The sequence below is a fragment of the Pseudomonas sp. GW821-FHT09D08 genome, from assembly GCF_059416305.1.
This window is the reverse complement of record NZ_JBWKOX010000022.1, coordinates 56,113-112,022: the sequence shown is the minus strand read 5'-3', so window position 1 is coordinate 112,022 and position 55,910 is coordinate 56,113. Positions and strand designations below refer to the sequence as shown.

Here is a 55,910-nt window from a genome sequence, read left to right as displayed (position 1 = left end):
AACGCCACACACTGCCGCAGAGCCGATCAGTTTCGAGCATCAAGGTATAGCGCTGGAAGGCTGGATCAGCGGCCTGCATCGCCGCAGTGATGGCGGATTGCTGAGTGTCACCACCATCCCCAATAGCATCGGCTCGATCAAAACACGCAAATGGCATCGCCTGATTCGTCCTTGGGTCAATCATGTGGTGGCCTGCGCCTGCGGCCTGTCGTTGAGCACGGGGTTGGTGGCCAGCGACGATACGTTGCTACTGGCCCCGCTGGATAAGCCCATCGCCCGGGAAATCCTCGGCAACCTGCTGTTGGCCTGGCACAGCGGCATGAGAGAGCCGCTGCCGGTAGCCGTCAAGACCGCCTTCGCCTGGCTCAGCCAGACCGATCCGGTCAAAGCCCACGCCGCCGCGAGCAAAGCCTATGAAGGTGACGGCCTGACCACCGACGGCGAGCGTCGCGAAACCCCGGCGCTCACCCGACAGTTCCCCGATTACGCCGCCCTGGTCGCCAGCGAAGAGTTCGAAGGCTGGTGCGAAACCTTGTATCGACCGCTCATCAACGCCCCATGGCGATCACTCACAGGCGAGGAGGCCGGCCCATGAGCAGCAAACCCTTGGCCCTGGCCTTCCCGTTGAATGGCAGCCAGCTGATTGAAGCCAGCGCCGGTACCGGCAAAACCTTCACCATCTCCGCCTTGTACCTGCGTCTGGTCCTTGGCCACGGTGACGGTGAGTCCGGTTTTGGCCGTGAACTGCTGCCGCCGCAAATCCTCGTGGTGACCTTTACCGACGCCGCCACCAAAGAGCTGCGCGAACGCATCCGCATGCGTTTGGCCGAAGCTGCACGTTTCTTCCGCGAGGAAATTGAACAGCCCGACGCGCTGATCGCCGACCTGCGTGCGCAATACCTCCCCGAGCAATGGCCCGCCTGCGCCAACCGCCTGGACATCGCCGCCCAGTGGATGGATGAAGCGGCGGTTTCCACGATTCACAGTTGGTGCCAGCGGATGCTGCGCGAACACGCGTTCGACAGCGGCAGCCTGTTCACCCAGACCCTGGAAACCGACCACAGTGACCTGCTTGGCGAAGTGCTGCGCGATTATTGGCGACTGTTCTGCTACCCGATGCACGACGACGCGCTCAACTGGGTACGCAGCAACTGGGGCGGCCCGGCCGCGTTGATGCCACGGGTACGCGCACTGTTCGGCAGCGAACGGCCGACGGATGAAACCCGTGAACCCGCCGAGTTGATCAACGCTTGCCTGCAAGAACGCCGTGAAGCGTTGATAAACATCAAGGCACCCTGGCAACAATGGGCCGCCGAGTTGCGCGAAATCTGCCTGCACGCCGTAGCCGCCAAAGCCGTCGACGGCCGCAAGATGCAAGCGCGTTACTTCGAGCCCTGGTTCGAAAAGATCAGCGCCTGGGCCGCTGACGAAACCCTCGAGCAACTGGACATCGGCACCGGCTTCACCCGCCTCACCCCCGACGGCATGGCCGAAGCCTGGAAGGGCGACCCGCCGCAACACCCCGGCATCGACGCCATGGCCGGCCTTAAAGTCGCCCTCGACGCGCTGCCAACCCCTGACGCCGCCGTGTTGCAACACGCTGCCGGTTGGGTGGGCAAGCGCTTCGAAGAGGAAAAGCGCCGGCGTGCCGAAATGGGCTTCGACGACATGCTGATCCGCCTCAACGCCGCCCTGCAGGCCGATGGCGGCGAGCGCCTGGCCAGTGTGATCCGCGAGCAGTTCCCGGTGGCCCTGATCGACGAGTTCCAGGACACCGACCCGGTGCAATACAGCATCTTCGACAGCATTTACCGCATCGAAGAGAACCACCTCGACAGCGGCCTGTTCCTGATTGGCGACCCCAAGCAAGCCATCTACGCCTTCCGCGGCGCCGATATCTACACCTACCTGCGCGCGCGCAAATCCACGCTCGGCCGTCATCACACCCTGGGCACCAACTTCCGTTCCAGCCATGCGATGGTCGAGGCGGTGAACCACGTGTTCCTGCGGGCGGAAACCGGCCGCGGCGCGTTCCTGTTCCGGGAGCCGAACGGCGACAACCCGGTGCCGTTCCACCCGGTGTTGTCCCAAGGCCGCAAGGAAAAACTGCAGGTCGACGGCCAAACGTTGCCGGCGCTGAACCTGTGGCACCTGCCCACCGACCAGCCGGTTTCCAACGCGGTGTACCGCCAACAACTGGCCGGCGCCTGCGCCACCCGGATTGTCGAATTGCTCAACGGCGGCCAGCAAGGCACGGCCGGTTTCCTGCAACCGGATGACAGTTTCAAAGGTGTACTGCCGTCGGACATCGCCATCCTCGTGCGCGACGGCAAGGAAGCCCAGGCCGTGCGCGTCGAGTTGGCCGCCCGTGGCGTGCGCAGCGTCTACCTGTCCGACAAGGACTCCGTCTTCGCCGCCCAGGAAGCCCACGACCTGCTCGCCTGGCTCAAGGCCTGCGCCGAGCCGGACGTCGAGCGGCCGCTGCGGGCGGCCCTGGCTTGCGTCACCTTGAACCTGTCACTGCCGGAACTGGAGCGTCTGAACCAGGACGAACTGGCGTGGGAAAGCCGCGTGATGCAGTTCCGAGGCTACCGCACGATCTGGCGCACCCAAGGCGTGTTGCCGATGCTGCGTCGCCTGCTGCACGACTTCAAACTGCCGCAAACCCTGATCGCCCGCAGCGACGGCGAACGTGTGCTGACCAACCTGTTGCACCTCAGCGAGTTGTTGCAGCAAGCCGCGTCGGAACTGGACGGCGAACAGGCGTTGATCCGCCACCTGGCCGAACACCTGGCGTTGTCCGGCCAGGCCGGCGAAGAGCAAATCCTGCGCCTGGAAAGTGACGAGCAACTGGTCAAGGTGGTGACCATTCACAAATCCAAGGGTCTGGAGTACGACCTGGTCTTCCTGCCTTTCATCTGCTCGGCCAAGCCGGTCGACGGCAGTCGCCTGCCGCTGCATTACCACGATGAACACGGCAAATCCCACGTCAGCCTGCGCCCGACCGCCGAGTTGATCGCCCAGGCCGACGATGAGCGCCTGGCCGAAGACCTGCGTTTGTTCTACGTAGCCCTGACCCGCGCCAAACATGCCTGCTGGCTCGGCGTTGCCGACCTCAAGCGTGGCAACAGCAGCAGCTCGGTACTGCACCTGTCGGCGCTGGGTTACCTGCTCGGCGCCGGTGCGTCGTTGAGTGAATCCGCCGGCCTCGCGCGTTGGCTGTTGGATCTGCAGGACGGCTGCCCGACCATCCACTACGCCCCAGTGCCCGACGCCCAGGACATCCTGTTCCACCCGCCGCGCAACACTGCCCACTTGCTCGCGCCCTTGTTACCTAAGCGCAAGGCCGCCGAGAACTGGTGGATCGCGTCCTACAGTGCCTTGCGCATTGGCGACAGCATGAGCGTCGCCCACCTCGAAGCGCCCGAAAGCCCACAGGCGCAAAAGCTGTTCGATGACGAACGCCTCGATCCCGACGCACCGCGTGACGTGGCGGCGTCCGGCGCAGACATTCACCGTTTCCCACGCGGTCCGAACCCCGGCACCTTCCTTCACGGCCTGCTGGAGTGGGCCGGGGAAGAAGGCTTCAACGTGACCTCCCAAGCCATCGAACACGCCGTAGGCGCGCGCTGCAATCGCCGCAACTGGGAAGGCTGGATCGTCACCCTCAGCGATTGGCTGGGCCATGTGCTGCACACGCCGCTGCCGGTGGATAACGACCAGGTCGCCCTGAGCAACCTGCAGCACTACCAGATCGAAATGGAGTTCTGGTTCGCCAGCCATAAAGTCGACGTGCTCGCCCTCGACAAGCTGGTGTGCCAGTACACCCACAACGGTGTGTCCCGCGTCGCCGCCGAAGCAGTGCTGCTCAACGGCATGTTCAAGGGTTTTATCGACCTTACCTTCGAACATGACGGCCGCTACTACGTGGCCGACTACAAATCCAACTGGCTCGGTCCTGACGATTCGGCCTACACCCAGGACGCCATGGAACAGTCGATCCTCGAACATCGGTACGACCTGCAATACGTGCTTTACCTGCTCGCCCTGCATCGTCAACTCAAGGCGCGCCTGCCGGACTATGACTACGACCGTCATGTCGGCGGCGCGCTGTACCTGTTTCTGCGCGGCACCCAGGCTGTCAGCCGAGGGGCGTTTTTCACCCGGCCGCCACGGGACCTGATCGAAGGCCTGGACCTGCTGTTCCAGGGCAAGCCCATCCCGCCCAAGGCTGAGCCTGCCTGGGAACAAGGAGTGTTGTTATGAGCCTGTCGCCGTTACCGCTTGAGGCGTTAGCGCCCTTGAGCCGCGCCGCCGACCTGGTGAGCCTGCTGGAGCGTTGGGTTGATCGGGGGTGGCTGCGGGCGTTGGACAAGGCGTTCGTGGGCTTCCTGCACGAGCTTGATCCACACGCGGACCCCTTGGTGCTCCTGGCGGCGGCGCTGACCAGCCATCAACTCGGCCACGGCCATGTGTGCCTGGACCTGTTCGAAACCCTCAACGCGCCGGATTTTGCCCTGTCCCTGCCGCCCGAAGGCGACCTGCAAAGCGGCGCCATGCTGCTGCCGTCGCAATTGCTCGATGGCCTTGATGGCGCCCGCTGGTGCCACGCCCTGGCCGCCAGCCCATTGGTTGCCCTGGCGATGGACGGCAGCGAATCGGCACACAGTCGCCCCTTGGTGCTGTCGGGCAAACGCCTGTACCTGCGCCGCTACTGGACCTACGAGCGACGCATCGACAGCGCCCTGCGCCTGCGTCTCGCCACCCAGGAACGCGTCGCCGCCGATTTGCCCCAGCGCTTGAATGGCTTGTTTGACCAACCGGCGCCCGATGGCGTGATCGACTGGCAGAAACTCGCCTGCGCCCTGGCCACCCGCGGTGCATTCAGCATCGTCACCGGCGGCCCCGGCACCGGCAAGACCACCACCGTGGTGCGCCTGCTCGCGCTGTTGCAGGCGCCGGCCGTAGAGTCCGGCAGCCCGTTGCGCATCCGGCTGGCCGCGCCGACCGGTAAAGCCGCGGCGCGCTTGACCGAATCCATCAGCCAGCAAGTGCTGTCGCTGACAGTGCCGCAAAGCGTGAAGGAAAAGATCCCGACCCAGGTCACCACGGTTCACCGCTTACTGGGCAGTCGCCCGGGCACTCGGCACTTCCGCCATCACCTTGGCAACCCGTTGCCCCTGGATGTGCTGGTGGTGGACGAAGCCTCGATGATCGACCTGGAAATGATGGCTAACCTGCTGGATGCGTTACCGCCCCATGCCCGCCTGGTGCTGCTGGGCGACAAGGACCAACTCGCCTCGGTGGAGGCCGGCGCCGTACTCGGTGATTTGTGCCGCGATGCCGAAGCCGGCTGGTACAGCCCCGACACCCGCCAATGGCTGCAAACCGTTAGCGGCGAAGACCTCAGCGCCAGTGGCCTGCACGAAGACCTCGATGGCAGCCATCCCTTGGCTCAGCAAGTGGTGATGCTGCGCTACTCACGGCGTTTCGGCGAAGGCAGCGGCATCGGCCAACTGGCGCGCTGGGTCAACCAGCAAAACGCCGACGAGGCGCGCAAGCTGCTGGCCGCGCGCAGCCACAGCGACCTGTTCTGCGTCAGCCTCAAAGGTGAGCACGACCACGCCCTGGAGCGCCTGGTGCTGGACGGGCAGGGCGACGGCGCCCAGGGTTATCGCTATTACCTCAACCTGCTGCACAGCGCACGCCCCGCCGTCGACACCCCGCGCGATGACCTCGCCTGGATCCACTGGGCCCAGCAACTGCTGCAAGCCTTCGATGCGTTCCAATTGCTCTGCGCCGTGCGCAAGGGGCCTTGGGGTGTGGAGGGGCTGAACCTGCGCATCACGGCCGCCTTGCGCAAAGTGCGGCTGATCGAGGGGGATGAGCAATGGTACGAAGGCCGTCCGGTGTTGATGACGCGCAACGATTACGGCCTGGGCTTGATGAACGGCGATATCGGCATTGCCCTCAAACTGCCTGAAAGCGACGGCGGCCCCCAGGTGCTGCGGGTGGCTTTCCCACGTAACGATGGCCAGGGTGGCGTGCGCTTTGTCCTGCCCAGCCGTCTCAATGATGTGGAAACCGTGTACGCCATGACCGTGCACAAATCCCAGGGCTCGGAGTTCACCCACACCGCACTGATCCTGCCGGACGCGCTGAACCCGGTGCTCACCAAAGAGTTGATCTACACCGGCATCACCCGCGCCAAGCGCTGGTTCAGCCTGATCGAACCCCGTGGCGGGGTGTTTGAAGAGGCCGTGCGCCGCAAGGTCAAACGCTTGAGTGGGTTAATGCTGGAGTTGGGTCAGGAGTCAGAAATATCTGACGCTGTGCTATCGTTGCGGCATCACCCCGAAAACACCTGAGAGAATCGCTGCATGAACCTGGCCGTCTCGCCCACAGAGCGTAGTTTGAGCTGGAGACGCCTGCTGCTGGTGGCGGTTCTATGCCTGCTGGCACCCCGGGTATTTGCCGAGGCCCCAGGCCCGGCTGATCAGCGCGCCCAGGCGGTCACCCAGGTAGTACTGGGTATCCTCAGCTATGCCCGCTGGCCAGTAGAGCCTGCGCAACTGCGCCTGTGCATCGTCGGCCCGACCCAATACACCGACGACCTGATTAAAGGCACCACCCAGGCTACCGGCCGTCCGGTTGTGGTGCGGCGCCTGCTGGCCGACCATCCCGATATCGTCAATGCCTGCGATGCCGTGTACATCGGCAAACTCAGCAATGACGAACGCAGCCGCCTGTTTGCCTCGTTGATCGGCCACCCGGTGCTCAGCATCAGCGAAGGCGGCGACCAATGCACTGTGGGCAGCCTGTTCTGCCTGCGAGTGGGCGATGAGCAAGTGTCGTTTGAGGTCAATCTCGACTCGGTGGCGCGCAGTGGCGTGCGCATTCATCCCAGCGTGTTGCAACTGTCCCGGCGCCGGGCACCCGCCACATGAAAGCGGCGAACGTACGACCTACCCTGCGTTCCGTCATCGGCCGAGGGCACATGATCCTGGCGCTGGTGGCGGTGACGCTGGCCAGTGTTTCCCTGACCCTGCTCGGCGTGTTGGCGCTGCGGGTCTACGCCGAACACAACCTGCACCTGATCGCCCGGTCCATCAACTACACCGTGGAAGCGGCCGTGGTGTTCAACGACCGCGGCGCGGCCACCGAAGCCCTCAGCCTGATTGCCTCCACCGAAGAAGTCGCCCAGGCTGACGTGTTCGATAGCAGTGGCCGGCTGTTGGCGCACTGGGAACGCCCGGAAACCGGCATGCTCTCCCGGGTTGAACTGGCGCTGGCGCATACGCTGCTCGAACAACCCATCAGCCAACCGATCCTCCACCAGGGGCGCACCATCGGCAGCATTCACCTGACCGGCCACGGCGGTAGCCTGCTGCGCTTCCTGCTCAGCGGCCTGGCGGGGATCCTGATCTGCACCGTCCTCAGTGCCTGGGTCGCGCTGCACCTGGCCCGTCGCTTGTTGACCGGCATCACCGGCCCACTGCAAAGCCTCGCCGCCGTGGCCCACGCCGCCCGCAGCGAGCGGGACTTCGACCGTCGCGTGCCGCCGGCCCGCATCGCCGAACTCGACAGCCTGGGCAGCGACTTCAATGCCCTGCTCGGCGAGATGGAAGCCTGGCAAAACCACCTGCAAAGCGAAAACGAAACCCTCGCCCACAAGGCCAACCACGACAGCCTTACCGGTCTGCCCAACCGCGCGTACTTCGAAGGCCGCCTGATTCGCGCGCTGCGCAGCGCCGCCAAAGCCAAGGAGCAGGTAGCCGTGCTGTACCTCGACAGCGACCGGTTCAAAGAGATCAATGACAGCTTCGGCCATGCCGCCGGTGATGCCGTGCTGGTGGCTGTCGCCGAGCGGGTGCGTGCGCAATTGCGTGAAGATGACCTGGTGGCGCGCCTGGGCGGTGACGAGTTCGCCATCCTGCTGGCGCCGCTGCACAAGGTCGAAGACGCCCAGCGCATCGCCGAAAAAATCATCGCCAGCATGGACATGCCGATTGCCGTGCCCGGCAGCACCCAGGTATTGACCTCCCTCAGTATCGGGATCGCCATCTACCCCGAACATGGCGTCACACCCGGCACCTTGCTCAATGCCGCCGATGCCGCGATGTACCAGGCCAAGCGTTTGTCCTCGGGCGGCCAGCAAACGGCGGAGCCGGAGAGCCCCGTCGTCAACGTTCAACACAGGAGTTGATCCCTTGTTCTCGACCGCGCGTTTTATGTTTATCACCCTGCTGGTGGCTTTGCTCGCCCTGGGCGGCTGCCAGACGGCGCCTCCCAAAGGCCTGACCCCGGCGCAAGTCGCCGTCCTCAAGCAACAGGGCTTCGAGCTTACCGATGACGGCTGGGCGTTCGGCCTGTCCGGCAAAGTGCTGTTTGGCAGTGACGTCGAAACCCTTAACCCACCCAGCACCGACATCGTCCAGCGCATCGGCAAGGCCCTGCTGGGTGTAGGCATCGAGCGCGTACGCGTCGATGGCCACACCGACGGCTCGGGCAAGGAAACCTACAACCAGCAACTGTCCCTGCGCCGCGCGAAAAGCGTGGCCACGGTGCTGCAAGGCGTGGGCATGAAAGAAGAAAACATCCAGCTGCGTGGGCTGGGCAGCAGTAAACCGGTGGCCGCCAACGACACAGCGGCAGGGCGTACCGAGAATCGGCGGGTGTCGATTGTGGTGATCGCGGACTGAGCCGGCAGCCCGATTTCAATCTGAAATCCAATCAAAATGTGGGAGGGGGCTTGCCCCCGATAGCAGTGTGTCAGCCAGTCCATCTGGTTCTGTCACTCCGCTATCGGGGGCAAGCCCCCTCCCACATTTGAACGATGTTCGCTTAACTGCCCGGCGTCATCGCCTGCGTCAAGTCACCCACCACGGCCTTGCCCATCTCTCAGAGACACCGCGCAGCCCAGCCCTTTAATCCGCAAACCGAATCTCCCTTGTCTCCCCCATCAACAACCCCTGGTTCTGCTCCGTCACTTCCCGGATGTAATCCCACAACAAGGTAATCCGCTTCAACTTCCTCAGATCCTCCCGGCAATACATCCAAAACTGGCGAGTGATCGAAATCTGCTCCCCCAGCACCGGCAGCAACCGTGGATCCTGCGCCGCCAGAAAGCACGGCAAGATCGCCATCGACCGCCCTTGCTGCGCCGCCACGTACTGCGCAATCACGCTGGTACTGCGCAGGCTGGCGCTGGCGCCGGGCACGACGTTGGCCAGGTACAGCAGCTCCGAGCTGAAGGCCAGATCATCCACATAGCTGATAAACGGATGCTCGGCCAAATCGGCCGGGCGCTGGATAGGCGGGTGTTGGTCGAGGTATTCCTGGGTCGCGTACAACTGCAGTTTGTAGTCGCACAGTTTGCAGCACACGTAGGGCCCGTGTTCCGGGCGTTCCAGGGCGATGACGATGTCGGCTTCGCGCTTGGAAAGGCTGATGAAGTGGGGCAGGGGCAGGATATCGACCGAGATGGCGGGGTAGGTGTCGACGAAGTGGCTCAACTGCGGGGTGACAAAGAAGCTGCCGAAGCCTTCGGTGCAGCCCATGCGCACATGGCCGGACAGCGCCACGCCGGAGCCGGACACCTGTTCGCAGGCCATGTGCAGGGTGCTTTCGATGGACTCGGCATACCCAAGCAAACGCTGGCCTTCGGGGGTGAGGACGAAGCCGTTGGTCCGGGATTTTTCGAACAGCAGCGTGCCGAGGGACACTTCCAATGAGCTGATGCGCCGCGACACGGTGGTGTAGTCCACCGCCAGGCGCTTGGCAGCGACGCTGGCCTTGCGGGTGCGGGCCACTTCGAGGAAAAACTTCAGGTCATCCCAGTTCAGGGAGCCCAGTGATGTGATGTTTTTTTGCATATTGGACCGGCTTTTATGTGCGTTCTTATTAGAGATTTGCACATCTATACTCCAAAAACAGTCCGAACGCCTCATTCTTCAAGGCGATTCAAGCGCCTTGTCTCTGTATAAATATAAGAGTTGGAGACCACATGAACGCATCCGCCGATATTTCCGTGCAACAGGTCAAGTTGCTCATCAATGGTGAGTGGGTCGAGTCCAGGACCACCCATTGGCAAGACATCGTCAACCCGGCCACCCAGCAAGTGCTGGCCAAAGTCCCGTTCGCCACGGCTGATGAAGTCAATGCCGCCATCGACGCCGCCCATCAAGCCTTCCAGACCTGGAAGCTGACGCCGATCGGCGCGCGCATGCGCATCATGCTCAAGCTGCAAGCCTTGATCCGCGAACACTCCAAGCGCATCGCGGTGGTCCTCAGCGCCGAGCAGGGCAAGACCATTGCCGATGCCGAGGGCGATATTTTCCGTGGCCTGGAAGTGGTGGAGCACGCCTGCTCCATCGGCACCCTGCAAATGGGTGAGTTCGCCGAGAACGTCGCCGGCGGCGTCGATACCTACACCCTGCGCCAACCCATCGGCGTGTGTGCCGGCATTACCCCGTTCAACTTCCCGGCGATGATTCCGCTGTGGATGTTCCCGATGGCCATCGCCTGCGGTAACACCTTCGTTCTCAAACCGTCCGAACAGGACCCACTGTCGACCCTGCTGCTGGTGGAGCTGGCGCTGGAAGCGGGCGTACCGGCGGGTGTGCTCAACGTGGTGCACGGCGGCAAGGACGTGGTGGATGCGCTGTGCACCCATAAAGACATCAAGGCCGTGTCCTTCGTTGGTTCGACTGCCGTCGGCACTCACGTCTACGACCTGGCCGGCAAGCACGGCAAGCGCGTGCAGTCGATGATGGGCGCCAAGAATCACGCCGTGGTGCTGCCGGATGCCAACCGTGAACACACCCTCAATGCCCTGGTCGGTGCCGGTTTCGGCGCGGCGGGCCAGCGTTGCATGGCCACCTCGGTGGTGGTGCTGGTGGGCGCGGCCAAGCAATGGCTGCCGGATCTGAAAGCGTTGGCGCAAAAGCTCAAGGTCAACGCCGGCAGCGAAGCCGGCACGGATGTCGGCCCGGTGATCTCCAAGCGCGCCAAGGCCCGTATCCTGGAGCTGATTGAAAGCGGCGTGAAAGAAGGCGCCAAGCTCGAGCTGGACGGCCGCGACATCAAGGTACCGGGCTTCGAGCACGGCAACTTCGTCGGCCCGACCCTGTTCTCGGGCGTGACCACCGATATGCAGATCTACACCCAGGAAATCTTCGGCCCGGTGCTGGTGGTGCTGGAAGTCGACACCCTCGATCAGGCGATTGCGCTGGTCAACGCCAACCCGTTCGGCAACGGCACCGGCCTGTTCACCCAGAGCGGGGCGGCGGCGCGTAAATTCCAGAGCGAAATCGATGTGGGCCAGGTCGGTATCAACATCCCGATCCCGGTGCCGGTGCCGTTCTTCAGCTTCACCGGTTCCCGTGGCTCCAAGCTCGGTGACCTCGGCCCGTACGGCAAGCAAGTGGTGCAGTTCTACACCCAGACCAAGACCGTCACCAGCCGCTGGTTTGACGACGACACGGTCAACGATGGCGTCAACACCACCATCAACCTGCGCTGATTCGGGAGACGACCATGAAGATTGCATTTATCGGCTTGGGCAACATGGGCGCACCGATGGCCCGCAACCTGATCAAGGCCGGCCATGGGCTGAACCTGTTCGACCTGAACCAGACGGTGCTCAAGGAACTCGCCGAATTGGGCGGCAACATCAGCGACTCGCCGCGTGACGCTGCCCAAGGCGCCGAGCTGGTGATCACCATGCTGCCCGCCGCCGCCCATGTGCGCAGTGTCTGGCTGAATGAAGACGGTGTACTGGCGGGGATCGGCAACGGCGTGCCCGCGGTGGATTGCAGCACCATCGACCCACAGACCGCGCGCGACGTCGCCGCTGCTGCCGCCAAGCAAGGCGTGGTGATGGCCGACGCACCGGTCTCCGGCGGCACCGGCGGGGCGCAGGCCGGGACCCTGACCTTCATGGTCGGCGCCACCCCGGAACTGTTCGCCACCCTGCAACCGGTGCTGGCACAGATGGGCCGTAACATCGTGCACTGCGGCGATGTGGGCACCGGGCAAATCGCCAAGATCTGCAATAACCTGCTGCTCGGCATCAGCATGGTCGGCGTCAGCGAAGCCATGGCCTTGGGCGACGCGCTGGGCATCGACACCCAGGTGCTGGCCGGGATCATCAACAGCTCCACCGGGCGCTGCTGGAGTTCCGACACCTACAACCCATGGCCGGGCGTGATCGAAACCGCGCCGTCGTCCCGTGGCTATACCGGCGGGTTCGGCGCCGATTTGATGCTCAAGGACCTGGGGCTGGCCACCGAAGCGGCGCGCCAGGCCAAGCAACCGGTGATTCTGGGCGCCGTGGCCCAGCAGTTATATCAATCGATGAGTCAGCGCGGCGAAGGGGGCAAGGACTTTTCGGCGATCATCAACAGCTATCGCAAACCCGAATAAACTGACGGTGGCGAGCGGGCTTGTCCCGCTCACCACAAAAAATCAGTTCACTGGAAGAGGCGGCTCAAGCAAACACAAAATACTTACGTACCGTCTCGACCACTTCCCACGTCCCCTTCATCCCTGGCTCCACCACAAAGATATCCCCAGCCCGCAAGTGAATCGGCTCCATCCCCTCAGGCGTGATCACGCAGTAGCCTTCCTGGAAATGGCAGTATTCCCATTTCACGTATTCGACATACCACTTGCCCGGCGTGCAGATCCAGGTGCCCATGATCTTGCTGCCGTCTTCGCTGGTGTAGGCGTTGAGGTTGACGGTGTGCGGGTCGCCTTCGAGCTTTTCCCATTTGCAGGCATCCAGGACCGGCAGGGGATGGGTGTCGCGCAATACGGTGATGGGCTTGGACATGATGACTCCGAGGCAGGGAATGGAAAGATGCACCCTAAGGCCTGGGGCGTTGCGCCAGTGGTCTGAACTCGACATCGGGATGCCCAGAAGCGCAGGTGAACACGATTGTCGGGGCATCGCGAATCAGTGTGGGAGGGGGCTTGCCCCCGATGGCGCCAGGTCAGCCGACACTTTTGAGCGTGAATCCGTCGTTTCCTCGCAGTAAGTGCGAAAGAAGTCACTCGCGGCGCACGAATTCGCAAGAAAATTCACATCTGGCCCTCGTATCATTCACCCCAGTAACCGCCGAGAGCCTTCAAATGACCTCAATAAAAACGTGGTGGGATATCAGCCCGCCCTTGAGCACGGCAACCCCGACCTGGCCGGGCGATACGCCGTTCCAGGAAGAGCGTGTGTGGCAGTTCGGCCCGGAGTGCCCGGTGAATGTCGGGCGCGTCACCTTGTCGCCGCACACCGGCGCCCATGTGGATGCGCCGCTGCATTACAGCGCCGACGGAGCGCCGATTGGCGAGGTGTCGCTGGAGGTGTACATGGGCCCGTGCCGGGTGCTGCATTGCCTGGACAGCGGCGCGCTGGTCCAGCCCCATCAGTTGGACGGGCGTGTGGATAACCTGCCGGAGCGCGTGCTGTTGCGTACTTATCCACAAGCACCGCTGACCGAATGGGATGCGAACTTCACCGCCATCGCCCCGCAGACCATTGAACTGCTGGCCAGCCTGGGTGTGCGCCTGATCGGGATCGACACGCCCTCCCTGGACCCGCAACAGTCCAAGACCATGGATGCCCACAACGCCGTGGCGCGGCATGGCATGGCGATCCTTGAAGGCATCGTGCTCGACGACGTACCGGAGGGCGACTACGAACTGATTGCCCTGCCGCTGCGTTTCGCCAACCTGGACGCCAGCCCGGTCCGAGCCATTCTCCGCCAGCTCAAGGAGCCCACGCGATGAGCCAATGTCCTTTCTCTGCCGACTACCAGCCACCGGAAGAATGGCATAACGCCGAACTGAATTTTTCCGAGTCCATGAGCTACGGCGACTACCTGGACCTGGGCAAAGTGCTCAGTGCCCAGCACCCGCTGTCGCCGGACCATAACGAAATGCTCTTCATCATCCAGCACCAGACCTCCGAGCTGTGGATGAAGCTGATGCTCCATGAACTCAAGGCCGCCCGCGAACACGTGCGCCTGGGCGAGTTGCCGCCGGCGTTCAAGATGCTGGCGCGGGTGTCGCGGATCTTCGATCAACTGGTGCACGCCTGGGCCGTGCTGGCGACCATGACGCCGTCGGAATACAAGGCGATTCGCCCGTTCCTGGGGCAGTCCTCCGGGTTCCAGTCGTTCCAGTACCGCGAGATCGAATTTATCCTCGGCAACAAGAGCCCGGCGCTGTTGCGCCCCCATGCCCATCGGCCTGAGTTGTTGCAGGCGTTGCAGGTGGCGATTGCCACGCCGTCGCTGTATGACGAGGCGATCAACCTGATGGTCAAGGCGGGGCTGGCGATTGACCCCAAGCGTGCCGAGCGCGACCCGACGGCGGCGACAGTGCACGATGAGTCGGTGGAGGCGGCGTGGCGCGAGGTGTATCGCGATCCGAGCCGGTATTGGGACTTGTATCAGTTGGCCGAGAAGTTTATCGACCTGGAAGATTCTTTCCGCCAATGGCGCTTCCGGCATGTGACCACGGTGGAGCGGATTATCGGCTTCCAGCCCGGCACCGGCGGCACCGAGGGCGTGGGTTACCTGCGCAAGATGCTCGATACGGTGCTGTTCCCCGAGCTGTGGCGAGTGCGCTCCACGCTGTAAACGCAATCAAATGTGGGAGGGGGCTTGCCCCCGATGGCGGAGGGTCAGTGGACACATAAGTGACTGACACACTGCTATCGGGGGCAAGCCCCCTCCCACATGGATATTACTGCGCAGCGGCGACCGCTTTCGTCTTGCTCATTCGCAACCGGTAGGCCACATAGATAACCCCCACCCAAACCGGCATCGCATACACCGACTCGCGAATCCCCGGGATCGCCAGCATCACGCTGATGATCATCAGCATGAACGCCAGGCACAGGTAGTTGCTGAACGGGAACCAGAAGGTCTTGAACGACGGCGTTACGCCTTGCTCGCCCATGGCTTTGCGGAACTTGATGTGGGTGATGCTGATCAGCGCCCAGTTGATCATCAGCGAGGCAACCACCAGCGCGAACAGCAGCTCCAGGGCACTTTGCGGCGCCACGTAGTTGACCACCACGCACAGCATCGTCACCAGCGCCGAGATCGCCAGGGCCCGCAGCGGCACGCCTTGCTTGTTGAGTTTCATCAGCGCTTTCGGCGCATCGCCTTGCTCGGCCAGGCCGAACAGCATGCGGCTGTTGCAGTACACGCCGCTGTTGTACACCGACAGCGCCGCGGTCAGCACCACGAAGTTGAGGATGTGGGCGGCGGTGTCGTTGCCGATCAGCGAGAAGATCTGCACAAACGGGCTGCCACTGTAGGCATCGCCCGACGCGCCGAGGGTTTGCAGCAGTTGATCCCATGGGTACAACGACAGCAGCACGGTCAATGCGCCGACGTAGAAAATCAGGATCCGGTACACCACCTGGTTGATCGCCTTGGGGATCACCTTGCGGGGCTCACTGGCCTCGGCCGCGGTGATACCCACCAGCTCCAGGCCGCCGAACGAGAACATGATGAAGGCCATGGACATCAACAGCCCCATGCCGCCATTCGGGAAGAACCCGCCGTGGCTCCACAGGTTGCTGACCGACGCCTGCGGGCCGCCGGTGCCGCTGAACAGCAGGTAGCAGCCGAGCACGATCATGCCGACAATCGCCACCACCTTGATGATCGCAAACCAGAACTCCGCTTCACCGAAGAACTTCACGTTCAGGGTGTTGATCAGGTTCACCGCGACAAAGAACACCAGGGCGCTGACCCAGGTCGGGATCTCCGGCCACCAGAACTGGATGTACTTGCCCACCGCAGTCAGCTCGGCCATGCCCACCAGCACGTAGAGCACCCAGTAGTTCCAGCCGGCCAGGAAGCCCGCGTAACCGCCCCAGTATTTGTGCGCGAAGTGGCTGAACGAGCCGGCCACCGGTTCTTCTACGATCATCTCGCCGAGCTGGCGCATGATCAGGAACGCGATGAAACCGGCGATCGCGTAGCCCAGGATCATCGACGGCCCTGCCGACTTGAGTACCCCGGCCGAACCGAGGAACAGCCCCGTGCCTATCGCCCCGCCCAAGGCGATCAACTGAATATGCCGGTTCTTCAGGCCACGCTTGAGGCCTACCGGGTTAACCATGTCATCCGCCATTAACATTCCCTTCTACTTGTTTTTCTCGGGGTAGAACCCCTCAGAAGTGCTGAGGAGTCAGATATTACTCTGCGTAAACTTTTCGTAATACAGCTGAACGCCATCAAGTGCCTGATCCGCCAGCCATTGTTGGATGGATTCGACCATTGGCGGAGGGCCGCACACGTACATATCCGCCAATCCGTCGCGCAATTCGGCCAGGTCGAAATGCTCGGTGAGGTAGCCGCGCTTGCCGGGCCATTCAGGCGCCGGTGCGCTCAGCACTTCGGTGTAGCGAAAACCGCGGATTGTCGAGGCGTATTGATGGATACGCTGCGCTTCACATAAGTCCTCGGCCCCGCGCACGCCGTAGTACAGGTGCACCGGCTGATCACAGCCCGTGGCGGCCAGTTCATCGAGCATGCCCAGTAACGCCGACAGTCCGGTGCCGCCGGCCACCAGCACCAGCGGTTTGCTGACATGGCGCAGGTAGAACGCACCCAGCGGCGCCTCCATCAGCAACCCATCGCCGACGTGGCAACGTTCCCGCAGGTAATTGCTCATCACCCCATCCGGCAGCAGGCGGATCAGGAATTGCAGCCGGTTGCCCGGCAGGTTGGCGAACGAGTAGGAACGCCAACAGTCGGTGCCGGGCACCGAGATGCGCGCGTATTGGCCCGGCAGGAAATCCAGCTCCGTGTCCAACCGCACCGTCAAGATCGCCGTACTGGCCGACACCTGCTGCACCTCGCTTACCGTGCCACGCACCTGCACCGGCCCCGGCGCATTGCACAGGCTCGAATCGAAGTCGAAGTAGAACGCCGCGTCGGACTTCACCCGGGTCTGGCAACTGAGCATCTTGCGCTGTTGCAGGTCGAGGCTGGACAGGGCTTCCTCGTCCACATAGTCCTGGGTGTAGTCACCCGACTCGCACCGCCCCTGGCAGGTGCCGCACACACCTTCGCGGCAATCCAGGGGGATCTTGATGCCATTGCGCAGCGCCGCATCCAACAGGATTTCATTTGCGCCCACCGGGAAAAACAGGGTCTTGCCGTCGGCAAAACTGAAGGCCACTTTGTGATTCATTCACGGAAACTCCACGCGTGTAGGGCTGGCACATCACCTGTGGCGAGGGAGCAAGCTCCCTCGCCACAAGGTGTGATGTGCTTCAAAGGTGATAGAAATCCAGCACCGAATTGATGGTGTCGTTAAGCAGCAGCGCATGCTTGCGAGTGATCAGCCAACTGTCGCCATGGGGCTTGAGGCGATAGGTGGCATGCCCGTAGAACTGCTCCGATGTGGCCAGCCGATAGAACAGCGTGTGCCAGTTCAACCGGACCTCCAGCGTGCCGTCCGCCTGCTCGGCAATGCGTACGTTGTTGATCAGGTGCAAGGTGCGCGGCATCGGTGTAGCGGATGCTGCCTTGCCGGTGCGCAGGCGAAACACGCGGTCTTCCAGGCCCGAACGATTGGCGTAGTAGATCAGCGACATCTCGCGCTTGGGGTCGCGGGTGTAGACGTGCTCCGAGTCCCATTGCGGCAGGTGGAATTCGCTGTGCGGGTCGAACAACTGCACATAGGCGTCCCAGTCCTGGGCGTCGCACAGCTCGGACTTGCGGTAGAAAAACTGCTCGATCCGGTACTGCAATGGCGCATTCATCACTTCACCTCCCGCAGTGTCAGCGCTTGTTGGTCCAGACCCTTGAGCAGGAACTGCTGCCAGTTGCGGTGCTGGTTGACGTACAGGCCTTCATGGGTGAACTCGGTGCCGGTCATGGCCGGTTGAATGCCGATGGCTTCGCTGTTCGGCGTCGGCCCGGTTTCCCAGCGATGGCTGCCGCGTGAAATATCGCTCCAGCGTTCCAGGCGGCCCTGGAAACCACGTTGGGCTTCGCGGAACTCCACCAGGTCGTCCGGTGTGCCCATGCCCGAGACGTTGAAGAAGTCTTCGAACTGGCGAATACGGTTTTCGCGGTCGGCGTCGGATTCGCCTTTCACCCCCAGGCACTGGCTGATGATCTCGGTCTTGTTCCACGCCACCGGGCGGATGATGCGCAGCTGCGAGCTGATCTGGTCGAGGAAGAACAGGCTCGGGTAGATATTCAGGTTGCGCAGGCGGTGCATCATCCACTCGGCCTTCTGTTGGCCGTGCTCTTGCACCAGGCGGGGCATGATGGTGGCGTAGCCGGAGCGCACGCTGGGGTTGGGCATGTCGCTGAACAGCACGCTGTGGCCATTGTTGAAAGCGAACCAGCCGTCATCGGTGTTGGCGTCGCCGGCGCCGAGCTTGCTGTAGTCCAGGGTGCTGGCGGACCCGCTGCCGTTCTCGGTATTCACCTGCTGGCGATGCTGCACCGTGGCCACGTAGTTGTAGTGCACGGTGCTGACGTGATACCCGTCCAGGCCATTTTCGTTTTGCAGTTTCCAGTTGCCGTCGTAGGTGTAGGCCGACTTGCCCGGCAGTACCTCCAACTCACCGGTGGCCGACTGCGCGACCATCATGTCGAAGAACACTTTGGCATCGCCGAGGAAGTCGTCCAGGCTGTCACGGCCATTCACGTCCAGGCTGATGAAGACAAAACCCTTGTAGCTCTCGATGCGGGCCTTTTTCAGGCCGCGTGTTGCCTTGTCGAAACTTTCCGGATATTCCCCCGGCGCCTTGACCTTCACCAGCCGGCCATCGCTCTTGTAGCACCAGGCGTGGAACGGACAGGTGAAGGTGGACTGGTTGCCTTTGCCGACCCGGGTGAGGGTGGTGCCGCGATGCTGGCAGGCGTTGACCAGCGCATTGAGCCGGCCCTCGCCATCACGGGTAATGATCATCGGCTGGCGCCCGGCGCGCATCGTCACGAAGTCGTGGTTATTGGCCAGTTCGCTTTCATGGCAGGCGTAGATCCAGTTCTTCTCGAAGATCAACTCCATCTCAAGATTGAACAGTTCCGGCTCGGTGAACATGTCGCGGGCGATGCGGAACACGGCGTCTGCCGGGCGAAAATCCAGGCAGCTCTCGATAAAGCTTTTCCATTGCTCGACGCTTCTTGCACCACTCATGGGAGGCACCTTTTGATAATGGCTGAACAGGTGAGCCATTAAGAGGCTGCGACAAGGTGGCGGGCTATCCGCTTAATGGGGGAAGGTGGGCCGCAAAGTTGGGCAGCAAATACCCACGGCGGTGCGGGGCGGTGACGCAACGCGCCACTGTCCGGTGCGGCCAGGGGCGGCAAAACCTGTGGTTTATCCACATAGTTGGCCGTTGCTATCCACCCGGTTGCAATCGGGTCGGCGTGGCGTAGAACTTGCTGTGGAACCACAACGACGCGCCGCCAGAGCGCGCAACCGCCTGACCGCCGTGGGTGCACACTGATGAATAGTCCTACACGCGATATCCATGTCCAACGCTTCGACCTCGAAGGCGCCCGCAGCTGGATGTCCGGCATTTGCGGACCGCACCGCCTGGTGACGGCCACGCCCGAGCGCCTGCGTTTTCATCACAGTGCCAACGTGTTCAAGTCCCGGGCCACCACCCTGGGGGTGATCGAGTACGGCACCGACGTGACCATCGATATCGAAGACGCCGAGCACTTCAGCAGCTACAGCCTCACGCTGCCGTTGGTGGGGGAGCAGGAGCTGAGCAAGAACGGCCAACGCCTGAGTTCCAACCGCGACCAGGGCGTGATCATCGCGCCCAATGAGCACCAGGTGCTGGCCATATCCGGTGACTGTCGCAAGTTGCAGGTGGTGATCACGCGGGCGGCGATGAGCGAGTCGCTGGAGGGCTTGCTGCAACGGCCGATCGAGGCGCCGCTGCAATTTGAACCGGTGATGGATGCGGTGGAGGGGGCGTCGGCGTCGTGGTGGCGCATGGCGCGCTACTTCATCGCGGAGCTGGAGTGCCGTAGCGAATTGTATGAACAGGCGGCGTTCACCCGTGACCTGGAAAGCTCATTGATCAAGGGCCTGATCCTCGCCCAGCCGAACAACTACTCGGAAGAACTGCGCGACGTATTGGGGGTGAAACTGCCCCATTACCTGATCCGTGCGCGCCAGTACATTCACGACAACGCCCGCGAGGCGCTGCACCTGGAAGACCTGGAAACCGCTGCCGGGGTGTCGCGGTTCAAGCTGTTCGATGCGTTTCGCAAGTACTTTGCCCTGTCACCCATGGCCTACCTGAAGAAGCACCGGTTGAGTGCGGTGCGCCAGGAAATCCTCGAGCATGGATCGATCCGCACCATCTCCGAGATCGCCTTCGGCTGGGGCTTTACCCACCTGGGGCGGTTCTCGGCGGAGTATCGGAAACTGTTCGATGAATCCCCCAGCCAGACGCTGCAACGCATGCGTATGCGCAGTACTTGAAGCTGATGAAGATCAACCTGTGGGAGGGGCGGTGCCTGGGCGATTTCAGATCAGTTCTTCAACCAACTGCAGGCAATGACTGAGCCCCGGCGACTGATCATTCACCCGTCGGCTGAGAATGATCGGCGAGGTCGCCGTCGCTTCCACAACCGGCGTGTAGCCGATATCCGCGCGATGCAGCACCTGCACCGACGCCGGCACCAGTGTCACGCCCATGCCCGCACCGACCAGGCCGATGGCGGTCTGCAGTTCGTTGGTCCACTGCGCCACCTTGAGGCTCAGGCCGTGGGCGTCGAACAGTGCGATCACATGGTCGGCATAGCTGGGGCGCGGGTTGCCGGGGTAGAGCACAAACGGCTCGGCGGCCAGTTGGGCGAGGGTCGCGGGTGCATCGAGCAATGGGTGGCCGGCGGGCAGCACGGCCACCAACCGATCCTCCACCAGCACACGCTGGACGATGGCCGGGTCGTCGATGCGAATGCGCCCGAAGCCCACGTCGATACGTCCGGCCTTGAGCGCTTCGACCTGCTGCAAGGTGGTCATCTCCGACAACCCCAGTTCCAGCTCCAACGCCTCATGGGTGCGCAACCGCCGGATCAACTCCGGCAGCACGCCATACAAGGTCGACGGCGCAAAGCCGATGCCCAGCCAGGTCTTCTCGCCCTGGCCGATGCGGCGCGTGTTGTCGCAGACCGTGGCCAATTGTTCGAGCAACACATTGGCGTGCTCATAGAAAAACCGCCCGGCTTCGGTCAGCCGCAGCGGTCGGCCACGCTCCAGCAGGACTACGCCCAATTCCTCTTCCAATTGCTGGATCTGCCGGCTCAACGGTGGCTGGGCGATGTGCAGGCGTTCGGCCGCACGGGTGAAGTTGAGGGTCTGCCCCAGCACCTGGAAGTAGCGCAGATGACGCAGTTCCATAACGGCTCCTTTCATACCTCAAGGGTATTGATCGAGACTAATTCTATATTGGAAGCCAGGAAAAATGCGGCACAGAATCGACGTAAATCTATAAAGAACCCAGCGGGTATTGCCATGCCGATTTGCGCCATCGAGTCGATCGAGACCATTATCGTCGACCTTCCCACCCTTCGCCCGCACAAGCTGGCGATGCACACCCTGCAAAACCAGACCCTGGTGATCATCCGCGTGCGCTGCGCCGACGGCATCGAAGGCATCGGTGAATCCACCACCATCGGCGGCCTGAGCTACGGCAACGAGAGCCCCGAGAGCATCAAGGTCAACATCGACCGTCACTTCGCCCCACTGCTGATTGGCCAGGACGCCAGCAATATCAACGCGGCCATGTTGCGCCTGGAGCGCAGCATTCGCGGCAACACCTTTGCCAAATCCGGTATCGAAAGCGCCTTGCTCGACGCCCTCGGCAAGCGCCTGAACCTGCCGGTCAGCGAACTGCTCGGTGGGCGTGTGCGCGATGCACTGCCGGTGGCCTGGACCCTCGCCAGCGGCAATACCGCCCAGGACATTGCCGAGGCCGAAAAGATGCTCGACCTGCGCCGCCACCGCATCTTCAAATTGAAGATCGGTGCCGGTGAAGTGGGCGAGGACCTGGCCCATGTCATCGCGATCAAACAGGCCCTGGGCGAACGTGCCAGCGTGCGCGTCGACGTCAACCAGGCCTGGGACGAAGCCGTGGCCCTGCGGGCGTGCAAGGTGCTCGGCGACCACGGCATCGACCTGATCGAACAGCCGATCTCGCGTAACAACCGTGGCGGCATGGCCCGGCTCAACCTGTCGAGCCCGGCGCCGATCATGGCCGACGAATCCATCGAGTGTGTCGAAGAGGCCTTCAACCTGGCCCGTGAAGGCGCGGCCTCGGTGTTCGCCCTGAAGATCGCCAAGAACGGCGGCCCCCGTGCGGTATTGCGCACCGCCGCGATTGCCGAAGCCGCCGGTATCGGCCTGTACGGCGGCACCATGCTGGAAGGGGGGATCGGCACCCTGGCGTCGGCGCATGCCTTCCTCACGCTGAACAGACTGGCGTGGGGTACCGAGTTGTTCGGCCCGCTGTTGCTGACCGAAGACATTCTTGCCGAGCCGCCGCTGTACCGCGATTTCCAGCTGCATGTCTCCCACTTGCCGGGCCTGGGCCTGGCCATCGATGAGGAGCGCCTGGCGTTCTTCCGTCGTGACGAACACTAAGAGGCGCCGCCCATGTTGTTCCACGTAAAAATGACCGTGAACCTGCCCGTCGACATGCACCCCGAGCGCGCCGCCAGCCTCAAGGCCGACGAAAAGGCCTTTGCCCAGCGTCTGCAGCACCAGGGCAAATGGCGCCACTTATGGCGCATCGCCGGGCTCTACGCCAACTACAGCGTGTTCGACGTCGACAGCGTGCAAGAGCTGCATGACCTGCTGATGCAACTGCCGCTTTACCCCTACATGGCCATCGAAGTGAATGCCTTGTGCCGGCACCCTTCGTCGATCCATGAAGACGACCGCTAGGCCGGTTTTCACCCTGATAACTACAAGATGAGGAATGCACCATGTCCATCCGACTGTCCCAGACTGCCCACGCCCAACGCTTTCTCGAAGAAGCCAGCGGCAACCTCACTGACGGCGGCAACCCGCGCGCCAAAGCGCTGATCTACCGCATCCTGCGCGATACGGTAAACATCATCGAAGACCTGGACGTGACCCCGGAAGAGTTCTGGAAGGCGGTCAACTACCTCAACGAACTGGGCAAGCACCAGGAGGCCGGACTGCTCGCCGCCGGGCTCGGCCTGGAGCATTACCTGGATATGCTGATGGACGCCGCCGACGAGGAAGCCGGCAAGTCCGGTGGTACCCCGCGCACCATCGAAGGCCCGCTGTATGTGGCCGGCGCGCCGCTGTCGAAGTACGAGGCGCGGCTGGACGATGGCAAGGACGACGCGGTGCCGCTGTTTATGCGCGGGCAGGTGCGCGACACCGACGGCAAGCCGTTGGCCGGGGCGATTGTCGATGTGTGGCAGGCCAATACCGGCGGTACGTATTCGTGGTTCGACCCGACGCAATCCGAATTCAACCTGCGCCGCCGCATCGAGACCGACGCCCAGGGCAACTACCGCTTTCGCAGCATCGTGCCGTCGGGCTACGGCTGCCCGCCGACCGGGCCGACCCAGCAGTTGCTCGATCAACTGGGGCGCCACGGGCAGCGCCCGGCGCATATCCACTTCTTTATCTCGGCGCCGGGATATCGGCACCTGACCACCCAGATCAACCTGTCGGATGACCCCTACCTGCATGATGATTTTGCCTACGCGACGCGGGATGAGTTGATTGCCGAGATTCGCTTCAGTGACGATCAGCAACTGGCACGGGAGTTTGGCGTGGAGGGGCGGTTTGCACAGATTGATTTTGACTTTGAGTTGCAAACCGCCGCAGCGCCGGTAGAGCAAAAACGCATGCAGCGGGTTCGCGCGTTGGAGGATTGATCAACACGGTCAAAAATGTGGGAGGGGGCTTGCCCCCGATAGCGGCGGATCAGTAAACATTTAAGTGACTGACACACCGCTATCGAGGGCAAGGCGAATCGTCGCACCGCCCCTCCCACATTTGATCGGTATTGTGGCTGACTATTTGCGAACGACCAGATCAAGCACCTCATCCCGATCCTTGATCTTCTGCAGCACAATCTCCGAGCGGATATCCATCACCCCCGCCGTGCGGTTCAGGTGGTTCACGATAAAGTCCGAAAAGTGCTTGAGGTTGCGTGCCTGCACCCGCAGCACATAGTTGCTGGCGCCGGTGATCACGTAGGCGCTGGCCACTTCCGGCCAGCCTTGCACCTTCTTGATAAACGTCTCATGCCAATCCTCCACATCCTGGCGCAATGACAGGTGGACGATGGCCTCCAGTTCAATCCCCAACTGCTCGGCATTCAACACCGCACGGTAGCCGCTGATAATCCCTTCGCTCTCCAGCAGGCGTAGACGACGCAGGCAGGCAGAGGGCGACAACGCGACTTTTTCCGCCAGTTCCTGGTTGCTGATACGGCCATCCTGTTGCAGGAAATGCAGGAGGCGCAGGTCGGTGGCGTCAAGGATCATGGTTAGAATAAATCCGCGTATTTAGGGGTTAACTTCGAATTTCCTACAGCTTAATTAGCCTGTTACCCACCACTTTGCACGAAAATTCTCTAAATCTTCGTTCATTATTTGCTGCATCCTCACTGACAAAAACCAGGACAACCCATGACCCCTCGCAGCCATTGCCAAGCCCTCGACACCCAGGACCCGCTGGCGTCGCTACGTCAGCAGTTCGCCTTGCCGCAGGACGTTATCTACCTGGACGGCAACTCCCTCGGTGCGCGTCCGGTGGCGGCGCTGGAGCGGGCGCAGGCGGTCATCGCGCAAGAGTGGGGCAATGGCTTGATCCGCAGTTGGAACAGCGCCGGCTGGGCCGACTTGTCCCAGCGCCTGGGCAACCGCCTGGCGCCGCTGATCGGTGCGCGGGACGGTGAGGTGGTGATCACCGATACCACCTCGATCAACCTGTTCAAGGTGCTCAGCGCCGCCTTGAGCGTGCAGCGCCAACGTGAGCCGGCGCGCAAGGTGATCGTCAGCGAAGCGAACAACTTCCCCACCGATTTGTACATCGCCCAGGGCCTCGCCGAGTTGCTGCATCAGGGCTACTCCCTGCGCCTGGTCAACAGCCCGGATGAATTGCCCGAGGCCATCGATGCGGACGTGGCGGTGGTGATGCTCACCCACGTCAACTACAAGACCGGCTACATGTACGACATGCAGGCGCTCACGGCCTTGAGCCATGAATGCGGCGCGCTGAGCATCTGGGACCTGGCGCATTCGGCCGGCGCGGTGCCCATCGACCTGCACGGGGCCGGTGCTGACTATGCGATTGGCTGCACTTACAAATACCTCAACGGCGGCCCCGGTTCCCAGGCATTCGTGTGGGTCAACCCGGCGTTGGTGGACCTGGTGCACCAGCCGCTGTCGGGCTGGTTCGGGCATACCCGGCAGTTCGCCATGGAATCCAGCTATGCGCCGAGCGCCGGCATCGCCCGCTACCTGTGCGGCACCCAGCCGATCACATCGCTGGCGATGGTGGAATGCGGCCTGGAGATTTTCGAACAGACCGACATGGCCCGCCTGCGCAGCAAATCCCTGGCGCTGACCGACCTGTTTATCGAGTTGGTCGAAAGCCGCTGCGCCGCCCACAACCTTGTGCTGATCACTCCCCGTGAACACGCCCGGCGTGGCAGCCATGTGAGCTTCGAACACCCGGAGGGATATGCGGTGATCCAGGCCCTGATCGCACGTGGCGTGATCGGTGATTACCGCGAGCCGCGCATCATGCGTTTTGGGTTTACGCCGCTGTACACGAGTTTTACCGAGGTGTGGGATGCGGTGGAAATCCTCGGTGAGATTCTCGATAACACCACCTGGGACCAGCCGCAATTCAAAGTGCGCCACAGCGTCACCTGAAGATAACGCAGATCCCCTGTGGGAGGAGGCAAGCCCCTCCCACAGGGGATCTGCGACAACGGTTAGACAGTACAACCACAATAATAAAGGGGCACACCACGTGACCACGCCAGACAACGGCTTTGCCGAGATCACCCACCGCGAACTGGGCCTGAGGCGCCAGCTCACTTCCGGCCAGATGAGCATGATCGCCATCGGTGGCGCCATCGGCACCGGGCTGTTCATGGGCAGCGCCTATGCCATCGGTTACGCCGGGCCCAGCGTGCTGGTGAGCTACGCGATCGGCGCGTTGATCACCTTGCTGCTGATGGGCTGCCTGGCCGAGATGACGGTGGCCCATTCCACCTCGGGCTCTTTCGGCGCCTATGCCGAGTTCTACATCAGCCCGCTGGCCGGGTTCCTGGTGCGTTACGCCTACTGGGCGGCGATTGTGCTGGCGGTGGGGGCCGAGGTCACGGCGGTGGCGATGTACATGAAATACTGGTTCGCCCACGTGCCGGAATGGGTGTGGATCGTGTCGTTTTCCAGCGTGCTGATCCTGCTCAACGCCATCAGCGTCAAGACTTTCGGCAACTTCGAATACTGGTTTTCGACGATCAAGATCAGCGCCATCGTCGGCTTCATCCTCCTCGCGGTGTACGTGGTATTCGGCTCCGGCAACCCGCAATACGGGGTGCAGAACTACACGGCCCACGACGGGTTTTTCCCCCATGGCGTGAGCGGCATGTGGATCGCCGTGATCGTGTCGATCTTCAGCTACTTGAGCGTCGAGATGATCGCCGTGGCCGCCGGTGAAGCGGCGGACCCGGAGCAGGCCGTGAAGAAAGCCTTTCGCGCGACCATCGTGCGGCTGGTGGTGTTTTACCTGCTGACCCTGGCGCTGATGCTCGCCATCGTGCCGTGGAACCAGGCCGGCCAGGCCCAGAGCCCGTTCGTCACGGTGATGCAGACCATCGGCATTCCCGGCGCTACCGGGGTGATGAATTTCGTGATCCTGATTGCGGCCTTGTCGGCGATGAACAGCCAGCTCTACATCACCACGCGCATGATGTTCAGCCTGTCCCGCGCCGGCTTTGCGCCCAGGTCCATGGGGGCCTTGAGCAAGAGCGGCATTCCGCTGAATGCCTTGCTGTTGTCCAGCTCGGGCATCGCCCTGGCGACGCTGTTGAACCTGGTGTACCCGGAAAGCTCGTTCACCCTGATGATGGCGATCTCGATGTTTGGCGCGATCTTCACCTGGTTCATGATCTTCCTCACGCACCTGTTCTTCCGGCGCTATCGCAAGCGTCATGGCGGCGCGAAGCTGTCGTTCCAGTTGCGCCTGTTTCCCTACAGCACGTTATTGGGCCTGGTGCTGATGGGCGCGGTGATGATCACCACGTACTTCACCGAAGCGTTCAAGATGACCCTGGTGTTTGGCGTGCCGTTCCTGCTGATCCTGTCGGCGGTGTATTACGGGGTTTTCCGCAAGGGCAGGGCCAAGGCATCGAACAAGGCCCTGGCGTAACCCGGCAATTGTTCGAACGAACGCGCGCATAACAGCAGCGTTCGGCAAGCCCACTCTTCCTGCAACGGTTGGGCGAGGAAGCGGCGCGGCGCTGGCCAGCGCGCCAGCGCCGCCTGGGGCACGATGCCCAGGCCGGCGCCGCGGGCCACCATGCGAATCAGCCCGTCAAAACCGTCGGCGCGGATGCGCGTCTGCACACGAAAGCCCGCGTGCAGCGCCTGTTCTTCCAGGTACACCGCGAGTGCGCTGGCGGCGGCCAAACCCACGTAGTCGTATTGCAGGCTGTCGACAAAGCTCACCGTGCCGCCCGCCAGGGGATGGTCGTGCGGCATGATCAGCGCCAGCGGGTCGTCGCGAAAGGGCAAGGTCTGCAAGCCGTGGGTGTCCACCGCGTCGGAGATGATCCCCAACTCCGCCGTGCCCTGGCGCAAGGCCTGGGTGATGCGCAGGCTGGGCAATTCCTGCAGGTCGATATCGAGGTTGGGGTGTTCGCGCAGAAAGTCCGCGAGCAGTTCCGGCAGGTATTCGCTGAGCGCAGTGGTGTTGCACAGCAGGCGCACCTGGCCTTTGACGCCGTTGGCGTATTCCGCCAGGTCCTGTTGCAGGTGCTCGGCCTGTTGCAACAACAGGCGGGCGTGACGGGCCAGGGCCTTGCCTGCCGGTGTGGGGGTGACGCCGCGACGTCCACGCTGGAGAAACTCGATGCCCAACGACGCCTCCATCGCCCGGATGCGGGCACTGGCGGCGGCCAGGGATAAATGGCTGCGGGCCGCGCCGGCGGTGATGTTGCCGGTGTCGAGGGTGTGCAGGTAGAGGCGCAGGTCGATCAGGTCAAAGTGCATGGCTGATGGCTCGGGTAACTGGATTGGCCTCAGGCTCACGCAAAACAAGAGGCTGCCTCAGTATATGGCGAATTTTAGAGCGCATCGAAAAGTCGCACACTCTGCCCATGAATATCTTCCTCGCGTTTTACCAGAACCTCGGTCCCGCCCTTACCTTGCTGGTGATCGGCACCTTCCTGCTGGCCGGTACGGTCAAGGGGGTTATCGGCCTGGGCCTGCCCACTGTCGCCATGGGCATGCTCGGCCTGGCTATGCTACCGGCGCAGGCAGCGGCATTACTGATCATCCCTTCGACCGTCACCAACCTGTGGCAATTGGCATTCGGCGGGCACCTGAGTGCGTTGCTCCGGCGGCTATGGCCGATGTTGCTGCTGATTTTCCTCGGCACCGGGCTGGGCACGGTGTGGCTGGGGATGGACGGCGGGCAATGGGTGGTGCGCGCACTGGGCGCCGCGTTGCTGGTGTATGCACTGAGCGGACTGTTCCTGCCCACGTTCAAGGTCAAGGCCCGGACCGAGCGTTGGCTGGGACCGGTGTGCGGGCTGATCACTGGCCTCATCACCTCGGCCACCGGTGTGTTTGTGATTCCTGCCGTGCCGTACCTGCAGGCGCTGGGATTGAACCGCGATCAACTGGTGCAGGCGTTGGGGTTGTCGTTCACGGTATCGACCCTGGCCCTGGCCGCCGGTCTAGCCTGGCGCGGCACCTTGGGCGCTGGCGCAATCAACGCCTCGTTGCTGGCCTTGGTGCCGGCGCTGCTGGGCATGTGGCTGGGCCAGGTGGTACGCCAGCGCATCAGTGCGGTGCTGTTCAAGCGGGTATTTTTTATCGGCATGGCGCTGCTGGGCGGGCATTTGCTGATCGGCGGTTAACAATTAGCGATCCATTCGTTCCTTGTGGTCAAAGGTATTTTGCCCGGTGGCGGCTTATTCCGAAGGGTCGAGGTGGATAGTCTGCGTCCAGACATTTTCAACCTTCTGGATGCCTCCCATGAAAAAAGTACTCCTGCTCAACGGCGGTAAAAAGTTCGCCCACTCCGACGGCCGCTATAACGCCACCCTGCATGACACCGCCTTGGCGGTGTTGGACCGAGGCGGTATCGACGTCAAGGTCACCCATATCGACGAAGGCTACGACGTGGCCGAAGAGGTCGCCAAATTCCTCTGGGCCGATGTGATCATCTACCAGATGCCCGGCTGGTGGATGGGCGCGCCCTGGATCGTCAAGAAGTACATCGACGAAGTCTTCACCGAAGGCCACGGAAGCCTGTATGCCAGCGATGGTCGCACCCGTTCCGACGCCTCGCAGAAATACGGCAGCGGCGGCCTGGTCCAGGGCAAGCACTACATGCTGTCACTGACCTGGAATGCACCGCAGCAAGCCTTCGACGACCCGACCGACTTCTTCGAAGCCAAGGGCGTGGATGCGGTGTACTTCCCGTTCCACAAAGCCAACGAGTTCCTCGGCATGACCGGCCTGCCGACCTTCCTGTGCGTGGACGTGATGAAACGCCCGGCCATCGAGGTGGATGTGGCGCGCTACGAACAGCATCTGGCGCGGGTGTTCAACCTCTCGGTGTAAGCTGCGGTACACCGATAACGAGGACCGCCCGTGAAAGCCCGATCCGATGAGCTACAGATCTTCGTCAGCGTGATTGAGTGCGGCTCGATTTCCGCCGCCGCGGAGCAGGTCGGGCAGACGCCGTCGGCGGTCAGCCGCACCCTGTCGCGCCTGGAAGCCAAGCTTGAGACCACGCTGATCAACCGCACCACGCGGCGCATGGACCTGACCGAGGAGGGCAAGTACTTCTTCGAGCAGGCCAAGCTGATCCTGGCGCAGATGGACGAGCTGGAGGAGCGCCTGTCGTCACGTCAGAAGAACCCCGCCGGGCGCCTGCGCATCAATGCCGCCGTGCCGTTCATGCTGCATGGGATCGTGCCCTATATCGCCGAATTCCGCCGTTTGTACCCGCAGATCCAGCTGGAGTTGAACAGCGATGACCTGATCATCGACCTGCTGGAGCAGAGTACCGATATTGCGATTCGCATCGGTGCCCTGGCCGACTCCACCTTGCATGCGCGATCCCTGGGCTGTACGCCGCTGCATATCCTCGCCAGCCCCGACTACCTCAAGCAGTACGGCACGCCGACGACGGTCGCCGAGTTGGCTGACCACACCCTGCTGGGCTTTACCCAGACCGAAACCCTCAACCACTGGCCGCTGCGTCATGTGGAGGGTGACCGCTGGCTGATCGAGCCCAGCGTGGCCGCGTCCAGTGGTGAAACCCTGCGCCAGTTGGCGTTGGAAGGGCAGGGCATTTGTTGCCTGTCGAACTTCATGACCGTCGAAGACATCAATGCCGGACGCCTGGTGCCGGTGCTGGAGGCGTTCAACAGCGGGTATCGCCAACCGATCCACGCGGTGTTCTACCGCAACTCGCAATTGGCGTTGCGCATCCAGTGCTTCCTGGACTTTATCCAGGCCAAGCTGGCGCGGTATGCGTGCTGATTCGTGACTGTCGCGCAAGAGTGAATTGGGTGGTGCGGGCTTATTCGTCAGGGATGAGTCCGTAACAATGGACCCATCACTTACCCCGTCAGGAGCACTCTCCATGAACGTATTCATTACCGGCGCAGCCGGTTTTATCGGCGGTTCCATCGCCACCGGCCTGGTCAAGGCTGGTCACACGGTTACCGGCCTGGTACGCAGCGCCGGGCAAGCGGCTGAAATGACTGCCCTGGGCATCAACCCGGTGATCGGCACCCTCGACGATGCTGCTGTGTTGACCGAGCAAGCGCACAAAGCCGATGCAGTGATCAATGCCGCGAGCAGCGATCATCGTGCCGCAGTGGAAACCCTGCTGGCCGCACTGAAAGGTTCGGACAAGCCATTCCTGCACACCAGCGGTTCGAGCATCGTGGGGGATGCGTCGGGCGGCAAGTCCAGCGATGTCATCTATTTCGAAGACAGCCTGCCGGAACCGACCGTCGACAAGGCTGCCCGCGTGGCCATCGACAACTTGATCCTGGCAGCGGCCAAAGACGGGGTGAATTCGGCGGTGATCTGCAACACCCTGATCTACGGCCACAGCCTCGGTGTGAAGCGCGACAGCGTGCAACTGCCGCGCTTGCTCAAGCAGGCACGCAAGAGCGGCGTGGTGCGCCATGTCGGCACCGGGCAGAACATCTGGTCCAATGTGCACATTGAAGACGTGGTGGCGCTGTACCTGCTGGCACTGACCCGCAACGTGCCGGGCACCTTCTACTTTGTGGAAAGCGGCGAGGCCTCGTTTATCGACATGACCACGGCGATTGCCCAAGCCCTGAACCTGGGCCGGCCGCAGGATTGGCCATTGGCCGAGGCTGAGGCCGAGTGGGGCTATGAAATGGCCAACTATGGCCTGGGCTCCAACAGCCGCGTGCGTGGCAGGCATGCCCGGGAGTTGCTGGGCTGGGCGCCGAAGCGTACGTCGGTGGTGGAGTGGATTCGTCAGGAGATGGTCTAAGTTTTCCGCGTTTAGTTGTGGCGAGCGGGCCTGCCCGCGTCGGGCTGCGAAGCGGCCCCCTGTCAGTAATCGCATACATTCAGACAGAAATACGGTGAATGGTTTTGGGGCTGCTTCGCAGCCCAACGCGGGGCAAGCCCGCTCACTACAAGGTGTGTGCTTGCCTTAAAAATCTGGCCCCACCGCGCTCAATTCCGTACCATTCCCCGCCTTATCCCCCGCAATGCCCTGGTGCCTCATGAACCTCACCCGTCTGCGCGCCGATGCCCTGGCCGGCCTCACCACGTCTTTCGCGCTGCTGCCCGAGTGCATCGCCTTTGCCCTGGTGGCTCACCTCAACCCGCTGATGGGGCTGTACGGCGCCTTTATCATTTGCACCCTCACCGCCTTGTTCGGCGGCCGGCCCGGCATGGTGTCCGGGGCGGCAGGCTCGATGGCGGTGGTGATCGTCGCGCTGGTGGTGCAGCACGGCGTGGACTACCTGCTGGCCACGGTGCTGCTGGGCGGGCTGATCATGGTCGCGTTCGGCCTGTTGCGCCTGGGCAAGCTGGTGCGCATGGTGCCGCACCCGGTGATGCTGGGGTTCGTCAACGGCCTGGCGATCATCATTGCCCTGGCCCAGTTGGAACATTTCAAGAACGGTGAAAGCTGGCTCAGCGGCATGCCGTTGTACGTGATGACCGGCCTGGTGCTGGTGACCATGGCCATCGTCTACCTGCTGCCGCGCATCACCCGTGCGGTGCCGCCGGCCCTGGTGGCGATCCTTGGCGTGGGCCTGGCCGTGTACCTGCTGGGCTTGCCGACCCGTACCCTCGGCGACATGGCCCACATCGCCGGCGGCCTGCCGAGCTTCGCGCTGCCGCAGATCCCCTGGACCCTGGAAACCCTCGGCATCATCGCCCCCTATGCGTTCCTGATGGCCATGGTCGGCCTGCTGGAAACCCTGCTGACCCTGAACCTCACCGACGAAATCACCGAGACTCGTGGCTACCCCGACCGCGAAAGCGTGGCCCTGGGCGCGGCGAATATGCTCTCGGGCCTGTTCGGCGGGATGGGCGGTTGCGCGATGATCGGGCAAACCGTGATCAACCTCAGCTCCGGCGGGCGCGGACGATTCTCCGGGGTGTTCGCCGGGGTGATGATCCTGCTGTTTATTTTGTTTCTGTCACCGCTGATCGAGCGGATCCCGCTGGCGGCGCTGGTGGGGGTGATGTTCGTGGTGTCCCAGCAGACCTTCGCCTGGGCGTCCCTGCGGGTGATCAACAAGGTGCCGCTCAATGATGTGCTGGTGATTATCGCGGTAACGGTGATCACGGTGTTCACCGACCTGGCCACCGCCGTGCTGTGCGGCATCGTGATCGCAGCACTGAACTTTGCCTGGCAACAGGCCCGTGAGCTGTACGCCGATGAGCATCTGGAAGCGGATGGCAGCAAGCTCTATCGCCTGCACGGCACGCTGTTCTTTGCCTCGACGACGCCGTTCCTGAACCAGTTCGACCCGGCCAACGACCCGGCCCAGGTGACGCTGGATTGCCGTCACCTGAGCTTTGTCGACTACTCGGCGATTGCCGCGCTGATGACCCTGCGCGAGCGCTACAGCAAGGCCGGCAAGCATTTGCGCGTGCTGCATTTGTCCGAACGCTGCAAGAAGCTGCTCAAGCGTGCGAGGGTGCATCACGACTGATTTTATGGCCCGACCAGGTCTTCCAGTTCCTGGGCGCGGGTCTGGGTCATGTCCAGCACGCAGCCGGTGCCGTTGACCTGGTCGATGGTGCCGCCGGTAGCCGAGCCGGCGAAGGCACAATTGGCGTCACGGTACTTGATCCACAGGCGCTGCAGGTCCTGCAGTTGCTGCCTGCGGTTGCCTTCCTGTGCGGCGAGGGCGGTTTTGTAGGCTTTGTTCAGGCGCGTGTCTTGCACCTTGGTTTCCTTGACGTTGCAACCAACCATGTCAGCGGTGGTATTGGCGCCGTCCATGCATTTTTTCAGCGCCGGGTTGTCGGCGGCGGCGGCAGTGCCGCACACGGCGAGAAGCAGGGCGCCGGCGGCGAGTGTCGTACGAATCATGCTCGATTTTCCTGGCATCGGTGGATGTGCATTCTATGACTCAAGGGTATGCGTTGAGTTTCCAGCCTTCTCCGATCTTCATGTAAGAACACCCCCCGGATTTTCATGCACGGCCCTTGGGCATGTCCCAACGCGACAGCGCTTATCTGTGGGCGAAAGTTACTTTCATGAAATTTGAAAATGCTCCTCGGTAATGATTTATGAGTTTCACAACCAATTCGACGTGACCCTTTCCGAGGAGTACCGCATGGCCGCATCACCGGGCTTCGGGCTGTTGGCATACGCTGCCATCGCCATCATTGCTTTGATCGTGCTGATCGCACGTTACCGGCTCAACCCGTTTATCGTCATCACCCTGGTGTCCATCGGCCTGGCGCTGATGGCCGGGATGCCGGCGGACACCATCATGGGCTCCTACGAGGCGGGCGTCGGCAAAACATTGGGGCATATCGCCCTGGTCGTGGCACTGGGCACGATGCTCGGCAAGATGATGGCCGAGTCCGGTGGCGCCGAGCAGGTGGCGCGCACCCTGATCAACCGTTTCGGCGAACGTAATGCCCATTGGGCCATGGTGTGCATCGCCTTCCTGGTGGGGCTGCCGCTGTTTTTCGAAGTGGGCTTTGTGCTGCTGGTGCCAATCGCCTTTACCGTGGCGCGGCGCGTGGGGGTGTCGATCCTGATGGTCGGCCTGCCGATGGTTGCCGGCCTGTCGGTGGTGCATGCGCTGGTGCCGCCGCACCCGGCGGCGATGATGGCCGTGCTGGCGTATAACGCGTCGGTGGGGCAGACCGTGCTCTATGCGATCCTCATCGGTATACCCACGGCGATCATCGCCGGCCCGGTGTACGCCAAATTCATCGTGCCGCGTATTCACCTGCCGGCGGAAAACCCGCTGGAACGCCAGTTCATCGAGCGCGAACCCCGTGAGCGTTTGCCGAGCTTTACACTGACCATGGGCACCATCCTGTTGCCGGTGGTGCTGATGATGATCGGCGGTTGGGCCAACGTGATCTCCACCCCAGGCAGCGGCTTCAACCAGTTCCTGCTGTTTATCGGCAACTCGGTGATTGCGCTGCTGGTGGCGACCCTGGTGAGTTTCTGGACCCTGGGCCTGGCGCAGGGCTTCAACCGCGAGTCGATCCTCAGGTTCACCAATGAATGCCTGGCACCGACCGCGAGCATCACTTTGCTGGTGGGCGCGGGCGGTGGCCTGAACCGGATCCTCGTGGATGCAGGCGTCACTCATGAGATCCTCGGCCTGGCCCACGCGTTTCAGTTGTCGCCGCTGGTGATGGGGTGGCTGTTTGCGGCCCTGATGCGCATCGCCACAGGTTCGGCCACGGTAGCCATGACCACCGCATCCGGCGTGGTTGCGCCGGTCGCCCTGGGCCTGGGTTATCCACACCCGGAATTGCTGGTGTTGGCCACTGGCGCGGGTTCGGTGATCTTTTCCCACGTCAACGACGGCGGCTTCTGGCTGATCAAGGAATACTTCAATATGACGGTGATCCAGACCTTCAAGACCTGGACCGTGCTGGAGACTTTGATTTCGGTGGTCGCCTTCGGTCTGACTTACGGCCTGTCCTGTATTTTGTAACCCGGAGCCTTCATGGACATCCTCTACCAGATCCGCGCCCGTCAGGATTCCTTCAGCGCCGGCGAAGGGCGTATCGCCAGGCTGATGCTGGAGGATGTGGGCTTTGCCGCCTCGGCCAGCCTGGAAGAGCTGTCCCAACGGGCCGAGGTCAGTACCGCGACGTTGTCGCGGTTTGCCCGCAGTGTCGGTTGCCGGGATTTGCGCGACCTGCGCCTGCAACTGGCCCAGGCCAGCGGCGTCGGCAGCCGCTTCCTGGACCCGGCGGGGTTGCCTGAACAGTCGGCGTTTCATCGGCAGATTCTCGGCGATATCGAAGCGACGTTGCGCCAGCACTTGTCGGGTTTCAACCAGGCGAGTTTCGTCGATGCGGTCAACCTGCTGGGCAAGGCGCGGATGATCCACGCGTTCGGCATGGGCGGGCCGTCGAGTTTGTGCAGCGATGAATTGCAGGTGCGCCTGGTTCGCCTGGGCTATCCGATTGCCGCCAGCCACGACCCGGTGATGATGCGCGTCACGGCGGCAACCCTGGGGCCGGAACACGCGCTGATTGTCTGCTCGCTCACGGGCCTCACCCCTGAATTGCTCGATGTGGTGGCGCTGGCCCGCAGCTATGACGCGCGCATTGTCGCCATCACCTTGGCCGACTCACCCCTGGCACGGTTGGCGGATGTACTGCTGCCGCTGCAACCGGCGGAAACCAGTTTTATCTACAAACCCACAGCGGCGCGCTACGGCATGTTGCTGGCCATCGACCTGCTCGCCACCGAACTGGCGCTGGCCCTGCCCTACGACAACCAGGAACGCCTGCGCCGGATCAAGCTGGCCCTCGACGATTATCGCGGCGGCCCTGACCGCCTGCCGCTTGGAGATTGATATGACGTACGACACGCTGATTCGCCAGGCGCTGATCATCGATGGCAGCAACACCGAAGGGTTTGTCGCCGATGTGGGGCTGCGTGCCGGGCGCATCGAGACCATTGGCGACTTGTCGACGGCGGTGGCCTCGCATGAAATCGATGCGACTGGCCGTGTACTGGCGCCGGGCTTTATCGATGTCCACACCCATGACGACACGGTGGTCATCCGCCAGCCGCAGATGCTGCCCAAGCTCAGCCAGGGCGTGACCACGGTGATTGTCGGCAACTGTGGCATCAGCGCCTCACCAGTGAGTTTGCGCAGCGATCCGCCGGACCCGATGAACTTGTTGGGCAGCGCTGCGGCGTTTGTTTATCCGCGGTTCAGCGACTATCGCAGCGCCGTTGAAAGCGCTCATCCAGCGGTCAACGTCGCGGCATTGATCGGTCACACGGCGCTGCGCAGTAACCACATGGACGACCTGCATCGCACCGCCACACCGGATGAAATCGCCGCCATGCGTGTGCAGTTGCACGAGAGTCTCGAGGCCGGCGCCCTCGGTTTATCCACCGGCCTGGCCTACGCCAGCGCGTTCAATGCCGAGACCGATGAAGTGCTACAACTGAGTGAAGTACTCACGGCCTTCGGTGCGGTGTACACCACCCATTTGCGCAGCGAATTCGAACCGGTGCTGGAGGCCATGGACGAGGCTTTTCTGATCGGCCGGCACGCACAGGTACCGGTGATCATTTCCCACCTCAAATGTGCGGGCGCGGGGAACTGGGGGCGTAGTCCGCAGCTGTTGGCAGCGTTGGAGTCGGCGGCGAAAACCCACCCGGTGGGGTGTGATTGTTATCCCTACGCGGCCAGTTCTTCGACCCTGGACCTCAAGCAGGTGACCGACGCATTTCGCATCACGATTACCTGGTCGACGCCGCACCCGGAAGTGGGGGGGCGCGACTTGCAGGACATTGCCGGCGAATGGGACGTCTCGTTGATGGATGCCGCTCGTCGTCTACAGCCTGCGGGAGCGGTGTACTACGGGATGGATGAAGCGGATGTGCGACGCATCCTTGCGCATCCATTGTCGATGGTGGGGTCTGATGGGTTGCCCGAAGATCCGTTTCCACACCCACGCTTGTGGGGGGCGTTTCCACGGGTGCTGGGGCATTTCAGCCGGGATGTCGGCTTGTTCCCGTTGCACACCGCCGTGCACAAGATGACCGGCTTGTCGGCAGCGCGTTTTGGGTTATCCGAGCGTGGTGAAATTCGTGAAGGGCATTGGGCCGACCTGGTGTTGTTCGACCCGTTGCGGGTGCGGGATGTGGCGGATTTCAATGAGCCACAGCGGGCAGCGCAAGGCATTGATGGCGTGTGGGTCAACGGCGTATTGAGCTACAGCGATGGCCAAGCGAACGGTCAGCGACCGGGGCGCTTCCTGGCGCGCAGTGGGGATTTGCGTGGTGGGTTTTCGACTCTATAGTGGGCGCTTTCATACACGGAGCGATTGTCATGCACTTAGGAAAAGTCACCCCCATCCTGCGGATTTTCGATGAGGCCAAGGCCTTGGAGTTCTACGTCGACTTTCTGGGGTTCAAGGTCGATTGGCAGCATCGCTTTGAGGCGAACTATCCACTCTATCTGCAGGTGTCGCTGGGCGATTGTGTACTGCACCTGTCCGAACATCATGGCGATGCTTCGCCGGGCGCGGCGGTGCGGATTCAGGCGCAAGGGGTGGACACGTATCAGCAGCAGTTGGCGGGCAAGGATTACCGTTACGCCAAGCCTGGGGTTGAGGAAACGCCTTGGGGATCGCGGGAGATGAGCATCAAGGATCCGTTTGGGAATCGGGTGGTGTTTGTTGAGGAAGGTGAGGGCTGAGAGGTAAATCGCAGGCAATAAAAAACCGCCTTGGTAGGCGGTTTTTTATTGCAATCCCAGTTTGCGGCTGGGGTTGCTGTCTCACAGGAGCACTGACGTGTTGGAGAATACTACTGCTGCTTTAAGGTTTTTTACAAGGGCTGACGATAACTGGTTTTATTGGTTTTCAATTGCAAAGAACAGCAACAACTTTTGAGGGCGATTAGTTGTTACTTGTAACACCTTGGCGTAGATGGCTGAGCTAGCATCACCCGCGTTCTGTGTTCATCGTGAGGAAGGTTGGCTGGGTTCGCGCGCAAATTTTGGACCGACTGCCACGGGCTTGCAATCCGTGCCGGATTAATGCGGGAGGACCATCAACCCAGCCGCCTCACAGGAGCACTGACGTGCGTCCAAAGGCCCACATGTTCCGGTAAGTGTGCTGGAGGTAAGGCCCAACTCACGGAGGGCCGAGTATGTCTAGGTTTGCACGACGTACATGGAACCTCGTAGTGAACTGCCTACGTGCTTATCACGTATGGAAGTTCCTGCGGGACAGCTTCGATGACTGCTAACGTCTGAGAGGTGGAGCCGCCTCGGTATATGCCGAGGCGGCTTTTTGATTTCTTACACCCGGAAGTGACTGACCATCTGCTGCAACTGGCTACCCAAACGCGCCAGTTCCACGCTCGATTTCGCCGTTTCATTGCTCGCGGTGGCGGTCTGCTCGGACACATCACGCACATTCACGATGCTGCGGCTGATCTCTTCGGCCACGGCGCTTTGTTCCTCGGCGGCAGCGGCGATCTGCTGGTTCATGGACTGGATGTTCGACACCGTGCGGGTGATGTTTTCCAGGGACACGCCGGCCTTACGCGTCAGTTCGACACTGCTGTCGGTGAGGCTGCGGCTGTTGTTCATCACGTTGGCGACTTGCTGGGTGCCGTTCTGCAAACCGGCGACCAGGCCTTCGATTTCTTCGGTGGATTTCTGCGTGCGCTGGGCCAGGCCGCGCACTTCGTCGGCGACCACGGCAAAGCCACGACCGGCTTCACCGGCACGCGCCGCTTCGATCGCTGCGTTGAGCGCGAGCAGGTTGGTCTGTTCGGCCACCGCCTTGATCACGTCCATCACGCTGCCGATCTTGTTGCTCTCTTGTTGCAGGTGCGCCATGGCGTCGGTGGAACGCTCCACTTCGGCGGCCAGGCGTTCGATCTGGGCGATGGCCTCGGCCACCACTTTATCGCCTGCTCGGGCCTGGCCGTCAGCGTCGGCGGCGGCCAGAGAGGCTTGCTCGGCGTTGCGTGCGACTTCCTGCACGGTGGCGGTCATTTCGTGCATTGCCGTGGCGACCTGATCGGTCTCGATCTTCTGGCTGTTCACACCGGCGCTGGTCTGCTCGGTGACGGCCGACAACTCTTCGGCGGCACTGGCGATCTGGGTCACGCCGTCGCGAATCCCGCTGATCAGTTCACGCAAGGTGGTGCCCATGCGCTGGATGCCTTGTTGCAGTACGCCCAGTTCATCGCGACGGGTGACCTGGATATTGTGGCTCAGGTCGCCGGAGGCGATGCGCTCAACCACAGCCAGGGTTTCCTGCAGTGGGCGGGTGATCTGGCGGGTGATCACCAGTGCCGCGATGATACCGACCAGCAGTGCCAGCAACGTGCTGATCAGCTGCAGGCTGCGGGCCTGGGCGCTTTCGGCGTCGCGACGATCCAGCTGGATGTCATACAGCTTGTCGCTGATGGTGACGATATCGGCGCCTTGGGTGGTCATTTCGGCACGGGCAGCCACGATATTGGCGTTGGCCGTCTTGTAGTTTTGAACGGCTGTGCGATAGGCGCCCAGGGCGGTTTCCAGGGCGCTCAGCGCGCTTTGCTGGCTGGCGCCGAATGCGACACTGAGGCCTTTCAAGCCGCCGATGGCTTTCTCGATTTGTGCCGCAGCGCGGGCTTCGGTGTCCGGGTTGACGTTGTTGGTGTAGCCACGCACTTCGTAGCGGGCCAACTGGAACGCCTGCTTGGCGTTGGTCACCGCCTGGAACTGAGTGAAGCGCTCCGGGCTGTCGGGTATCTGCTGCACGCTGGTGTCCAGCGCATCGATCTGGGCGTTGGCGATATCGGCCTTGTCCCCCATGACCTGGCGAGCAGCGTTGCCGTTACGGTAAGCCTCGCGCATTTTGTTCAGGGATTGCTGATAAGCCGTGATGATGGCTTTCTGCTCGTTGAGCAGCTTGACGTTTTCCGGGCTCTTGAAGCTGTCCAGGAGTTTCTGTTGCTGGGCAGCAAAGGCATCCAGGCTGGTCTGCACGTTCTGCGCCACGGCTTCATCACCGTTGGCCAACATGTATTGCAGGCGCACGATGCGCAGTTTGGTCAGCGACGCGTTGAGCTGGGTAATGTCGCTCATCCAGTTACTGCGGTCGATCAGGCTGCCCAGGCTGGTCCAGCCGGTGAAGGCCAGGATCGAGGTGAGAACCAGTACCAGGCCAAAGCCCAGGCCCAGTTTGAGGTTGACGCTGATGTTACCGAACCAGCTGTTCATCGAATGCTCCGCGAAGGTGATTTTTTGTCTGCTGGACGGTGTTGTTGTTTGAGCCAGCCAAAGTGTGTAGCGCTGTATCGGCGGGGAGGGTTGAATCTGAAGCGCTTTTATTGCGCGTGCGACGAAGGGTCGCGATCCCGGTGCCGTGCCGCGGTGGGGGGCTCATCACCAGCAGGTCTTGTGTGCTAGTCTGCTGGCCCTTTTAGTTCAGGGCGGCGCGCACATCACTGTTTCCAGTGCTGCCCTACAGCGGAGCCTCTTCATGTCCGAAGTTAATCTGTCCACCGACGAAACCCGCGTCAGCTACGGTATCGGCCGTCAGTTGGGCGACCAACTGCGTGACAACCCGCCACCGGGTGTGAGCCTGGACGCGATCCTGGCTGGCCTGACCGACGCATTCGCCGGCAAACCAAGCCGTGTTGACCAGGAGCAAATGGCTGCCAGCTTCAAGGTCATCCGCGAAATCATGCAAGCCGAGGCCGCTGCCAAGGCTGAAGCCGCTGCCGGCGCTGGCCTGGCGTTCCTGGCTGAAAACGCCAAGCGTGAGGGCATCACCACCCTGGCTTCCGGCCTGCAATTTGAAGTGCTGACGGCCGGTGATGGCGCCAAGCCCACCCGTGAAGACCAGGTGCGCACTCACTATCACGGCACCCTGATCGACGGCACGGTGTTCGACAGCTCCTACGAGCGTGGCCAGCCTGCAGAATTCCCGGTGGGTGGCGTAATCGCCGGCTGGACCGAAGCCCTGCAACTGATGAATGCCGGCAGCAAATGGCGCCTGTACGTGCCGAGCGAACTGGCTTACGGCGCTCAAGGCGTTGGCAGCATTCCGCCGCACAGCGTGCTGGTATTCGACGTCGAACTGCTCGACGTTCTGTAAGACCTGCTGCTGCTTACCTGTGGGAACGGGGCCGTTCGTTCCCACAGTGTCTTGCCGGTGTGTTCATGGATGGAACTTGCCATTGAGCTCCGTCGCCGGGCGCAACGCTCGGGCATAGCAGAACAGAAACAGATTACGCACCACTTCCTTGAGCACTCCTGGTTCACTCGAACTCAGGCCGTTGACGTCCAGGTCACCCTGATCCTGCAATTCATTCAGCGCTTCTTCTTCCAGCACCGCACAGACTTCGCCGGTTTCCCGATGAAGGATGCGCAGGTAAGGGTGTGGGCGGTCGAGCCAGGCATCTATCAAATAAGTCATGGGTACATCTCCTTGATGGGTTTCAATGAGAATAATTCTTATTCGTAGAATAGCAAGTGCCTATTGGCAGTTTCCTGGTTTTTCTGTGTGGATATTGCGAGGGGTCAACGGGGAGGGCAAAAAGCCATCCCGCGCGGGCGCGGGATGGATCCAGCAGGTTCAGACTTTGCGCACGAACTCCGACTTGAGTTTCATCGGGCCGATACCGTCGATCTTGCAATCGATATCGTGGTCGCCGTCGCACAGGCGGATGTTCTTGACCTTGGTGCCGACCTTCACGACCAGGGACGTACCCTTGACCTTGAGGTCTTTGATCACGGTGATGGTGTCGCCATCCTGCAGGACGTTGCCCACAGAGTCTTTCTTCACGGTTTCATCGCCGGCTGCTTCGGCCTCGCCATTGGCGGACCACTCATGGGCGCATTCCGGGCAGATCAGCTGGGCGCCGTCTTCATAGGTGTATTCGGAATTGCATTTCGGGCAGGGTGGCAACGTGCTCACTAAAGCTCCTTGAGATTCAGGGATGACTAAAAGTCGCACATTATATAGGGTTTTGTGATGTTGCAGGCTGTATGAAATCCAAATGTGAGAGGGGGCTTGCAGGTATGTCTTAGTGAGTACGCGCGACCGCAAACTCACTCAGCTCAACCAGGGCATCCCGGTACTCGCTGGCCGGCAGGGCTTGCAGGCACTGGATCGCACGGGCCACGTAGTCACGCGCCAGTTGCGCGGTGTACTCCAGGGAACCGGACGCTTCCACGGCAGCGCGGATGGCCTCCAGGTCTTCGATCCCGCCTTTCTGGATCGCCTTGCGCACCAGAGCCGCCTGTTCCGGCGTGCCTTCGCGCATGGTGTAGATCAGCGGCAAGGTCGGTTTGCCTTCGGCCAGGTCGTCGCCGACGTTCTTGCCCAGGGTCTCTGCATCGCCACGGTAGTCGAGCAGGTCGTCCACCAGCTGGAATGCCACGCCCAGGTGATCACCGAAGGTTCGCAGGGCTTCGGCCTGCTCGGCGGTCGCGCCACAGAGCGCGGCGGCACTGTGTGTGGAGGCTTCGAAGAGCATCGCGGTCTTGCCGCGAATCACTTCCATATAGGTTTCTTCGGTGGTGCTGGCGTCGCGAACCTTGGACAGCTGCAGCACTTCGCCTTCAGCGATGATGCGCGTGGCCTGGGAAAGAATCTTCATCACAGGCATCGAGCCGAGCTCGACCATCATTTCGAACGAGCGCGAGTACAGGAAGTCGCCCACCAGCACGCTCGGGGCATTGCCCCACATCGCATTGGCGGTCTCGCGGCCACGGCGCATGCCGGACATGTCGACCACGTCGTCATGCAGCAGGGTCGCGGTGTGCAGGAATTCGATGGTGGCGGCCAGCAGGCGCAGGTCATCGCCTTCGCGGCCCAGGGCCTTGCCACACAGCAGCACTAATAAAGGACGCAGGCGTTTACCGCCCGCCGACGTAATGTAGTCGCCAATTTTGGAGACCAGCGGCACTTTAGACGTCAGCTGCTGCTTGATGATGCCGTCGACGGCGCTAAAATCGTCCGCGACCGCGCGGTAGAAAGCTTGGGGTTGCATCAGCGACAGTCGCTCCAGAAGGGTTGCGCGGCATGCTAGGACCCTGACCCCCGGGTGTCAAGGCGCGATAGACGGCCACTTGCAACACCCATTTACCTTGCGTACAATCGCGCACCCTGAACTTCCTGGGCAGCACCTGCCTTACGCAATTGCATTCGGGACGTCCATCCCATGCAGCCATGCCAGCCAATACCTCTTCTTATAAAGCGCTGGGTGAGCAGGATTATCGGAGAAATACCATGTCGTACGCAGTAATTGTTACTGGTGGCAAGCAATACAAGGTCGCCCCAGGTGAATACCTGAAGATCGAAAAACTGGAAATCGCAACCGGCGAATCCGTTACCTTTGATCGCGTTCTGTTGGTCGCCAATGGCGATGACGTGAACATCGGCGCTCCAGTTGTTGCTGGCGCTACCGTTGTGGCTGAAGTGATCTCCCAAGGTCGTCACGATAAAGTCCGCATCATCAAGTTCCGTCGTCGTAAGCACCACATGAAGCGTATGGGCCACCGCCAGTGGTACACCGAGATCAAAATCACCGGTATTCAGGCTTAATTTCAGCCTAATTCCTCACTAGGAGAATTGACTCATGGCACACAAAAAAGCTGGTGGTAGTACCCGTAACGGTCGCGACTCAGAAGCCAAACGCCTTGGCGTTAAGATGTATGGCGGCCAGAAAATCATTCCGGGCAACATCATCGTGCGTCAGCGCGGCACCCAATTCCACGCCGGTTACGGTGTTGGCATGGGTAAAGATCACACCCTCTTCGCGAAAATCGAAGGCGTGATCAAGTTTGAAGTAAAAGGCGCGTTCAACCGCCGTTACGTGAGCGTTGTCGCCGCTTAATTGCGCGATCGCTGGAAAAGCCCTGTCTTGCGACGGGGCTTTTTCGTTTGTGGAGTGAGTCTCTTGCAAAGCTGTTTGTAATGGGCTCAAGCAGCTGGATTTGCGGCTGTTGATTGAGGTCGCTGCGCTCATTTTTGCAAGAGTCTTATGTCTTGGTTTCTTAAGCTCGTCCGTGCGGCGAGAGGCGTTTTGTTATGAAGTTCGTTGATGAAGTTTCCATCCGAGTAAAAGCAGGCGACGGCGGTAACGGTTGCATGAGTTTCCGTCGCGAAAAATTCATCGAAAACGGTGGCCCCAACGGCGGTGACGGCGGTGACGGCGGTTCCATCTACATGATGGCCGACGAAAATCTCAACACCCTGGTGGACTACCGTTACACCCGGCATTTCGATGCCGAGCGTGGCTCCAACGGCGGCAGCACCGACTGCACCGGTAAAAAAGGTGAAGACCTGGTACTGCGCGTACCGGTCGGCACCACGATCATCGACTCCGCGACCCAGGAAGTGATTGGCGACCTGACCAAGGCCGGCCAGAAACTGATGGTTGTACAAGGCGGCTGGCACGGTCTGGGTAACACCCGATTCAAGTCCAGTACCAATCGTGCACCGCGCCAGACCACGCCGGGCAAGCCGGGCGAGCAGCGCGACCTGAAGCTGGAAATGAAGGTACTGGCTGACGTGGGCCTGCTGGGCCTGCCGAACGCCGGCAAAAGTACCTTCATCCGCTCGGTGTCGGCCGCCAAGCCGAAAGTCGCCGACTACCCGTTCACCACCCTGGTGCCAAACCTGGGCGTGGTCAGCGTCGACCGCTGGAAAAGCTTTGTGATCGCCGACATTCCCGGCCTGATCGAAGGGGCTTCCGACGGTGCAGGCCTGGGGATTCGCTTCCTCAAGCATTTGTCCCGTACCCGTTTGCTGCTGCACCTCGTCGACATGGCGCCCTTGGATGACACCAGTGCACCGGACGCCGCCGAAGTGATCGTCAGCGAACTGACCAAGTTCAGCCCGGCCCTGGCCGAGCGTGATCGCTGGTTGGTGCTGAACAAATGCGACCAGATCCTCGAAGAAGAGCACGAGGAGCGCGTCAAGGAAATCGTCGATCGCCTGGAATGGACCGGTCCGGTCTACGTGATCTCGGCGATCGCCAAAGAAGGCACCGAGCGCCTGACCCGCGACATCATGCGCTACCTGGAAGACCGTGCCGACCGTCTGGCGGCCGACCCGGTATTCAAGGCCGAACTCGCCGAACTCGATCAGCAGATCGAAGACGAGGCCCGTGCCCAGTTGCAGGCCCTGGACGACCAGCGTGCCCTGCGCCGCAGCGGCGTGAAGTCGGTCCATGACATCGGCGACGATGATTGGGACGAAGAAGACGTGGATGACGAAGACGGTCCGGAAATCATTTACGTGCGCGACTGATCCGTTGCGATAAACTTGAACGCCGCTCCCAGGAGCGGCGTTTTGGTATCCGGGTATAACGTTATGGGCGGCGCTGGGTCGCGCGGCCCTCAATCTAAGGTTGAAGATGATGCGGAGCAAAGTGACAGGTGCGCAGCGCTGGGTCGTAAAGATCGGAAGTGCGCTGCTGACGGCAGATGGCAAAGGCCTGGATCGTGCAGCCATGAGCGTCTGGGTCGAGCAGATGGTGGCCTTGCATGAAGCAGGTGTCGAGTTGGTGCTGGTGTCGTCCGGGGCAGTTGCCGCCGGGATGAGCCGCCTCGGCTGGACCGCGCGACCCAGCGCGATGCATGAGCTGCAAGCCGCCGCCGCCATCGGCCAGATGGGCCTGGTGCAAGCCTGGGAATCCAGCTTTGCCGAGCATGGCCGCCACACGGCGCAGATCCTGCTGACCCACGATGACCTGTCCGACCGCAAGCGCTACCTCAATGCCCGCAGCACCTTGCGTGCGCTGGTGGAACTCAAGGTCATCCCGGTGATCAACGAGAACGACACCGTGGTCACCGACGAAATCCGTTTCGGTGACAACGACACCCTGGCCGCGTTGGTGGCCAACCTGGTGGAGGCCGACCTGCTGGTGATCCTCACCGACCGCGACGGCATGTTCGACGCCGACCCACGCCACAACCCCGATGCCCAACTGATCTACGAAGCGCGCGCCGATGATCCGGCGCTCGACGCCGTGGCCGGCAGCGTTGGCGGTGCCCTGGGCCGTGGCGGCATGCAGACCAAGTTGCGCGCAGCGCGCCTGGCAGCACGTTCCGGGGCCCACACCATCATCGTCGGTGGGCGCCTGGAGCGTGTGCTGGATCGCCTCAAGGCGGGTGAGCGCATCGGTACGTTGCTGTCGCCCGAACGCGGCATGCTCGCGGCGCGCAAGCAATGGCTGGCTGGGCACTTGCAAACCCGTGGCACCCTGGTGCTCGACGATGGCGCGGTGTCGGCGTTGTCCCAGGGCAACAAGAGCCTGCTGCCGGTGGGCGTCAAGTTGGTGCAGGGCAGCTTCCGCCGTGGCGAGATGGTGGTATGCGTGGCGCCTGACGGTCGTGAGATCGCCCGGGGCCTGGCCAATTACAGCGCCCTGGAAGCGCAGAAAATTATCGGACAATCGTCTGACGCGATTGTCGGACTCTTGGGTTACATGGCGGAACCGGAACTGGTTCACCGCGATAACCTGATCCTGGTCTAAACAAAGGGAATACACGATGCGCGTGATGAAGGGATTGCTCGGCCTGCTGCTGGCCCTGCCGCTGCTGGCTTCGGCCGAAGAAGTTGGCCAGGTGTCGACGGTGTTCAAGTTTGTCGGCCCCAACGACCGGATTGTGGTCGAAGCGTTCGATGACCCCAAGGTCGACGGCGTGACCTGCTATTTGTCGCGCGCCAAGACCGGCGGCGTGAAAGGTGGCCTGGGCTTGGCCGAAGACCGTGCCGAAGCCTCGATCGCCTGCCGTCAGGTCGGCCCGATTCGCTTCAAGGGCGAGCTCAAGGACGGCGACGAAGTGTTCAAGGAACGTACCTCGCTGGTGTTCAAGACCATGCAGGTGGTGCGTTTCCTCGACAAGAAGCGCAATACCCTGGTGTACCTGGTCTACAGTGACCGCTTGATTGAAGGCAGCCCGCAGAACGCGGTGACGGCGATTCCTATTCTGCCGTGGCCGACCGCTCAGTAATCCGCAGGCGAGTTTTGCAATCGGCGTCTATGATTGCAGGCTTGCGGGTTGTAATCTCGAAGCGCTGCTTTGCTAAGAACATGGGAAATCTGGAGTTCGTCATGAGTGCTTTCCACGACCTGAAACTCAAAGCTTTGGACGGACAAGAGCTGCCGCTGGCGCCCTTCAAGGGACACGTTGTGCTGGTGGTCAACGTAGCCTCCAAATGTGGCTTGACCCCGCAGTACGCGGCGTTGGAAAACCTATATCAGCAGTACAAGGACCAGGGATTTACCGTGCTTGGCCTGCCGTGCAATCAGTTTGCAGGCCAGGAGCCGGGCACCGAGGAAGAAATCCGCGAGTTCTGCAGCCTGAACTACGGCGTGACCTTCCCCCTGGGCAGCAAGCTCGATGTGAACGGCCCTGAGCGTCACCAACTGTACCGGTTGCTGGCGGGCGAGGGCGCCGAGTTTCCAGGGGATATCACCTGGAATTTCGAGAAATTCCTGCTGGGCAAGGATGGCCGGGTCCTCGCGCGATTCTCGCCGCGCACTGCACCGGATGATCCGACGGTCGTGCAGGCCATCGAAAAAGCCCTGAGTTGAACACCTGCCGGTGCAGCTTCAAGTTGTAAGCTTGAAGCTGCAAGTAGAAGCACATGCGCGGCTCTTGCAGCTTTAAACCTGCAGCTAGCCGCTGCTTTCATACCCCTTAATCACCCAAATCAATAGTGCTATTCGGCACGCTGCACTCCTCATATTATCCGCATCATAAACCTCGTCTTCCGCGGAGTGCTCCCATGCCTGTCCAAGCCTTGTTCAAACCGTTCCAGCTCGGTGCACTGCAGCTGTCGACCCGTGTAGTCATGGCGCCGATGACCCGTTCGTTTTCCCCCGGTGGCGTGCCTGATTCCAAGGTCATCGAGTACTACCGCCGCCGTGCCGCTGCCGGCGTGGGCCTGATCATTACCGAAGGCACCGTGGTCGGTCACCCGGCCTCCAACGGCTACCCGAATGTCCCGCATTTCTACGGCGAGGCGGCGCTGGCCGGCTGGAAGAAGGTCGTCGATGCCGTGCACGCCGAAGGTGGCAAGATTGTCCCGCAGCTCTGGCACGTGGGCAGTGTGCGCCGCATCGGTACCGAGCCTGACGCCAGTGTGCCGGCCTACGGCCCGATGGAAAAACTCAAGGATGGCAACGTGGTCGTCCACGGCATGACCACCCAGGACATCAAGGATGTCATTGCCGCGTTCGCCCAAGCCGCCAAGGATGCCCAGGGCATCGGCATGGACGGCGTGGAAATCCATGGCGCCCATGGCTACCTGGTCGACCAGTTCTTCTGGGAAGGCAGCAACCAGCGCACCGACGAATACGGCGGCAGCCTGGCCAACCGTTCGCGCTTTGCCATCGAGTTGATCCAGGCCACCCGCGCCGCCGTCGGCCCGGACTTCCCGATCATCTTGCGTTTCTCCCAATGGAAGCAGCAGGACTACACCGCACGCCTGGTGCAAACCCCCGAGGCGTTGGGTGAATTCCTCAAGCCGTTGTCTGATGCCGGTGTGGATATTTTCCACTGCTCCACCCGCCGTTTCTGGGAGCCGGAGTTCGAAGGTTCCGACCTCAACCTCGCCGGCTGGACCCGCCAACTCACGGGTAAACCGACGATCACCGTGGGCAGTGTCGGCCTGGATGGCGAATTCCTGCAGTTCATGGTCAATACCGACAAGGTCGCCCAACCGGCCAGTCTGGAAAAACTGCTGGAGCGCTTGAACAACGACGAGTTCGACTTGGTCGCTGTTGGCCGTGCGCTGCTGGTAGATCCGGATTGGGCCGTGAAGGTGCGTGAAGGTCGTGAAGGCGACATTCTGCCGTTCAGTCGCGAGGCGTTGACGACCCTGGTGTAGGGGGGAGCCCAGGCCTGCGGTCACTATCGACGGCTGAGCGTGAAGGTTTAGCTGTTTCAGGCGAAAGGCCGGGTATTGAGTACCCGGCCTTCCGCTTGTGTTCAGACCATCATTCGCCTCAATGCTTATTGCCTTGTCCTTGGTCCATATTGGTTAAAGCTAGAAGTGCTGTCCGTCTGGTCGGAACGTGCCCATTGAGGTGGCCTGACGGAACATTGCTCCTGGTTTGGGCGCGTACCGCCAGGTCGTGGGAGGCCGTCAGTGGGCTGCGGGCGTTGCCAGGCGTTCTGCGCCGGTTGCCAGGCGTTTTGCGGGTGTGTGGACTGTGGGCGGTTGTCAGGGTTGTGCAGTGGGCGTTGCCAGTCGTTCTGCGCCGGCCGCCAGGCGTTTTGCGGGCGTGTGGACTGCGGGCGGTTGTCATGGTTGTGCGATGGGCGTTGCCAGTCATTCTGCGCCGTTTGCCAGTTGTTTTGCGGGCGCGAAGGTTGCGGGCGGTTCCAGCCAGTGTTTGCGTGGTTCTGGTGGTTGTGACCGCTTCCGGATGGGGTGAATGGTTGGAATCTCAGCGCCATTGATCCATTTATCAGTGTCGACATAGTGCTCTCTATTAGTTTTTCAGCATGAATGACCTGCCTCGTTCGAGTGTGTTTCACAGGAAGACACCCCTCTTGCGGCAGGTGCCATATAAGTGGCGATAATTCCCTCGACGTTCCGGAAATATCCTGTTGTGGCGTGCCGATTCAGGCAGTCTCAGGCAGGGATTCCTACCGTTGAAACCAATATTCAAGGGGTAGGCAGGCAGGGCGGGGAATTGGCCTACGTCATTCGTAGAGCGTTCAACGAATGTCAGGCAGTATTGGAGCTGCCAAATGTTCTGCGCACACATCGCGTAACTGGTTCTCGAACTGCTCGATAATCGCCGGCCAGCCCTGGCGGCTCGCATGTTGGCGTGCATTGAGGCGGGCCCTGCGCAAATGTTCGCTGTCTTCCAGCAACCATCTGGCCGCATCGCAGAACGCGTCCTCATCACCCGGCATGGCCAGCACACCGTTGTAACCATGGCGGATATGCTGGGTCGCCGCCGCCTGGTCGTACGCCACCACACCCAGCCCGGAGGCCATGGCTTCGAGCACCACATTGCCGAAGGTTTCGGTCAGGCTGGGGAACAGGAACACATCCCCTGATGCGTAATGCCGCGCCAGTTCTTCGCCGCGCTGGGTGCCGCAGAACACCGCGTCGGGCAGGTCGCGCTCGAGCATCGGGCGTTGCGGGCCATCGCCGACGATGATCAGCTTCAGCCGACGCTGTGGATAAGTTGCCTGCAGCGCGTCAAAGCAGCGCTTGAGCAGCCCGAGGTTTTTCTCCTGGGCCAGGCGCCCCACGTGCAGCACGGCAATATCGTCGTTTTCCAGGCCCCAGCTTTCCCGTAGTGCGTTGTCACGCTTGGCCGGGTGGAATAACTGGCTGTCCACCCCGCGCGCCAGCATCCCCAGGCGCTCGAAATGCCGACGCTCCAGTTCCAGGCGTTGGCTGGCGCTGGGCACCAGGGTCAAGGTCGAACGGTTATGAAACCAGCGCAGGTAGTGCGTGACCATGCGGCTTAACAGGCTCAGGCCGTACTGGTTGGAGTACTGCTGGAAATTGGTGTGAAAACCGCTGACCACGCTGATTCCCAGGCGCCGTGCCGCCCGCAGCGCCGACAGCCCCAGCGGCCCTTCAGTGGCGATATACAGTACGTCCGGGCGCTGGCGGGTCCAACGGCGCAGCAACTTGTGCATCGACGACTGGCCCCATTGCAGGCCTGGGTAACCCGGCAGCGGCCAGCCACGGCAGAGCAGCAAGCCATCATCGCTGGGCCGGCTTGCATCGGCGCCCTGGCGCGGGCGGACCAGTTCGACTTGATGGCCGCGCGCGCGCAAACCTTCGCACAGGCGGCCAAGGGTATTGGCCACCCCGTTGATCTCTGGCGGGAAGGTTTCGGTGATGAGAGTGATGTGGAGCGAAGCTGTCGTCATGACCCACAGTGTCGCTATGGGCCATGTCGCCATTGTGTCATGCAGATGATGGATTTATGACTTGGCCACTTTCGGCGTCGCCATGGCCTCGGCGCCCTGTTCGCGCACCCAGAACAAGGTCGCCCCGGCCACTGCCGCCGGCATCATCAACAGGTTGACCACCGGCACCAGCAGCACCAGGTAGACGATGCCGCCGAAGCTCATGCTCTGCCAGCGCTTCTGGCGCAGCCAGGCGAGCATTTCGTTCCAGCCCAGCTTGTGGTTATCGGCCGGGTAGTCGATGTATTGGATCGCCATCATCCACACGCCGAACAACAACCACAGTGGCGCGGCGATCAGGTTGACCACCGGAATGAACGACAGGATAAACAGGCCGATGGCCCGAGGCAGGAAATAGCCCAGTTTGCGCATTTCCCGGGCCAGGGTACGCGGAACCATTTCAATCAGTTCGCCCCAGCTGAAGGCCGGGAAGTCATCGGTACCCCGTACCACCACTTCGACTTTCTCGGAAAGAAAGCCATTGAACGGTGCCGCGATGATATTGGCGAGCATGGTGAAGGTGAAAAACACCATCAGCACCACCAGCACCACAAACAGCGGCCATAGCAGGTAATTCAGAAAGCTCAGCCAGCCGGGCAGGGTCGGCATCAAGTGGTCGACCCACAGGCTGAACTGATGGCCGGCAAAGTAGATCAAGCCGACGAACAGCACCAGGTTGATCGCCAGCGGCAGCAGTACAAACAGGCGCAGGCCGGGGCTCAGCACCAGTTTGAGGCCTTCACGCAGGTATTGCGGGCCGGAAAGAACAGGGGCGGGCATGGAGAACTCCGAGCAGGATGACGAACGCGCCGACCTTACCGGCTTTGCCTTCAAGGCGAAAGCGTGGTCGGTGTGACGACATCAACGGTAACAAAGGCGTCGATTAATCGGCCTGACTGCATAGAGACCGCCTATGAGCTGGATTGTTATTCCGTATTTCCTTAATCTTGCCCCCCTCGATACGCTGCACCCATTATTTTTCAGGGCCTGCGAGTTAAAGCCTTCCCCAAGTGCTTCGTGGTCCCTTTTTTATTCCAGCCGTCTTGTAGTCCGGGCGGTCGATAGGAGTGAGTCATGTCTGATACCCGTCATTCGCGAGTGATTATTCTCGGTTCCGGCCCTGCCGGTTACAGCGCTGCCGTCTACGCTGCCCGGGCCAACCTCAAGCCGCTGCTGATCACCGGCATGCAGGCGGGCGGTCAGTTGACCACCACCACTGAAGTCGACAACTGGCCGGGCGATGTCCACGGCCTGACCGGCCCGGTGCTGATGGAGCGTATGAAAGAACACGCCGAGCGCTTTGAAACCGAGATCGTGTTTGATCACATCAACAAGGTCGACTTCTCCAAGAAGCCTTACAGCCTCACCGGCGACAGCGGCGTCTACACCTGCGACGCACTGATCATCGCCACCGGTGCCAGCGCTCGCTACCTGGGCCTGCCATCGGAAGAAGCGTTCATGGGCAAGGGCGTTTCCGCTTGCGCCACCTGTGACGGGTTCTTCTACCGCAACAAGCCGGTCGCCGTGGTCGGTGGCGGCAACACGGCCGTGGAAGAGGCGCTGTACCTGGCCAACATCGCCAGCACCGTGACCCTGGTTCACCGCCGCGAGACGTTCCGCGCCGAGAAGATCCTGATCGACAAGCTGCACGCCCGTGTCGCCGAAGGCAAGATCATTCTCAAGCTCAACGCCACCCTGGATGAAGTCCTGGGCGACAACATGGGTGTGACCGGCGCTCGCCTGAAAAACAACGACGGCAGCTTCGACGAGCTGAAAGTCGACGGCGTGTTCATCGCCATCGGCCACACCCCGAACACGTCGTTGTTCGAAGGCGTGCTGGAAGCCAAAGACGGTTACCTGGTGGTGCAAGGCGGTCGTGAAGGCAACGCCACCGCGACCAACATCGAAGGCATCTTCGCTGCCGGCGACGTGGCCGATCACGTTTACCGCCAGGCCATCACCTCGGCCGGCGCCGGTTGCATGGCGGCCCTGGACGCCGAGCGTTACCTCGACGGTTTGAAGGACGCTGCGTTCTAAATTGTTGAAATAAAAAAACCGGCTACGAGGCCGGTTTTTTTATGGGTGCAATTTAAATCTGGGAGGGACAAGCCCTCTCCCACATTTTGATCTGCATCTGACTCAGGATTTGCGGGTCAGTGGCTGGGCGGCGAATTTCACACCTGCCAACCCATGGGCAATCAACGCGCGGATATTGCCATGGTCACTGCCCTCAGGCGTGGCCACCACCGAGCGGTAATGCTCGCCAAACGCCAGCAGCGCTTCCTGGTCGCTCAAGCCTTCCAGCAGCGCCAGGCCCAAGGTCTTGCACGAACCTTCGTTCTGCCCGGCAGCGTTTTCCACATCGCCGTTGGTGAAGGCCTGCGGCTGGTAATCGTAACCGGCAGCGATAAACGCCAGGGTGTCGGCAAAAACGTGTGCGCCGCTGTCGAGGCTGGCGCGCAGGGTGTTCAAATCAGTCATGGGTTTTTCCTTTGGCGAACGCCGCCTGTTGCTCGGCGCTGGCTTCTTGCTGGAATTGGGCTTTCCACTCGGCGTACGGCATGCCGTACACCACTTCACGGGCGTCATCGAGGCTCAGCTCGATCTGGCGCTCGTCGGCCTCGGCCTTGTACCACTTGGACAGGCAGTTACGGCAGAAACCGGCGAGGTTCATCAGGTCGATGTTCTGCACATCCTTGCGGCTGTCCAGGTGCGCCACCAGGCGGCGGAAGGCGGCGGCTTCGAGTTCGAGGCGTTGTTGATCGTTCATAGGGCTCACTGACAATTCAGGGGTTAGCGGCTGGCCGCCAGGGTAATCGACACCGACTCGGCAAAGCGCAGCGCATGGGGCTTGTCCACTTCGACTTCGGCGTACAGCACCGATTCGTTGCTCATCACCAGGTCCAGCAGTTCCTGGGTCAGGCGCTCCAGCAAGGCAAAGCGGTTGCCTTCCACGTGGGCGATGATGGCCTTGGTGATGGTGCGGTAGTTCAGCGCGTGGTCGATGTCGTTGTCGCGCACGGCTTCCTGGGCGGCATACAGGATGGTCAGGTTGATCAGCACATCCTGCTTGTTGAGGATTTCGTCCTCATTGATACCGATGAAGGTGCGCAGGCACAGGTCCTTGACCCGGATGCGCGCCATGCCTGGTTGAAGTTGTGGCATTGCTACTTGCTCCGTCCAATCAGTTGCAGGAACTCCATGCGCGTGGTGTTCGACTCGCGGAACGCGCCGAGCATCACCGAGGTGTTCATGGTTGAATTCTGTTTTTCCACGCCGCGCATCATCATGCACATGTGCTTGGCTTCGATCACCACGGCCACGCCGGCGGCCTGGGTCACGTCCTGGATGGCGTCGGCGATTTGCCGGGTGAGGTTTTCCTGGATCTGCAGGCGCCGGGCGAACATGTCGACGATGCGTGCCAGCTTCGACAGGCCCAGCACCCTGCCGGTCGGAATATAGGCCATGTGGGCCTTGCCGATAAAGGGCAGCAGGTGATGCTCGCACAGCGAATACAGCTCGATGTCCTTGAGGATCACCATCTCGTCGTTGTCGGAGGCGAACAGTGCGCCGTTGACGATTTCCTCGAGGTTCTGTTCATAGCCATGACACAGGTACTGCATGGCCTTGGCGGCGCGCTTGGGGGTGTCGAGCAAGCCTTCGCGTTCCGGGTCTTCGCCCAGGCCCTTGAGGATCTCGCGGTAATGGTGGGGCAGGGATAAGGTCATACAACATCCTCACAAACGGCTTACTTGATATGCCGCCCGCCGTTGACGGTCAGGGTGGTACCGGTGACATAGGGGTTGTCCAGCAGGTAACGCACACTCTGGTAGATCACCTCGGGGCCAGGCTCGATGCCCAGGGCCGACTTGGCCAGCACCTTGGTGCGATAGGCCGCGTCGTCGCCTTCGTTGAACATCACCATCGCCGGGGCGATGCCGTTGACCTTGATCAGCGGCGCAAACTGCGCGGCGAACGACAGCGTGAGGCTGTCGAGCCCGGCCTTGGTGGCGCAGTAGGCGATGTGCTGGCGGCTGCCCTTGCGCACCACGTCATCGCTGATATGCACGATGTCGGCAGGTGTCGAGCGTTGCAGCAAGGGTGAACAATGCAGGTTGATCAGGTACGGCGCAAGCATGTGCACGCTGAACATGTCGGTAAAGGCACGGCTTTCGTCGCCCGGCGCCTCCGCGACCCAGGCCGAAGCGTTATGGATGATCGCACGCAGGCTTTGGGTGTGGCTGTTCAGTTCAGCGATAAACGCGAGAATCCCGGCTTCGGTGGAAAAGTCGGCAAATACGCCGACTGCGCCACGCTCACGCAGGGCCTGCACGCCGGGGCGTTCGCTGCGGTAGCTGAAAATCACCGGCTGGCCTTCGTCCAGCAGGCGCTCGGCGCAATGCAGGCCGACGCGCTGGCCGGCACCGGTGATCAGGATCGGGGCGTTCGTTGCAGTCATGGGAGGCTCGCGTCGCTGGCAGGCGCAAATCATACCAGCGACGGGCCGCCC

Annotated in this window: 54 protein-coding genes and 3 pseudogenes (1 of these 57 running past the window's edge); 34 read left to right on the top strand and 23 right to left on the bottom strand. The window is 61.8% G+C overall.

Annotated elements, in window-relative coordinates; translation table 11 throughout:
- The 6 genes in view from recC to yfiB are tightly spaced (at most 12 nt apart) and all read left to right on the top strand, a layout consistent with a single transcriptional unit that may run on beyond the window.
- Positions 1-595, top strand: partial view of an exodeoxyribonuclease V subunit gamma gene (recC, locus tag AC07OP_RS27265; protein WP_495102783.1) — the 3' portion only. It extends 2,855 nt beyond the left edge of the window; 595 of the gene's 3,450 nt are visible here — the last part of the coding sequence; its start codon lies beyond the left edge, outside the window; the stop codon is at positions 593-595.
- On the top strand, positions 592-4,266 hold the full coding sequence (gene recB, locus AC07OP_RS27260; protein WP_495102782.1) for an exodeoxyribonuclease V subunit beta: 3,675 nt from the start codon (positions 592-594) through the stop codon (positions 4,264-4,266). The genes recC and recB overlap by 4 nt, the downstream gene beginning before the upstream one ends.
- Complete coding sequence (gene recD / locus AC07OP_RS27255; RefSeq protein WP_495102781.1) at positions 4,263-6,368, top strand: exodeoxyribonuclease V subunit alpha; 2,106 nt, start codon at positions 4,263-4,265, stop codon at positions 6,366-6,368. The genes recB and recD overlap by 4 nt, the downstream gene beginning before the upstream one ends.
- 12 nt (positions 6,369-6,380) lie before the next feature.
- Positions 6,381-6,947 (top strand): regulatory sequestration protein YfiR, encoded by a 567-nt coding sequence (gene yfiR, locus AC07OP_RS27250; RefSeq protein WP_141156008.1) that lies wholly within the window; start codon positions 6,381-6,383, stop codon positions 6,945-6,947.
- Positions 6,944-8,206, top strand: coding sequence for a diguanylate cyclase DgcN/YfiN (dgcN, locus tag AC07OP_RS27245; protein WP_115488621.1), 1,263 nt, complete (start codon positions 6,944-6,946; stop codon positions 8,204-8,206). The genes yfiR and dgcN overlap by 4 nt, the downstream gene beginning before the upstream one ends.
- A 4-nt stretch (positions 8,207-8,210) precedes the next feature.
- Entirely contained in the window at positions 8,211-8,702 is a 492-nt protein-coding gene (gene yfiB / locus AC07OP_RS27240; protein ID WP_141156007.1) for an outer membrane lipoprotein YfiB, read from the top strand.
- A gap of 225 nt (positions 8,703-8,927) precedes the next feature.
- Here the strand turns inward: yfiB and AC07OP_RS27235 are convergent, their stop codons facing one another.
- On the bottom strand, positions 8,928-9,875 hold the full coding sequence (locus tag AC07OP_RS27235) for a LysR family transcriptional regulator (RefSeq protein ID WP_053134031.1): 948 nt from the start codon (positions 9,873-9,875) through the stop codon (positions 8,928-8,930).
- Positions 9,876-10,006: 131 nt separating this feature from the next.
- Between AC07OP_RS27235 and AC07OP_RS27230 the strand changes: the two genes are divergently transcribed.
- Both AC07OP_RS27230 and mmsB read left to right on the top strand, forming a co-directional pair.
- A complete protein-coding gene (locus tag AC07OP_RS27230) occupies positions 10,007-11,524 on the top strand; it encodes a CoA-acylating methylmalonate-semialdehyde dehydrogenase (RefSeq protein WP_027607679.1) in 1,518 nt (505 codons plus the stop codon).
- A gap of 14 nt (positions 11,525-11,538) precedes the next feature.
- Positions 11,539-12,426, top strand: a complete 888-nt coding sequence (gene mmsB / locus AC07OP_RS27225) for a 3-hydroxyisobutyrate dehydrogenase (RefSeq protein WP_027607678.1) — start codon at positions 11,539-11,541, stop codon at positions 12,424-12,426.
- Between the two features lie 64 nt (positions 12,427-12,490).
- Here the strand turns inward: mmsB and AC07OP_RS27220 are convergent, their stop codons facing one another.
- On the bottom strand, positions 12,491-12,835 hold the full coding sequence (locus tag AC07OP_RS27220) for a cupin domain-containing protein (protein ID WP_003230905.1): 345 nt from the start codon (positions 12,833-12,835) through the stop codon (positions 12,491-12,493).
- Positions 12,836-13,134: 299 nt separating this feature from the next.
- Here AC07OP_RS27220 and kynB point away from each other — a divergent pair, with 299 nt between their 5' ends.
- Both kynB and kynA read left to right on the top strand, forming a co-directional pair.
- Positions 13,135-13,785: an arylformamidase gene (gene kynB, locus AC07OP_RS27215; protein WP_495102780.1), complete on the top strand. Its 651-nt coding sequence runs from the start codon at positions 13,135-13,137 to the stop codon at positions 13,783-13,785.
- Positions 13,782-14,639: a tryptophan 2,3-dioxygenase gene (gene kynA, locus AC07OP_RS27210; protein ID WP_027607676.1), complete on the top strand. Its 858-nt coding sequence runs from the start codon at positions 13,782-13,784 to the stop codon at positions 14,637-14,639. The genes kynB and kynA overlap by 4 nt, the downstream gene beginning before the upstream one ends.
- A gap of 106 nt (positions 14,640-14,745) precedes the next feature.
- Here the strand turns inward: kynA and AC07OP_RS27205 are convergent, their stop codons facing one another.
- The 4 genes from AC07OP_RS27205 to antA all read right to left on the bottom strand — a co-directional run bounded on the left by AC07OP_RS27205 (position 14,746) and on the right by antA (position 19,179).
- Positions 14,746-16,149, bottom strand: a complete 1,404-nt coding sequence (locus AC07OP_RS27205; RefSeq protein WP_495102779.1) for an amino acid permease — start codon at positions 16,147-16,149, stop codon at positions 14,746-14,748.
- 57 nt (positions 16,150-16,206) lie between these two features.
- On the bottom strand, positions 16,207-17,214 hold the full coding sequence (antC, locus tag AC07OP_RS27200; RefSeq protein ID WP_495102778.1) for an anthranilate 1,2-dioxygenase electron transfer component AntC: 1,008 nt from the start codon (positions 17,212-17,214) through the stop codon (positions 16,207-16,209).
- 82 nt (positions 17,215-17,296) lie between these two features.
- A complete protein-coding gene (gene antB / locus AC07OP_RS27195; protein ID WP_027607673.1) occupies positions 17,297-17,788 on the bottom strand; it encodes an anthranilate 1,2-dioxygenase small subunit in 492 nt (163 codons plus the stop codon).
- On the bottom strand, positions 17,788-19,179 hold the full coding sequence (gene antA / locus AC07OP_RS27190) for an anthranilate 1,2-dioxygenase large subunit (protein ID WP_495102777.1): 1,392 nt from the start codon (positions 19,177-19,179) through the stop codon (positions 17,788-17,790). Before antA ends, antB begins: the two co-directional genes overlap by 1 nt.
- Positions 19,180-19,491: 312 nt before the next feature.
- Between antA and AC07OP_RS27185 the strand changes: the two genes are divergently transcribed.
- Positions 19,492-20,484, top strand: coding sequence for an AraC family transcriptional regulator (locus AC07OP_RS27185; RefSeq protein WP_065938987.1), 993 nt, complete (start codon positions 19,492-19,494; stop codon positions 20,482-20,484).
- Between the two features lie 45 nt (positions 20,485-20,529).
- Here AC07OP_RS27185 and AC07OP_RS27180 read toward each other — a convergent pair whose 3' ends face one another.
- Entirely contained in the window at positions 20,530-21,405 is an 876-nt protein-coding gene (locus AC07OP_RS27180; protein WP_414886824.1) for a LysR family transcriptional regulator, read from the bottom strand.
- A gap of 114 nt (positions 21,406-21,519) precedes the next feature.
- On the opposite strand from AC07OP_RS27180, the gene AC07OP_RS27175 reads away from it, so the two are divergent.
- Genes AC07OP_RS27175 through catA form a run of 3 tightly spaced genes read left to right on the top strand, consistent with a single transcriptional unit; the run spans position 21,520 to position 23,921 of the window.
- Positions 21,520-22,647 (top strand): muconate cycloisomerase family protein, encoded by a 1,128-nt coding sequence (locus AC07OP_RS27175; protein ID WP_027607669.1) that lies wholly within the window; start codon positions 21,520-21,522, stop codon positions 22,645-22,647.
- Between the two features lie 12 nt (positions 22,648-22,659).
- Positions 22,660-22,950: a muconolactone Delta-isomerase gene (catC, locus tag AC07OP_RS27170; protein WP_027607668.1), complete on the top strand. Its 291-nt coding sequence runs from the start codon at positions 22,660-22,662 to the stop codon at positions 22,948-22,950.
- A gap of 41 nt (positions 22,951-22,991) precedes the next feature.
- The gene (catA, locus tag AC07OP_RS27165; protein WP_495102776.1) at positions 22,992-23,921 is read left to right on the top strand and encodes a catechol 1,2-dioxygenase; all 930 of its coding nucleotides are present in this window, start codon (positions 22,992-22,994) and stop codon (positions 23,919-23,921) included.
- Between the two features lie 141 nt (positions 23,922-24,062).
- Here the strand turns inward: catA and AC07OP_RS27160 are convergent, their stop codons facing one another.
- Positions 24,063-24,536 (bottom strand): Lrp/AsnC family transcriptional regulator, encoded by a 474-nt coding sequence (locus tag AC07OP_RS27160; RefSeq protein WP_003176072.1) that lies wholly within the window; start codon positions 24,534-24,536, stop codon positions 24,063-24,065.
- Positions 24,537-24,680: 144 nt separating this feature from the next.
- Here AC07OP_RS27160 and kynU point away from each other — a divergent pair, with 144 nt between their 5' ends.
- Together kynU and AC07OP_RS27150 are read left to right on the top strand one after the other, a co-directional pair.
- Positions 24,681-25,931, top strand: coding sequence for a kynureninase (kynU, locus tag AC07OP_RS27155; RefSeq protein ID WP_495102775.1), 1,251 nt, complete (start codon positions 24,681-24,683; stop codon positions 25,929-25,931).
- A 100-nt stretch (positions 25,932-26,031) separates the two neighbouring features.
- Entirely contained in the window at positions 26,032-27,438 is a 1,407-nt protein-coding gene (locus AC07OP_RS27150) for an amino acid permease (protein ID WP_115488632.1), read from the top strand.
- Here the strand turns inward: AC07OP_RS27150 and AC07OP_RS27145 are convergent.
- The gene (locus AC07OP_RS27145) at positions 27,384-28,280 is read right to left on the bottom strand and encodes a LysR substrate-binding domain-containing protein (RefSeq protein ID WP_141155997.1); all 897 of its coding nucleotides are present in this window, start codon (positions 28,278-28,280) and stop codon (positions 27,384-27,386) included. The two genes, AC07OP_RS27150 and AC07OP_RS27145, sit on opposite strands and share 55 nt — an antisense overlap.
- 107 nt (positions 28,281-28,387) lie before the next feature.
- On the opposite strand from AC07OP_RS27145, the gene AC07OP_RS27140 reads away from it, so the two are divergent.
- From AC07OP_RS27140 to AC07OP_RS27120, 5 genes are all read left to right on the top strand, one after another.
- Complete coding sequence (locus AC07OP_RS27140) at positions 28,388-29,152, top strand: sulfite exporter TauE/SafE family protein (protein ID WP_495102774.1); 765 nt, start codon at positions 28,388-28,390, stop codon at positions 29,150-29,152.
- Positions 29,153-29,270: 118 nt separating this feature from the next.
- Entirely contained in the window at positions 29,271-29,861 is a 591-nt protein-coding gene (mdaB, locus tag AC07OP_RS27135; protein WP_027607662.1) for an NADPH:quinone oxidoreductase MdaB, read from the top strand.
- 30 nt (positions 29,862-29,891) lie between these two features.
- On the top strand, positions 29,892-30,788 hold the full coding sequence (locus AC07OP_RS27130; protein WP_065947220.1) for a LysR family transcriptional regulator: 897 nt from the start codon (positions 29,892-29,894) through the stop codon (positions 30,786-30,788).
- Between the two features lie 103 nt (positions 30,789-30,891).
- Complete coding sequence (locus AC07OP_RS27125) at positions 30,892-31,785, top strand: NAD-dependent epimerase/dehydratase family protein (RefSeq protein ID WP_098480087.1); 894 nt, start codon at positions 30,892-30,894, stop codon at positions 31,783-31,785.
- A 238-nt stretch (positions 31,786-32,023) separates the two neighbouring features.
- Positions 32,024-33,469 carry a SulP family inorganic anion transporter gene (locus AC07OP_RS27120; RefSeq protein WP_495102773.1) on the top strand — a complete coding sequence of 482 codons (1,446 nt, stop codon included), beginning with the start codon at positions 32,024-32,026 and terminating at the stop codon, positions 33,467-33,469.
- Positions 33,470-33,471: 2 nt separating this feature from the next.
- Here the strand turns inward: AC07OP_RS27120 and AC07OP_RS27115 are convergent, their stop codons facing one another.
- The gene (locus AC07OP_RS27115) at positions 33,472-33,852 is read right to left on the bottom strand and encodes a lysozyme inhibitor LprI family protein (RefSeq protein WP_405126434.1); all 381 of its coding nucleotides are present in this window, start codon (positions 33,850-33,852) and stop codon (positions 33,472-33,474) included.
- A gap of 247 nt (positions 33,853-34,099) precedes the next feature.
- On the opposite strand from AC07OP_RS27115, the gene AC07OP_RS27110 reads away from it, so the two are divergent.
- The 4 genes from AC07OP_RS27110 to AC07OP_RS27095 are packed head-to-tail and all read left to right on the top strand — an operon-like array spanning position 34,100 to position 38,185.
- A complete protein-coding gene (locus AC07OP_RS27110) occupies positions 34,100-35,449 on the top strand; it encodes a GntT/GntP/DsdX family permease (RefSeq protein ID WP_223841626.1) in 1,350 nt (449 codons plus the stop codon).
- Between the two features lie 12 nt (positions 35,450-35,461).
- Complete coding sequence (locus AC07OP_RS27105) at positions 35,462-36,322, top strand: MurR/RpiR family transcriptional regulator (RefSeq protein WP_495102772.1); 861 nt, start codon at positions 35,462-35,464, stop codon at positions 36,320-36,322.
- A 1-nt stretch (position 36,323) separates the two neighbouring features.
- Positions 36,324-37,787: an N-acyl-D-amino-acid deacylase family protein gene (locus tag AC07OP_RS27100; protein WP_495102771.1), complete on the top strand. Its 1,464-nt coding sequence runs from the start codon at positions 36,324-36,326 to the stop codon at positions 37,785-37,787.
- Between the two features lie 29 nt (positions 37,788-37,816).
- The gene (locus AC07OP_RS27095) at positions 37,817-38,185 is read left to right on the top strand and encodes a glyoxalase superfamily protein (protein ID WP_027607654.1); all 369 of its coding nucleotides are present in this window, start codon (positions 37,817-37,819) and stop codon (positions 38,183-38,185) included.
- Between the two features lie 606 nt (positions 38,186-38,791).
- On the opposite strand, the pseudogene AC07OP_RS27090 reads toward AC07OP_RS27095, so the two are convergent.
- From AC07OP_RS27090 to AC07OP_RS27080, 3 pseudogenes are all read right to left on the bottom strand, one after another.
- Positions 38,792-39,385: pseudogene (locus tag AC07OP_RS27090) on the bottom strand (methyl-accepting chemotaxis protein); the annotation flags it as partial.
- A gap of 261 nt (positions 39,386-39,646) precedes the next feature.
- Positions 39,647-39,793: pseudogene (locus AC07OP_RS27085) on the bottom strand (HAMP domain-containing protein); the annotation flags it as partial.
- A gap of 120 nt (positions 39,794-39,913) precedes the next feature.
- Positions 39,914-40,711, bottom strand: a pseudogene (locus tag AC07OP_RS27080) (methyl-accepting chemotaxis protein); the annotation flags it as partial.
- A 262-nt stretch (positions 40,712-40,973) separates the two neighbouring features.
- Between AC07OP_RS27080 and bamJ the strand changes: the two are divergent.
- On the top strand, positions 40,974-41,591 hold the full coding sequence (gene bamJ, locus AC07OP_RS27075; protein WP_115488641.1) for a BamJ family beta-barrel-assembly machinery protein: 618 nt from the start codon (positions 40,974-40,976) through the stop codon (positions 41,589-41,591).
- Positions 41,592-41,654: 63 nt separating this feature from the next.
- Here the strand turns inward: bamJ and AC07OP_RS27070 are convergent, their stop codons facing one another.
- The 3 genes from AC07OP_RS27070 to AC07OP_RS27060 form a co-directional block, all read right to left on the bottom strand.
- Complete coding sequence (locus tag AC07OP_RS27070; RefSeq protein ID WP_003194088.1) at positions 41,655-41,912, bottom strand: PA4570 family protein; 258 nt, start codon at positions 41,910-41,912, stop codon at positions 41,655-41,657.
- A gap of 159 nt (positions 41,913-42,071) precedes the next feature.
- Positions 42,072-42,413 (bottom strand): zinc ribbon domain-containing protein YjdM, encoded by a 342-nt coding sequence (locus tag AC07OP_RS27065; protein ID WP_017254008.1) that lies wholly within the window; start codon positions 42,411-42,413, stop codon positions 42,072-42,074.
- Positions 42,414-42,522: 109 nt separating this feature from the next.
- On the bottom strand, positions 42,523-43,491 hold the full coding sequence (locus AC07OP_RS27060) for a polyprenyl synthetase family protein (protein WP_027607652.1): 969 nt from the start codon (positions 43,489-43,491) through the stop codon (positions 42,523-42,525).
- Positions 43,492-43,730: 239 nt separating this feature from the next.
- Here AC07OP_RS27060 and rplU point away from each other — a divergent pair, with 239 nt between their 5' ends.
- From rplU to AC07OP_RS27025, 7 genes are all read left to right on the top strand, one after another.
- Entirely contained in the window at positions 43,731-44,045 is a 315-nt protein-coding gene (gene rplU, locus AC07OP_RS27055) for a 50S ribosomal protein L21 (protein ID WP_003176051.1), read from the top strand.
- A gap of 34 nt (positions 44,046-44,079) precedes the next feature.
- Entirely contained in the window at positions 44,080-44,337 is a 258-nt protein-coding gene (rpmA, locus tag AC07OP_RS27050) for a 50S ribosomal protein L27 (protein WP_003176049.1), read from the top strand.
- A 194-nt stretch (positions 44,338-44,531) separates the two neighbouring features.
- On the top strand, positions 44,532-45,755 hold the full coding sequence (cgtA, locus tag AC07OP_RS27045) for an Obg family GTPase CgtA (RefSeq protein WP_015885843.1): 1,224 nt from the start codon (positions 44,532-44,534) through the stop codon (positions 45,753-45,755).
- A gap of 109 nt (positions 45,756-45,864) precedes the next feature.
- Positions 45,865-46,983, top strand: a complete 1,119-nt coding sequence (gene proB / locus AC07OP_RS27040; RefSeq protein WP_065939004.1) for a glutamate 5-kinase — start codon at positions 45,865-45,867, stop codon at positions 46,981-46,983.
- 16 nt (positions 46,984-46,999) lie between these two features.
- Positions 47,000-47,464 carry a CreA family protein gene (locus tag AC07OP_RS27035; protein ID WP_027607650.1) on the top strand — a complete coding sequence of 155 codons (465 nt, stop codon included), beginning with the start codon at positions 47,000-47,002 and terminating at the stop codon, positions 47,462-47,464.
- Between the two features lie 101 nt (positions 47,465-47,565).
- On the top strand, positions 47,566-48,048 hold the full coding sequence (locus AC07OP_RS27030; protein ID WP_027607649.1) for a glutathione peroxidase: 483 nt from the start codon (positions 47,566-47,568) through the stop codon (positions 48,046-48,048).
- 194 nt (positions 48,049-48,242) lie between these two features.
- Entirely contained in the window at positions 48,243-49,346 is a 1,104-nt protein-coding gene (locus tag AC07OP_RS27025) for an NADH:flavin oxidoreductase (protein ID WP_065925973.1), read from the top strand.
- A gap of 836 nt (positions 49,347-50,182) precedes the next feature.
- On the opposite strand, the gene AC07OP_RS27020 is transcribed toward AC07OP_RS27025, so the two are convergent.
- Entirely contained in the window at positions 50,183-51,361 is a 1,179-nt protein-coding gene (locus AC07OP_RS27020) for a glycosyltransferase family 4 protein (protein WP_495102770.1), read from the bottom strand.
- Positions 51,362-51,415: 54 nt separating this feature from the next.
- Positions 51,416-52,180: a sulfate transporter CysZ gene (gene cysZ, locus AC07OP_RS27015; RefSeq protein WP_027607646.1), complete on the bottom strand. Its 765-nt coding sequence runs from the start codon at positions 52,178-52,180 to the stop codon at positions 51,416-51,418.
- A 294-nt stretch (positions 52,181-52,474) separates the two neighbouring features.
- On the opposite strand from cysZ, the gene trxB reads away from it, so the two are divergent.
- Complete coding sequence (gene trxB, locus AC07OP_RS27010) at positions 52,475-53,437, top strand: thioredoxin-disulfide reductase (RefSeq protein ID WP_025858049.1); 963 nt, start codon at positions 52,475-52,477, stop codon at positions 53,435-53,437.
- A 102-nt stretch (positions 53,438-53,539) separates the two neighbouring features.
- Here trxB and AC07OP_RS27005 read toward each other — a convergent pair whose 3' ends face one another.
- Genes AC07OP_RS27005 through folM form a run of 5 tightly spaced genes read right to left on the bottom strand, consistent with a single transcriptional unit; the run spans position 53,540 to position 55,859 of the window.
- Complete coding sequence (locus tag AC07OP_RS27005; protein WP_027607645.1) at positions 53,540-53,881, bottom strand: HopJ type III effector protein; 342 nt, start codon at positions 53,879-53,881, stop codon at positions 53,540-53,542.
- Entirely contained in the window at positions 53,874-54,170 is a 297-nt protein-coding gene (locus AC07OP_RS27000) for a DUF1244 domain-containing protein (RefSeq protein ID WP_065939008.1), read from the bottom strand. The genes AC07OP_RS27005 and AC07OP_RS27000 overlap by 8 nt, the downstream gene beginning before the upstream one ends.
- Positions 54,171-54,193: 23 nt before the next feature.
- A complete protein-coding gene (gene folX, locus AC07OP_RS26995; RefSeq protein ID WP_003194073.1) occupies positions 54,194-54,565 on the bottom strand; it encodes a dihydroneopterin triphosphate 2'-epimerase in 372 nt (123 codons plus the stop codon).
- Between the two features lie 2 nt (positions 54,566-54,567).
- Positions 54,568-55,128, bottom strand: coding sequence for a GTP cyclohydrolase I FolE (gene folE, locus AC07OP_RS26990; RefSeq protein WP_495102769.1), 561 nt, complete (start codon positions 55,126-55,128; stop codon positions 54,568-54,570).
- A gap of 20 nt (positions 55,129-55,148) precedes the next feature.
- Positions 55,149-55,859 carry a dihydromonapterin reductase gene (gene folM, locus AC07OP_RS26985; protein ID WP_027607642.1) on the bottom strand — a complete coding sequence of 237 codons (711 nt, stop codon included), beginning with the start codon at positions 55,857-55,859 and terminating at the stop codon, positions 55,149-55,151.
- Between the last annotated feature and the right edge of the window lie 51 nt (positions 55,860-55,910).

Coding starts and splice junctions, on each gene's coding strand:
- recB (WP_495102782.1), top strand. CDS start 592: ATGAGCAGCAAACCCTTGGCCCTGGCCTTCCCGTTGAATGGCAGCCAG.
- recD (WP_495102781.1), top strand. CDS start 4,263: ATGAGCCTGTCGCCGTTACCGCTTGAGGCGTTAGCGCCCTTGAGCCGC.
- yfiR (WP_141156008.1), top strand. CDS start 6,381: ATGAACCTGGCCGTCTCGCCCACAGAGCGTAGTTTGAGCTGGAGACGC.
- dgcN (WP_115488621.1), top strand. CDS start 6,944: ATGAAAGCGGCGAACGTACGACCTACCCTGCGTTCCGTCATCGGCCGA.
- AC07OP_RS27235 (WP_053134031.1), bottom strand. CDS start 9,875: ATGCAAAAAAACATCACATCACTGGGCTCCCTGAACTGGGATGACCTG.
- AC07OP_RS27230 (WP_027607679.1), top strand. CDS start 10,007: ATGAACGCATCCGCCGATATTTCCGTGCAACAGGTCAAGTTGCTCATC.
- mmsB (WP_027607678.1), top strand. CDS start 11,539: ATGAAGATTGCATTTATCGGCTTGGGCAACATGGGCGCACCGATGGCC.
- AC07OP_RS27220 (WP_003230905.1), bottom strand. CDS start 12,835: ATGTCCAAGCCCATCACCGTATTGCGCGACACCCATCCCCTGCCGGTC.
- kynB (WP_495102780.1), top strand. CDS start 13,135: ATGACCTCAATAAAAACGTGGTGGGATATCAGCCCGCCCTTGAGCACG.
- kynA (WP_027607676.1), top strand. CDS start 13,782: ATGAGCCAATGTCCTTTCTCTGCCGACTACCAGCCACCGGAAGAATGG.
- AC07OP_RS27205 (WP_495102779.1), bottom strand. CDS start 16,149: ATGGCGGATGACATGGTTAACCCGGTAGGCCTCAAGCGTGGCCTGAAG.
- antC (WP_495102778.1), bottom strand. CDS start 17,214: ATGAATCACAAAGTGGCCTTCAGTTTTGCCGACGGCAAGACCCTGTTT.
- antB (WP_027607673.1), bottom strand. CDS start 17,788: ATGAATGCGCCATTGCAGTACCGGATCGAGCAGTTTTTCTACCGCAAG.
- antA (WP_495102777.1), bottom strand. CDS start 19,179: ATGAGTGGTGCAAGAAGCGTCGAGCAATGGAAAAGCTTTATCGAGAGC.
- AC07OP_RS27185 (WP_065938987.1), top strand. CDS start 19,492: ATGAATAGTCCTACACGCGATATCCATGTCCAACGCTTCGACCTCGAA.
- AC07OP_RS27180 (WP_414886824.1), bottom strand. CDS start 21,405: ATGGAACTGCGTCATCTGCGCTACTTCCAGGTGCTGGGGCAGACCCTC.
- AC07OP_RS27175 (WP_027607669.1), top strand. CDS start 21,520: ATGCCGATTTGCGCCATCGAGTCGATCGAGACCATTATCGTCGACCTT.
- catC (WP_027607668.1), top strand. CDS start 22,660: ATGTTGTTCCACGTAAAAATGACCGTGAACCTGCCCGTCGACATGCAC.
- catA (WP_495102776.1), top strand. CDS start 22,992: ATGTCCATCCGACTGTCCCAGACTGCCCACGCCCAACGCTTTCTCGAA.
- AC07OP_RS27160 (WP_003176072.1), bottom strand. CDS start 24,536: ATGATCCTTGACGCCACCGACCTGCGCCTCCTGCATTTCCTGCAACAG.
- kynU (WP_495102775.1), top strand. CDS start 24,681: ATGACCCCTCGCAGCCATTGCCAAGCCCTCGACACCCAGGACCCGCTG.
- AC07OP_RS27145 (WP_141155997.1), bottom strand. CDS start 28,280: ATGCACTTTGACCTGATCGACCTGCGCCTCTACCTGCACACCCTCGAC.
- AC07OP_RS27140 (WP_495102774.1), top strand. CDS start 28,388: ATGAATATCTTCCTCGCGTTTTACCAGAACCTCGGTCCCGCCCTTACC.
- mdaB (WP_027607662.1), top strand. CDS start 29,271: ATGAAAAAAGTACTCCTGCTCAACGGCGGTAAAAAGTTCGCCCACTCC.
- AC07OP_RS27125 (WP_098480087.1), top strand. CDS start 30,892: ATGAACGTATTCATTACCGGCGCAGCCGGTTTTATCGGCGGTTCCATC.
- AC07OP_RS27120 (WP_495102773.1), top strand. CDS start 32,024: ATGAACCTCACCCGTCTGCGCGCCGATGCCCTGGCCGGCCTCACCACG.
- AC07OP_RS27115 (WP_405126434.1), bottom strand. CDS start 33,852: ATGATTCGTACGACACTCGCCGCCGGCGCCCTGCTTCTCGCCGTGTGC.
- AC07OP_RS27110 (WP_223841626.1), top strand. CDS start 34,100: ATGGCCGCATCACCGGGCTTCGGGCTGTTGGCATACGCTGCCATCGCC.
- AC07OP_RS27105 (WP_495102772.1), top strand. CDS start 35,462: ATGGACATCCTCTACCAGATCCGCGCCCGTCAGGATTCCTTCAGCGCC.
- AC07OP_RS27100 (WP_495102771.1), top strand. CDS start 36,324: ATGACGTACGACACGCTGATTCGCCAGGCGCTGATCATCGATGGCAGC.
- AC07OP_RS27095 (WP_027607654.1), top strand. CDS start 37,817: ATGCACTTAGGAAAAGTCACCCCCATCCTGCGGATTTTCGATGAGGCC.
- bamJ (WP_115488641.1), top strand. CDS start 40,974: ATGTCCGAAGTTAATCTGTCCACCGACGAAACCCGCGTCAGCTACGGT.
- AC07OP_RS27070 (WP_003194088.1), bottom strand. CDS start 41,912: ATGACTTATTTGATAGATGCCTGGCTCGACCGCCCACACCCTTACCTG.
- AC07OP_RS27060 (WP_027607652.1), bottom strand. CDS start 43,491: ATGCAACCCCAAGCTTTCTACCGCGCGGTCGCGGACGATTTTAGCGCC.
- rplU (WP_003176051.1), top strand. CDS start 43,731: ATGTCGTACGCAGTAATTGTTACTGGTGGCAAGCAATACAAGGTCGCC.
- rpmA (WP_003176049.1), top strand. CDS start 44,080: ATGGCACACAAAAAAGCTGGTGGTAGTACCCGTAACGGTCGCGACTCA.
- cgtA (WP_015885843.1), top strand. CDS start 44,532: ATGAAGTTCGTTGATGAAGTTTCCATCCGAGTAAAAGCAGGCGACGGC.
- proB (WP_065939004.1), top strand. CDS start 45,865: ATGCGGAGCAAAGTGACAGGTGCGCAGCGCTGGGTCGTAAAGATCGGA.
- AC07OP_RS27035 (WP_027607650.1), top strand. CDS start 47,000: ATGCGCGTGATGAAGGGATTGCTCGGCCTGCTGCTGGCCCTGCCGCTG.
- AC07OP_RS27030 (WP_027607649.1), top strand. CDS start 47,566: ATGAGTGCTTTCCACGACCTGAAACTCAAAGCTTTGGACGGACAAGAG.
- AC07OP_RS27025 (WP_065925973.1), top strand. CDS start 48,243: ATGCCTGTCCAAGCCTTGTTCAAACCGTTCCAGCTCGGTGCACTGCAG.
- AC07OP_RS27020 (WP_495102770.1), bottom strand. CDS start 51,361: ATGACGACAGCTTCGCTCCACATCACTCTCATCACCGAAACCTTCCCG.
- cysZ (WP_027607646.1), bottom strand. CDS start 52,180: ATGCCCGCCCCTGTTCTTTCCGGCCCGCAATACCTGCGTGAAGGCCTC.
- trxB (WP_025858049.1), top strand. CDS start 52,475: ATGTCTGATACCCGTCATTCGCGAGTGATTATTCTCGGTTCCGGCCCT.
- AC07OP_RS27005 (WP_027607645.1), bottom strand. CDS start 53,881: ATGACTGATTTGAACACCCTGCGCGCCAGCCTCGACAGCGGCGCACAC.
- AC07OP_RS27000 (WP_065939008.1), bottom strand. CDS start 54,170: ATGAACGATCAACAACGCCTCGAACTCGAAGCCGCCGCCTTCCGCCGC.
- folX (WP_003194073.1), bottom strand. CDS start 54,565: ATGCCACAACTTCAACCAGGCATGGCGCGCATCCGGGTCAAGGACCTG.
- folE (WP_495102769.1), bottom strand. CDS start 55,128: ATGACCTTATCCCTGCCCCACCATTACCGCGAGATCCTCAAGGGCCTG.
- folM (WP_027607642.1), bottom strand. CDS start 55,859: ATGACTGCAACGAACGCCCCGATCCTGATCACCGGTGCCGGCCAGCGC.